Here is a 57,671-nt window from a genome sequence, read left to right on the forward strand (position 1 = left end):
TGGCGCGGAACGGCAGCGCGAACAAAGCGGCGACGGGGGTCTGCGCGACCGGGACGAGGATCCCCGCGACCATGCCGAGCGCGACGCCGCGCGGCACCGAGCGCCGGGTGAAGCGCCACAATTCGGGCGCGAGCACGCGGTGCGCGACGGGGCGCAACAGGCGGTTGCGCTCCATCGAATCGCGGGTCGGCAGATTGCGATGCGACCACGCCGCGAGGCGCCCGAAGAGACCGACCGGCGCCCTGGTCACGGCTTATCCACGATCCCGCATGATCCGGCCCTGCTCGCGCTTCCAGTCCTGTTCCTTCACCGAATCGCGCTTGTCGTGGTTTTGCTTGCCCTTGGCGAGCGCGAGCTCGACCTTCGCGCGGCCCTTGGAATTGAAATAGATCATCAGCGGCACGAGCGTCATGCCCTGGCGCGCGACCGCGCCGAACATCTTGTTGATCTCGCGCTCGTGCAGCAGCAGCTTGCGCGGCCGCTTGGGCTCATGGTTGAAGCGGTTGCCGTGGCTGAATTCGGGGATGTTCGAATTGACGAGCTGGACCGTGCTGCCCTTCACCTCGGCATAGGCCTCCGCGATCGAGCCTTCGCCCCCGCGCAGTGCCTTCACCTCGGTGCCGGTCAGCGCGATCCCCGCCTCGAACACCTGCTCGATATAATAGTCGTACCGAGCGCGCCGGTTCTCGGCGACGATCTTGGTCTTTTCGAAGGTCGGGGGTTTGGGGCGTGCCATGGGATGCGCGATGTAGGAGGTCGGAGGGCGAAGGGGAAGCGGGCGTCGTATCGCGTTGGACGTTAATTGTCGGTCCTCCCGTCATCCTGACGTGCGTCAGGATGACGGACGGGGATCAGACCAGGCCGGCGTGCGCCAGCGCCGCGTCGACCGCGGCGCGCGAGGCGTCGCCCGCGGGGGTCATCGGCAGGCGCAGCGTCTCGGGGAAGCCGGCCCGCACCCGCGCCATGGCGTATTTGACCGGGCCCGGCGACGCGTCGGTGAACAGCGCGTCGTGCAGGGGATAGAGACGGTCCTGATAGGCGAGTGCCGTGACGAAATCGCCCGCCTGGCACGCCGCCTGAAACTCCGCGCAGAGCTTCGGCGCGACGTTGGCGGTGACCGAGATGCAGCCGGTGCCGCCCATCACGTTGAACGCGAGCGCGAGGTCGTCGTTGCCCGACAGCTGGCAGAAGTCTGGCCCGCAGGCTTCGCGGTGTTGCGACACGCGCGCGAGCACGCCGCTGGCGTCCTTCACGCCGACGAACACCTGCGGAAAGGCGGTAACGACCCGCGCCAGCGTCGCGGGCTGGATGTCGGTGACGGTGCGGCCGGGCACGTTGTAGAGGATGATCGGCAGCGGCGCATCGGCGGCGAGCGCCTCGAAATGCCGGAAGATCCCCTCCTGGCTCGGGCGGTTGTAATAGGGCGGGACCATCAGCGCGGCATCGGCGCCAGCCTCAAGCGCCGCACGCAGATTGGCCGAGGCGACGCGTGTGTCGTTCGACCCTGCCCCGGCGATCACGGGCACGCGACCCTTCGCCTGATCGACGCAGACGCGGACGACGTGGAAATGCTCGTCATAGGACAGGGTCGCTGCCTCGCCCGTGGTGCCGCACGCGACCAGCGCGGACGAGCCCTCGGCGATCTGCCACTCGACGAAATCGCGATAGGCGCGCTCGTCGAAAGCGCCGTCCGCGGCGAACGGCGTGACGAGCGCCGGGATCGACCCGGCAAAGGAAAAACCTGCAAACATCGGTATATTGCGCTCCTGCCGCGCTGAATTCGGGCGTTTCGTTCAGGACAGATACGGGTTGAACTGCTATCCTGTCCACATGGTAGCATTGGCGTTCAAATCGAGCATCGTCCTGGCGGCTTTGGCCGGCACGGCGGTATCTTCAGGGGTCGGACAGGAAACGCTCGACCGGTACCGAACGCAGCTTTCGAATATCGGCCCGCAGGCGCAGCCGATGGCGAGCGACGGCGCGATCGCCTCGACGATCGCGCAGTGGCGCGCACTGCAACAGACCGATGCGCTGCCGTTCGACAGCTATGCCGGGTTCCTGATGGCGCATCCCGGCTGGCCGAACGAGACCGCCAATCGCCGCGCGGCGGAGCGGCAGGCGGCGATCGGCAGCGGTGCGGCGGGCAGCGTCGTCGCATTCTTCACGCGCTATCCGCCGCAGTCCGCGGCGGGCAATCTCGCTTATGCGCGCGCATTGCAGGCAACCGGGCAGCGCGACCGGGCCTATGCCGCGGTGCGCACCGCATGGCGATCGGGCGGGCTGACGCCGATCGATCAGGTCGCGGTGACGACGGGCTTCCCCGGCGCGCTGTCGCCGGATGATCAGGATGCGCGGATGGACGCGCTGCTCTGGTCGGGGCAGACGAGCGCAGCGCAGCGGCAGATCCTGCTGGTGAGTCCCGCCAAGCGCGCGCTGTTCGAGGCGCGGCTCGCCTTCCGGACCAATGCGCCGAACGCGTCCGATCTGTCGGCGGCGACGATGGAGACGTATCGCGGCGACGCCGGCTATGTCGCCGACCGCGCGGTGTGGCTGCGCAACAGCGGCGCGAGCCCGAGCGCGCGGGCCTGGCTCGCGCGGCCGCGGGCGCTGACCACGCGGCCGGGCAATGCGGGCGAATGGTACGAGATCCTGGTGACCAATGCGCGCGGCGCGGCGAATGACGGCCAGTGGCAGGTCGCCTATGACATCGCGCGGCAGATCGACGATGCCTATCCGGCGGGGGCGAACATCTCGGCCAAATCCTATGCCGAGCGCGACGAATATACCAATCTCGCCTGGCTTGGCGGGCAGGCGGCGATGAAGAAGCTCGGGCGGCCGGCGGATGCGATGACGCTGTTCGATCGCTATGCGCGCGGGTCGAATTCGCCGGTCGTGCGGGCGCGTGGTTATTACTGGGCGGGTCGCGCGGCGGAGGCGGCGGGCCGGCAGGCGGATGCCGCCGCCTTCTACACGCAGGCGGCCGGCTACCGCGATCAATATTACGGACAGCTCGCGACCGAGCGGATGGGCCGCGCGCTGACCCCGCCACCGCCGATGGCCAGCCTTGCGATCGCCCCCGCGGTGCGCGCCGCGTTCGAGCAGCGCGAGACGGTGCGCGCGGTCAAGTTCCTTGGCCAGATCGCGGACTGGCAGGACCAGACCGCGTTCGTCCGCCAGATCGCCGCGGATGCGACGACCGACACCGACCACGCGCTCGCCGCCGAACTGTCGACGCGCATCAACCGCCCCGATCTGGGCGTGATGGTCGGGCGCAGCGCGCTGGCGAACGGGCTTAGCGACTATTCGGCGGCGGGCTTCCCGACCGTCAGCGTGCCGGCGGGCTATGAGGACAACTGGACGATCATCCACGCGATCTCGCGGCAGGAGAGCCAGTTCGATCGCGCGGCAGTCAGCCATGCCGGTGCGCGCGGGCTGATGCAGCTGATGCCGGCGACCGCGCGCGAGCAGTCGGGCAAGATCGGGCTCGCCTATAACCAGGCGTCGCTGACGACGGATCCCAATCTGTCGATCATGCTGGGGTCGAGCTACTTCCAGCGGATCTATGCGAACTATGGCAGCTATCCGCTTGCGATTGCTGCATATAATGCGGGCGGTGGCAATGTGAACAAGTGGCTGCGCGCCAATGGCGACCCGCGGACCGGGGCGGTCGACATCATCGACTGGATCGAGGCGATCCCGTATCAGGAGACGCGCAACTATGTGCAGCGCGTGATCGAGAATGCGGTCGTCTACGACCTGATGAACCCCGCCCGCGCCAAGAGCCGCAGCGTCGCGCGGACGTCCTGGTATCTCGGCAAGACCCGGCCGGGCTGAACCGGACGAGACGGCGCGCATGGATCGGCCCAACTACATCACCCCGGCAGGCTATACGGTGCTGCGCGAGGAATATGAGCTGTTGCTCGGCAGCGAGCGGCCCAAGCTGGTCGAGGTGATTTCCTGGGCGGCGGGCAATGGCGACCGGTCGGAGAATGGCGACTATATCTATGGGCGCAAGCGGCTGCGCGAGATCGACCGGCGGCTCGGCTGGCTGTCGCGGCGGATGAAGGCGGCCAAGGTCGTCGATCCCGCCGCGCAGGAGGACCGCAGCCGCGTCTGGTTCGGCGCGTGCGTGACGGTGGCGGACGAGGAGGATGTCGAACGCGTGCTCACGCTGGTCGGCGATGACGAGACCGATGCGGGCAATGGGCGGATCGGCTGGAATTCGCCGTTCGCCCGCGCGCTGAGGGGTGCCGCGATCGGTGATGTCCGGCGCGTCGACCTGCCGGCGGGCGAGCGCGAATATGAGGTCGTGGCGATCGCCTATCCCTGATTTCCTATCGCTGAACGATCCGTTTCCATCCGGCGCGTTGACGCAGGCACGCGCGCATAGGACGTAGCGGGACCGCAACGACGTTCAGGATGATCCCATGCCGATACCCGCCACCTGGTCCCGCCGCCTGCTCAGCGCCATGCGCATCGTCGTGGCGCTGGTATTCTTCAGCCACGGTATCTCCAAGTTCTTCGGGCTGCCGCCCTTCCCGATGGCGATGACCCCGTTGCTGTACGTCGCGGGCATAATCGAGGTCGTGGGCGGCGCGTTGCTGATCGTCGGGCTGTTCACGCGGCCGGTCGCGTTCCTGCTGTCGGGCATGTCGGCGGCGGCCTATTTCCTCGCGCACGCACCGCAGGGCCCCTTCCCGATCGCCAATGGCGGCGAGGCGGCGGTGCTCTATTGTTTCGTGTTCCTCTACCTCGCCGCAGCGGGTGGCGGCGCGTGGAGCGTGGACGCGGGGCGCGGGCGCGGCTAATCCCGGCGGTATGGCCGATACCACAACCCGCAACGTCGCCCTTCTCATCGACGCCGACAACGCATCGTCGGCGACGCTCGACCCGGTGCTGACCGTCCTTGCCGAGCTCGGCACGGTCAACGTCCGGCGCGTCTATGGCAATTGGTCCAAGCCCGCGCTGAAAGGCTGGCGCGACATGTCGATCAAGCACGGCATCGAGCCGCAGCAGCAGTTCGACCTGACCAAGGGCAAGAACGCGACCGACATGAAGATGACGATCGACGCGATGGACCTGCTGTTCCGCGGCCGGATCGACGGGTTCGGGATCATGTCGTCGGACAGCGACTTCATGCCGCTCGCGATGCGGATCCGCCAGGACGGCGTGCCCGTCTATGGCTTCGGCACTAGCCGCACGCCCGAGGGGTTTCGCCAGGCCTGCACGCGCTTCATCGACGTCAGCGCGCTCGACGACGAGTCCGAGCCGATGCCGCTGTCACTGCCGCCCGCGATCGGTGGCGAGAAGGCCCCTGCCCCCGCCGCGCCCGCCGCACGCCGATCGCGCGGTGGCGAGCCGATCGGGTCGGACCTGATCAAGCTGCTGATCGACGCGTATAATGCGGGCAAGCGCGACGAGAAGGGCTATCAGAGCCTGACAGAACTCGGCCAGCGCGCGGGCAACCGGTCGAGCTTCGACGCGCGCAACTATGGCTTCAACCATCTGTCCGAGCTGATCGAGGCGGTGCCCAATTTCCAGACCGAACGCCGTGACGGCGGTCGGATCTACGTCAAGCGGGTGCGCTGAGCGGGGGCACCGGTCGCTCAGTCGAGCCCGGTGCAGTCGCCGCCAAGCTTCGTCCCGCCCCGCGCGGCGAAGCTGCCCAGTTCACGCGCGTCGCGTTTCGCGATCAGCGTGGTGGCGCTGGGCTTGCCGTCCTTGAGAACCGCGACGGTCCAGGCATCGACAGGCCCGGTCGGTGTCGCAACGCTCTGGCTGCCGGTGACGGTCAGCGTGAAGCGGCCGATCCCGCCATCATACTGGTAGAAGGGCAACGAGAAGCTCTTGCCCATCGCGAGCGGCAAGGCGCCGAACGTCACGCCCCAGAGATTGCCCTCCCAGATGGGGTCAGCCACCGCGACGTCGATCGGCGTGACGACGGCCTTGTCGGTCTTCGTTCCGACGATGCGACCGGGGGTGTAGCGCAGCGCGACATGCTCGACCCCGCTCCGGCTGTTGTCGAAGGTGATCGGCGTCAGATCGTCGCGGTTCAAGACGAAGTGATCGCGCATCGCGAAATTCGCCATCGGCACGCGCTGATGCACGACGATGTCCCAGGCCGGCCGACCGCCGACGCGGATGGCGCGGATGACCTGGCGGGTTGCGCCGATGACGGTCTGGTCGGCTCCGGCGGCCGGCGTGCCTGCGGGGGAGCCCGGGCGGTAGATCGCGAAACACTGGTCGACCGGCTTGACCCTGTCGCCCTGCGGCGCGGTCACCGAAGCCGCTGCGGCCGCTAGCATCATCAGCATGTCCATCATCCCCACCCCGTCGTTGTGGGAGAGGTGTGCTACGGACATCATACACGCGTCAAGCAATCAGTCCGGAAGCACGATCCTCGGGTCGGGGATGTCGAGGACCGCACAGGTGCCGCGCGCGGCATTCTCGATCGCGATCGTGCCGCGCAACTGCCGGGCGAGGCTGCCGATCATCCGCATGCCGAGGCTTTTGCGCGAGGCGGCCTTGAGGTCGAAATCGGCGGGCAGCCCGACGCCGTCGTCGGACACGGTCAGCAGAATCCGGCCATCGGCGTTGCGGATCGTCACCGCGATGACGCCGCCACCCTCGCCGTAAGCATATTTGATCGCGTTGGTGACAAGCTCGGTGACGAGCAGGCCGAGCGGGATCGCGGTATCCGCGCTGATCCGGATCGCGTCGATGTCGCAGTCGATCCGGTGCAGCGGCGCCTGTTCGGCCAGCCCCGTCGCGATTCCGCAGACCAGGTCGTCGAGCGCGACGATCCCGACCTGTTCACCGCGCCAGAGCTGGTCATGCGTCTGCGCGATCGCGGTGATCCGCGCCTGCGCGTCGCCGAGCAGCCGGGTGATGCGCGGGTCGTCATCCTCCTGCATCTGGAGGTTGAGCATCGCCGAGACGAGCGCGAGGCTGTTCTTGACGCGGTGGCTCGCCTCGCGCGTGAGGAGCTCCTGATGCTCCATCGCGTCGCTCAAGCGCTGTTCGGCCTGTTGCCGCTCGATCGCGACGCCGATCAGATTGGCGAACCCCTGCATGAAGGCGAGGTCGGCGGGCTCGAACTTGCCCTCGTCGGGGCTGTCGACCTCGAGCACGCCGAAGCGCTTGCCCGACGTCTCGACCAGCACGTTGATCGCGCGGCGGATGTGGTGCTCGGCCATGAAGGCGGGCGTACGGAACCGCTCCTCATTCTCGAGATGGTTGGAGATCACCGGCTGGCCGGTCTCGAGCGCGAAGCCCGCGGGCGAGGCGAGATCGGTGCGCATCTCGGCCGATCCGACCACGCCCGGCGCCCAGCCGATCCCCGCGCGCACGAACAGGCTGTCCTGCTCGGGGCGATATTCGAGGAACTTGCAGTATTTCGAGCGCATCCCCTCGCCGCACAATTCGGTGGCGCGCTGGAGCATCGGTTCGAGATCGCGCGCACGCAGCGCCTCGATCCCGAAATCGGCCAGTATCGATTGCTGGCGAAGCCGGTATTGCAGCTCCCCCGCACCCGGGGGGGCATCTCCACCGGGGGAGTGTTCGATAACTGTCACGCCTGCTCCGTTCGTGGGGACCAAGATTTCCCGTACCGACCCCGGTTAGGGGATCAACATGGCGCTTGCGTGGCAGGCACCAGCTCGGTCCTACACCACCCTCGTCATCCTGACGAACGTCAGGATCCAGAGCAATCAAGCGGGCCGCCTGTGACCCTGGATCCTGACTTTCGTCAGGATGACGGAGTTTGGATGGTAGGTGGACGTCCGCCGCAGCCCGGGAACATGGGCCGCGGCGGGTCTCAGACGCTCAGCGTGTGAGCTTCTTGTAGGCCAGACGCGTCGGGCGGTCGGCGGCGTCGCCGAGGCGGCGGCGCTTGTCTTCCTCGTAGGAGGCGTAATTGCCCTCGAACCACTCGACATGGCTGTCGCCTTCGAAGGCGAGGATGTGCGTGGCGAGGCGATCGAGGAAGAAGCGGTCATGGCTGATGACCACCGCGCAGCCGGCGAACGTCTCGAGCGCCTCCTCGAGCGCACGCAGCGTCTCGACGTCGAGATCGTTGGTCGGCTCGTCGAGCAGGAGGACGTTGCCACCCTCCTTGAGCATCTTGGCCATGTGGACGCGGTTGCGCTCGCCGCCCGACAGCTGGCCGACCTTCTTCTGCTGATCCTGCCCGCGGAAGTTGAACGCGCCGACATAGGCGCGCGTGCCCATCTCCTGCTTGCCGAAGCGGAAGATCTCGAGCTCGTCGGAGATTTCCTGCCAGACGTTCTTGTTCGGATCGAGATCGTCGCGGCTCTGGTCGACATAGCCGAGCTTGACGGTCGAGCCGACCTCGATCGTGCCCGTGTCCGGGGTTTCCTGGCCGGTGATGAGCTTGAACAGCGTCGACTTGCCCGCGCCGTTCGGGCCGATCACGCCGACGATGCCGCCCGGCGGCAGCGTGAAGTCGAGCCCGTCGAACAGCAGCTTGTCGCCGTACGACTTGGTCAGGCCCTTCGCCTCGATCACCTTGCCACCGAGACGCGACGGCAGCTGGATCAGGATCGCGGCCTTGCCGGCGACGCGATTCTCCTGCTTTTCCATCAGCTCGTCGAACGCGCGGATACGCGCCTTCGACTTGGTCTGGCGTGCCTTGGGGGTCTGGCGCATCCACGCCAGCTCGTCGGCGATCGCCTTCTGCTTGCCGGCCTCTTCGCGCTCTTCCTGGCTGAGGCGCTGCGCCTTCTTCTCCAGATAGCCCGAATAGTTGCTCTCATAGGTGTAGTAGCGGCCGCGATCGAGCTCGAGCACCCAGTTGACGACATTGTCGAGGAAGTAGCGGTCATGCGTCACGAGGATGACGTTGCCGGTATATTCCTTAAGGTAATTCTCGAGCCACGACACGCTCTCGGCGTCGAGATGGTTGGTCGGCTCGTCGAGCAGCAGGATCTGCGGCTTCTCGAGCAGCAGCTTGCAGAGCGCGACGCGGCGCTTCTCGCCGCCCGAGAGATTCTCGACCGACGCATCGCCCGGCGGGCAGCGCAGAGCCTCCATCGCCTGTTCCAGCTGGCTGTCGAGCGCCCAGCCGTCGACCGCGTCGATCTTGGCCTGGAGATCGCCCATCTCCTCCATCAGTGCGTCGAAATCGGTGTCGTCCTTCGGATCGCCCATCTCGGCCGAGATCGCGTTGAACCGGTCGACGAGGTCGGCGACGGGGCGGACGCCGTCCTTGACGTTGCCCATCACGTCCTTGGTCGGATCGAGCTGAGGCTCCTGCGCGAGATAGCCGACATTGACGCCCTCGGCCGCCCAGGCCTCGCCGGTGAAGTCGGGATCCATGCCCGCCATGATCTTCATCAGCGTCGACTTGCCCGACCCGTTGGGGCCGATGATCGCGATCTTGGCGGACGGAATGAACTGGAGGTGGATGTTGTTGAGGACGGGCTTTGCGGCACCGGGGAAGGTCTTGGTCAGACCCTTCATGACGTAGGTATACTGGACGGCCATGTGGGTGCCGAGCTCCATGCTTGAATGAGGCGGGATTTGACGTGCGCAGATAGCGATGCGGCGGGCCGTTGGCAAACGGGGAGCGGCGACATAGGCTGTCGCGGATGATGAAGCACACGCTCGCGGTATTGGCCGCCTCCACCCTGTCCGTTCCTCTCGTGGCACAGCGGACCGCACCACCCGCCCCTGCCCCGGTCGATGCGAAGGTCGCAGCCCTCCGCGATGCCGCGCTCAAGGACGACGTCGCCTATGACATCGTCGAGGGGATGACGACCGAGATCGGCCCCAGGCTGGCGGGGACCGAGGCGGAGGCGCGTGCGCGTGCCTGGTCGGTGACCAAGCTGAAGGCGCTGGGGTTCAAGAACGTGCGGATCGAGCCGTACCAGATGCCCGTCTGGGTGCGCGGCGTCGAGACGGGGTCGATCCTCGCCCCCTTCCCGCAGGCGCTGAAGCTGACCGCGCTCGGCAATTCGGGTGCGACGCCCGTGGGCGGCCTGACCGCGCAGGTGGTGGTGTTCAAGTCCTATGGCGACCTGGCGGCGGCGCCTGCCGGGAGCCTCGCCGGCAAGATCGCCTATGTCGGCAACGCGATGGAGCCGACGCAGGACGGGTCGAGCTATGGCGCGTTCGGCCCTGCGCGGTTCGTGGGGCCGGCGATGGCGGCGAGCAAGGGCGCGGCCGCGATCGTGATCCGCTCGATCGGCACCGATCATCACCGCAACCCGCATACCGGCACGACCAACTTCCCCGAGGGCGTCACGCCGATCCCGTCGGCGGCGCTGTCGGTGCCCGATGCCGAGCTGATCGAACGGATCGCGACGCGCGGCAAGCCGATCACGATGACGCTCGTCCTGACCCCGCGGATGACGGGCACGCACGAATCGGGGAACGTCATCGCCGAGGTGCCGGGGACCGATCCCAAGGCGGGGATCGTGCTGGTCGGCGGGCATCTCGACAGCTGGGATCTCGGCACGGGCGCGATCGACGATGCGAGCGGCGTGGCGATCACCGCGGCGGCGGCCAAGCGCATCCTCGACGGCCCGCGCCCGCGGCGCACGATCCGCGTCGTCTGGTTCGGTGCCGAGGAAGTCGGCGGCTTTGGCGGCAAGGCCTATGCCGAGGCGCACAAGACCGAGCGGCACGCGACCGCGGGCGAATCCGATTTCGGCGCGGATCGCGTCTGGCGGTTCGAGACCAACCTGCCCGACAGCGCGAAGCCGGTCGCCGATCGCCTCGCCTCCGCCCTCGCCCCGCTCGGCATCGCGCGCGGCGCAGGGGTCGGCGGTGACGGCACCGATGTCGGCCCGACCATGGCGCTCGGCGTCGCGGCGATCGACCTCAACCAGTCGGGTACGCGCTATTTCGACACGCACCACACCCCCGACGATACGCTCGACCGGGTCGATCCCGAGCAGCTTCGCCAGAACGTCGCGGCCTGGACGACGATGCTTGCGATCGTGGCCAATGCGCCCGAGGAAATCGGCTCGGTCGTGCCAAGAAAGTGACCAGTTGCGGCAACCCGCCCGTCATCGGACTGTCGCAAAGCTTGCTGGGCGATGAATTTAGCGGATTGACCGCCGGTCGGGGGCCGCTATTTGACGGGGCTTCGCGACGGCAATCGGGTCGGCCGCGAGTGAAACTATGCTTGGGAGCATTCGAATGAAGAAGATCGTTCTGATCGCTGCTGCCGCCGGCCTGATGTCCGTCGCAGCCTGCAGCAAGTCGCCAGAAGCCGCCGCAGTTGAGAACAACGCGGACATGCTGGCTGACAACATGGAAATGCAGGCTGACAACATGGACGCCATGGCGGACAACACCTCGAACGCTGTCGCAACCGACGTGCTCGAGAACGCAGCCGACAACATGAACGCAGCAGCAGACAACGTCCGCGACGCTGCCGACGAGAAGACCGACAACATGAACTAAGACTGTGTCGGGCGCTTGCGCTCGACAGCGTTTTGGAGTCGGAAAGGGCGTTCCTTCGGGAGCGCCCTTTTTCTTTGGCACCCTTTTTCTTTGGAAACGCTTGCGCTAACGCAGGCGGCGGTGGGGCCTGTAGCTCAACGGTTAGAGCTGGCCGCTCATAACGGCTAGGTTGCGGGTTCGATTCCTGCCGGGCCCACCAATTTCTCCGATCATCACCACCTTACATCGTCAGGAAAGCGCAGAACCGCTTGGTTTGTGGGGGTCTTTCTTTTCACACGTTCCATACGGCGAGCTGAATGTGCGGGATATTTGGGGGTATTTTTCAAATGGTATTTTCTGCCTCCCAGATGTCATGATTCGGCCCGGATTTCTGCGGCTTGCGGAGCCGCTCCGGCTTCGGCGGAAGCACCTGGTTTGAGGGTGTCGATGATCATGCTGGGCGGCCTTGCGACGATGATCTCGGCAATGCCCGCCGCAGCGCACGCCGCGGTGCAAGTCGCGGCGAACCGCGAGTGACGAACCGCTTTAGATAGGCGGCGTTACGCCCTATCATCGTAGAGAGGCTAGCGAGGCTCCTGCCTTGCTCTTTGGCGAGCTCGGCAGTCGAACTCGCGGCGTTTGCATACTCATTGGGCGCATCCAAACAACGAATCAGGGTAGCGCCCGAGCTATACTGCTCCTTTTTTGTTCTCAACCTGCCTGCCATCGCCGGGCGGAACGAGGCACGGGATAGTTCGGAAAACCTCGTAACTCGGGGGGGGGCTTGAATGTCGCTAAAAGAACAGTGTGCCCGTCAACAACTATTGGAGATTTAGGTCATTCTTCTTGTCTTGTTAACCAAGGTTGAGCAGGGCCTATTGCACGCTTCTACCGTGGAAAATGCCCCCGGATGCAAACGATCCGGCCGCGCGACTTCATGACGCTCATCGCACTCCGCTCACGATGCACGATTGTCCCGAAACCACACAATGGTTGGGTGGTAGCCATTTTCAGGCAATTGCATAACTCTATGGCCCCCTTTACTTTTTTTCCAAGGAACACGTAAAAAGGGACCATCATGAAGCGTTTACTTCTTTCGACAATGGCATTCGTATCTGCATTTGCGATGGCCCCAGCGGCTCACGCAGTTAACTTCACTCCGAACGACCCGGAGTTCACCGTCAGCGGCGATATAAAGAATGGTACCGTTTCGGCAGATTTCGGCCGGGCGGGCATTAAGCGTGGTGCATTCACGGATACTTTCAATTTCATCATCGATCAGGCCGGTCTGGCTAGCGGTACGCTCAGCACGAGCACGACGCGGTTCTTCAGCCCGACCGATCTTGATATCCTGTCGGTGTTCATCAATGGTTTCGCAGCATCGAAGACTGTTGTCGGCAAGGCCGAGTTTTTCGAGATCAACAACGTGGCGATCGCAAAAGGTGCGACGAACCAGATCGTCGTGAACGGCCTCTCGCGTGGTAACGGTTCCTATGCCGGCACCGCGACCTTTGAGCCGACGGCAGCAGTTCCCGAGGCCGGTACCTGGGCAATCATGCTGTTCGGTATCGGCGGTATCGGCTCATCGATGCGCGTTCGTCGTCGCCAGGCGAAGATCGCATTCGCCTAAGCACATTTCACAGCCGGTCCCAGTGTCCGGCCGTGTGAAGGCAGCCGTCAACCTTTCGAGGTTGGCGGCTGTTTTCATTTGAATCCAGCGCGATTGCGGCTGCGGAGGGATTGATGCGGCGCGACGACCGCCGTTGACCGACACCGAAGCGTACGGTCAGGCGCGAACTGGTCGAAGTCGACTTCCTTATGCCGTCCACAGCCACGGATCAGATCCGTGGTCCGGATACCCAGGGGCGGCATGGGTCGGGTTTAAGTGGTCAAACGTCGACGGAGTGACAATGCAGAAAATCCAATAAGAGCCGCGCTCATTGAGACCGTCAACGGTCGCGTAGACACACCAGCGGTCCGCCTAACCCTGCGCTGTCTCTGACATCACTGCCCCGAGCGCTGGCCCCTCGTGATCTTTTGGGAGGCCGCGCCGCAGGATAGCGAAATCGGTCGGTGCCAGAGCGTGACGGCCCCATTCAACAGCATTGTGCGGCAGCTGCGTCGATCCGGCGCATATACCGTAGTCGGCAATGCGCGGGCAGCATTGGCATCAAGAATTTTCAGTTAATCCACTTTAACCGCGTGGATTTGCAATTACTAAACAAATTCAATGCATAAATCCCCTTGTCGAAAGACAAGCACTTTCAAATTTGGGGGTTCAAATGCGCTACTGGCCAATCGGCAAGCCCATTCGGGGTTAACTTTGCCATCAGCTTGGGGGTCACTATTGGCAACATTGCCGCATACTGCAGGATGCAAAGCAATGCATTACTATGCCAATGATGACCCTTACAACGGCTGAAGTTAAAAATGCCCGGCTTTCCGAGCCGGGCATTTTTTGTGTTCACGACCGCGTCATATCCTTTGCCGGAATCTCATCGGTGCATGTGCGAAAAAGCAAGGCCAAGGGGTTTCACTGCTTTTTGCATAGCTGTGTTCGCAGTCTTAAACCGCCCGCCTATCAGATAGCCAATTAAAGGCCTGCGTTACGCCGAACTTCTGCGACGGCCCTTCGTTGATCGCATCGACTTTCCGAACGAGGACACGAGCAAGAGCAACCGGCGCATGCTGTGCGCGCCTGGCGTAGCGATCGAGCTGCGCTTCGAGCCGAGCAACCCGTTCGACAATAACGCGGTCGCCATCTTCAGCGAGCGCGGCACGCAGCTGGGCTACGTCAGCGCCGAGCGGGCGTCGTTGATCGGCAAGCGGATAGCGGAAGGCGAGGCGATCGCCGTCTTTCAGACGATGCACGGAAGCAGGGTGCTTACCCTGCCCGACCCGGTCCCCGATGCTCCAAAGCGCCCACCTCCCCGCCAGGCTCGGTCGGCGCAGCAACCGGTCCACGATCCCCACGCCTTTTAACCTGACAAGGAAGACGCCGAACTCGGCGCGTAACATCGGGCTTGCGGCCCGGTCTGACCAATATGAAGCTTAGCAAGGTCGTTCCGTACTATGATCGACTGCCAGGGCAAACGCTGGGGCTGACGAACGCAATACGATCGCTAAGGCGCGCGAAGATAGATTTGGGAAACGAGACGCCTTCACAGCAATGCGTGCCGCACTGCTCGAGATGGTGCCTGAATCGCACTCTGGTTACCGAACTTCCGATCCAGCTGAACTGTCCGCAGACACTGCAAACACGTTCCACCCTGGCAAGATAGCGCCATTGGCCGCGCAAGAGCGGTATGCGCCATTCTCGGCATGGTGAAGTGCATCGGCTAAGAAAGAGGCCACAAGCGGATTGTTAGTTACGTCGGCGACGTGAAGCGCCCAAGCGATCGCGGAACGCAAGATTTCTGCGTCGTGTCCAAAGGGCGTGTTCATGGCGCGGTTTGTTACAAAGCGAATGCTTGGGAGCCAAGCTCGCGTTCGGCATACAAGGTTAAGATTAACCTAGGTTACTTTCCATCAAAACCCAAGCCAGCCTGACTGAACCCGCTGCCAACTATACTTGTGAGCAAGGATCTGAATGGGGCACCTGACCGATCGCGTCACGCTGTTGCCGGCGTGCCGAGGTGCACCCGGCGAGCAGCTGATCGGATAGGACTGATGCCGCTTCGATGTCGAGCGTGACAGCAACGCCCGGCCCATCAATCAGCACCCTCCCCTCGTTTGCTGAGACGTTCACAATGTCCGGACGCAAGGTACGCAGCATGCCAATTCTCCCGTAGAACAATCAGCGACCAGTGGCGGCACATCGTTCCGGGTATTGATCCACGGCAGGACGATACTCAGTGACCGAGATCGCTCGCCTCGTGTTGAGGGAGGCGGTGAGTTTGGAGCGGAGCAGCGCGCTAGTTAGGTCAGAAAACGTCAGTCCCAGTGACGCTCTTGCATACGAAGGTCGATCGTATACTTTCGGTCGAATTGCAGGAGTCGAACGATGAAATATCGCGTTGCAGTTGCGCTGATCCTCACTCCCATTGGCGTAGAGGCGCAAACGTCAGAAGCCCCTGCCAAGGCCGTAGAGGCGCAAGCCAAAGAGAAGAAGATCTGCCGGTCAATGACGCCGACGGGCTCCTTCATGGCCACGCGCGTCTGCAATTCGGCTGCAGCGTGGCGCAAATTTGATGGGATTACTGCTGACGGCGCGCAGCAGACCCGGGATGTGTATCGAATGACCACGACCGGCGTTCCGCACTGAGTTAGATGCAGCGGCGATCTCCTGCAATGCCCGCCGCCTGGCAGTGGAATCGGATGCCGCAATCTGATTGAGCGCCGAAAGAAGCCGCTCATTGCGCGCGCACAACGCCGCTTTCGTCATGCTGGCACGAAGCGGCGGCTTCCCGACAGTTCGGCCGCGCACAACCATGTCAGTCATGTTTTCCTCGTGGGTTCCCGCCACCAAATGCGCAGGGTTGCAGCAGATCGCGCGGTCGCAGGTGTGACGGATGACGCGTTCGCCTGGGTCTTCGCCGTTAACTATTGCCGACGCCACCCGGTTTGATCGGCGGATCCTGCCGCCTCCCACCGTCGTCTGACCGTACAGCCCTTTACCGCCGCGGCATGCTGTCCAATCCCAACACTCGCCTTCACCGCGGCGGGCGACGTTAGACCAGAACCGGGCAATGATAGCCGGCCCCCGGATTGGATCCGCGAGGTAAGGCCATATAGGCTTGATCCCGAACCGGGGCTTAAACGGCGCCGTCGCGGCTATCTCGACGCTCATGAAATACACCCCACTGCACGTGGGGGTTTCTTGGGGGTATAATGCCCGCCGCCACGGGCTTTGTAAGGGCGTCAGTTCGATAGTTGCCGGGCCCACCAATTTCCAAAATCACAGCCTCCATATCGCCGCAATAAGTCGCAGCAATGCGCCACATCTCCGCGTTTTTCTTGTCAGGCGTTTCATAACTATTCGTCGCAGATCAGGCATTCCGGGGGCGGCTCAGGGGGTATTTCGGATTACCCTCGCCTACTATCCCCGCAGAGCCATCCGAGCATGCAGCTGGCGATTTCCAAACCTTCCGGCCACAGCCGCACCTGATGCGCGACAACGCCTTGTCTCGCGCGAGCTGACAGGATCCGTAGGCTCTCCCGGTGACCAAGGATCGCGCGCGCCCAGTGCCCGCTCGTCGGCGTTGAGGACGATCGCGCGGTGGCGGCGTTCCTCCGCTGGCAGGCGTCGCGGCGGACCGCGCGTGACGGACTGGTTCAGCTAGGCGGCGTTTCGCCCTATCATCGTAGGGAGGCTAGCGAGGCTCCTGCCTGCTCTTTCGCGTGCTCGGGCAGTCGATCTTGTGGGGATTACATTCTTATTGAACGCATCCGGGCAGCGAATCAGGATCGCACCTGAACTCCGTAGTTCCATTTTTGTTCTCAATCAGTTTGCAACTACCCGCCATCTGCGAGCGCAGAAAGATTAGGACAATCAAGCAGCTCGGGGGGCCTGGACGTCACCCGGTGGCCAGCGTAGCCCATCATCAAATAAATCACGGTTGGGTCACTCTTCATGTCTTGTTAACCATAAGGAAACAGGACTTATTGCGCGCTTCGACGGTGCGAAACGCGCCGCGGAGCAGAGGGTGTTTCAATGGTAATGATCCTGGTGGGCTGGGCCGGCTCTTCCGTCGCAGCGTTTCTCGTTCTCGGGTACGCCGCTCACAAGCTCAAACACGTATGAAGCGGGGACCGGGCTAGGATCCACACGCGTTCTATCCAGACGAGGACGGGCTCGACCGGGGAGCCGACCGCGCGCGTCGAGCGACTGACGACGGCCCGACCTGCACCTACCGAGCAGTTGATCGGAAGAAACGGACGCCGCCTCTATGCCGCGCGTGGCGGCCCAGCAGGGCCCGTCGATCGGCACCTTCCCCTCCTTCGCCGAAACGTTCAGAGCTTCAGACTGCAACTTCGACTGCATGGCCAAACGCGATGCGATTTCTGGTCATCGATCACGATCATGCGTGTCCGATGGCGCTTCTCATCCGTAGATCATGAGGCGCGGCGACCGCCTGTTGCGACACCGCATCCGTCACGATCGGGCCGGAGAACTTCCGTCGGGAAGTGGAGCACCTGCACCTTTCCCGATCGGTAGGGGAACCTGGACCACTTCCGCGGCTTGCTCAGGGAAATTCGCATCAAATTCGACGAATCCAAGGATATGCGGAGGTCTCCTATAATCCAATTGGAGTAGTGCGTCTTAAGCCATTAGGATTATCGTCGAGAATTCCGGAGTATGATAAGGAAAGAATGGCGACGCTGGTTGCCGACTTTCGAGGATAGTCCCATGATAAACAAGGCAATCATAGTCGGAATGCTTGGATTGACGGCAATTTGTGCGACACCCGCTGCAGCTGTATCAATCATGGATCCGACCGACGACTTCATTCCGTCATATACTGCGGGTCCGCGTTTTGCAGATCTCGACGTCACAGGCCTCTCGGTCAATTACGACAGTATGTCGCAATTCTTCACGCTAGGCGCCACTTTCGCCGGGGATATCGATCCGCAGACGGCGGGTCTGTACATTTTCGGCGTCAACACCGGTACAGGCATCGCCAGGCCTTTTGCCTCGATCGGTCAACCCGATGTGATCTTCAATCAGGCCATCGTGATACAGAAGAACGGCACCGGATCGGTCGGTCCAAACGCCTTGGACCCAACTGGTATTTCCATCGCTGGAAACATGCTGACAGCGCGGGTTCCGCTCGCCTTGCTGCCGAGCACGGGCTTTGGGCCAACGCAATATGGGTTTAATCTCTGGCCCCGAAACGGTGTGGGTAACGTCAACCAGATTACAGATTTTGCACCTGAGAATGCGACCGTTTCGATCGGCGCGGTTCCAGAGCCGGCAACGTGGCTCATGATGCTCGTCGGCTTCGGGGGAGTTGGCTTCAGCCTCCGCCGGCGCATCGGGAAAGTCGTCACAGGTACTGTTTACGCCTGATCTCGATGGCAATTCATCCCAGATAGAGCCGCCGCCCTTCAATGGTCGGCGGCTTTTCGGTCCAGCGTCATCTGCGTCTGATTTCTGACCCCAGAATGAGGGCGTCGAGGATCCTGCAGCTTGCTGAACTATGTAATCGCCGAAGGGGTGCCTAGTGCGACAATATGCTCGACGGCGTCCTCGGTAATTTCCTGGGCACCCTCCAGCCCGAATTCGCCGAGATAGGACCAGGCGACCCACCCGACATATCTCGGCAGGCCCGGAATGGCGAGGCCGACGGATCGGCCGATCGTCACGCCATAATCCGCTTTCACCCGAAAACCACGCGTGGAGACGCCCGTCACGGTCGCGGGTATCATTTCGCCCAGAGGGGTGATCAGAAGCGCCCCCAGGTTGACGAGATGCCGGGATGCGCAACGACGTTCGATCAGCGCCGGAGAGATATCGCTCGCGATTTTGCGATACATATTCATCTTGAGGCTCGTCCGGGCAGTCTGCGTCGTTGCGGACACGTGGCCATCACGGTCGCTGGCTTTGCATCGAAGACTGGACTTCCTTATCGCCTTCGCGATCGACGTCGGCCTGCTTGCTTATGGCGTGGACAATCGCCTCTGCTTCTTTCTTCAACGCGATGATCCGCGCCCTGTCGTCGTCCGTGATGAAGTCACGGGGTTTTTCATCGAAGACGCACAGCGCCCCGAGTACGGTGCCGTCTTCGTCGCGTAGCGGCGCACCAATATAGAATTGAATGCCCTCGATCGTGTCGACGAAGGGGTTGCCGGCGAAACGCTCGTCTGCGCCGGCGTCCGGAACGATCGTCAGTTCGTCGGGGGATAGAATGGCATGCGCACAGAAGGACGTAGACCTCTTATAGATGCCGGCCTCGAAACCCGCTGCGGACAATACGTAAGTCGAGTCCTGATAGACGATGGTGATGGCGGCGGACTTTGCTTTCAGGGTATCGCGGACAGCATCCAAGATCGGCCGGAATCTGCCGACATGCGGACTTGCGATGAGATTGCTTGTCGCAATGGCCCTTTCGCGCTCGCGTTCATTTTCCGGCTTATCCGCCATGATGTAGAACGAGATCGACATATCATATCCTAGCCCTATGTGCCCAATCGAGCAGATAGGGAGCCTAAGCATCCGTTTGCCCGGCCTGTGACGATATAAAGCAATAGCTAACAAAGGGTTGGCATCACCGCCCGCCCTATCGAACGGCACCCTCCCCTTGTCTCCCCCGCAGTTTCAGCGGGCGATCCAGGCGGTGATTCCGGCGAGGCTGCGGAAGTCGTCGACTGCGCGGACGTCGAGCGTGGGATAGGCGGCGCGGACCATGTCGGCGAGCGCGGTGCCGGGGCCGAGTTCGAGCAGACGGTCGACGCCGCGTTCGACGAGTGCCTCGAGCGTGGCGGCCCAGTCGATCGTCGTGTCGATCTGGGCCGCAAGTCCTGCGATGCCGGCGGCGCCGCGGACGATCGTGGCATCGGTTGCGCCGATCAGCGTCCGACCCCGGATTGGCCGTGCGGGCTGGGCTTCGAGCAGCGCGGCGTGGAACGGCGCGACGGCGGCGGACAGGCGGCGGGTGTGCGACGCGACGCGGACCGCGATCGGGCGAGCGGACGCTGCGCCCTGTGCCAACGCCGCGTCGCAACAGGCGGCGACCTGCGCGCGGGTGCCGCCGATCACGAACAGCAAGCCGGGATTGACGATCGCGATGCCGCAGTCGAACCGTGCGACCAGCGCCTCGACCGCGTCGCGCGGCAGGCCGCGGACGAAGCCGAGGCCATCCTCCGCGCCCCCTGCCGCGTCCATCGCCGCCGCTCGCGCCGCGGTGAGCCGCAGCGTGGCGGCGGGCGACCACCGGCCGGCAATGCCCCAGGCGGTCATCTCGCCGACGCTATAGCCCGCGACCAGCGCCGGACCGATCGGTTCGAGACACGCCGCCGCCGTCAGCCCGCGCGCGACGCACAGGATCTGGCTCGTCGCATTGGCGTGGAGCCGGTCGTCCGCGGCGGTCCGGACGAGCTGATGGACGTCCTGTCCGAGGATCGCGGTGGCCTCGGCAAGGATCGGTGCGGCGGCGGGATGGTCGACGAACAGGCCGAACATCGCGCGGTCCTGCCGCCCCTGCCCCGAACAGAGCAGCGCGAGCGTCACGAGTCGTGCGCCGCAACGAAGAACGTCATCGCCAGCAGGTCCGCACAGCCCCCGGGACTGAGCCGCCGGGCGACGAAGCGGTGATGGACCGCGATCGCGCGCGCGCGCCAGTCCGCCACGGCGATGCCTCCGGTCGCGAGGAAGGCGCGGGCCTCGTCTTGCGCGAAGGCCAGACCCGCGGGGCCGCCGCGATAGAGGAGATTGGTGTCCGCGACGGCGACGATCAGCGTCATCAGGACCTGCACCGCCTGCGCGTTCCGGTCGTCGGGCCGCAGGCGCTGCGCGGCTGCGAGCGCGGGCAAGGCGGTGGCGTAGAGCGCGGGAAAGCCGGCCGCGGCCTCGGCCCGTGCGCCGCCCGCGGCATGGCGGCGCGCGACCATGGTGCCATGGCTGTGCAGCGTGACGGGCCCGCGCAGGATCTCCGCGCCCCAGTGCTGCGCGACGATCGTCCCGAGCGGCGCGGCGATGCCATAGCGCGCGCGGAACCCCGTAGCGGCGCAGAGCAGGCCCATGCCGAAGATCGCGCCGCGGTGCGTGTTCACGCCGCCCGTCGCGACCATCATCGCCGCCTCCGCCGCGATTCCGATCGCGCGCAGGCGGTCCATCCCTGCCCCCGCAGCCCCCGCCTGGGCCAGCGCGGCGAGATAGGGTGCGAGTGCGTCGGCGCTGCGGTTCATCATCGCCGCATCCATGTCGTCATGCGCACCCGGATCCACCGGGCTGACGAGGCCGGGCTTGGGATAGGTCGCGATCTCACGCCTGAGGCACAGAGCGGCGGCGTGGCCGATCGCGTCGGCGTCGACCGCGGGCGTTGAAACGACGAGCGCGGTCATGCGAACATTTCCGCGCGTGGGGTCACGCCGTTCGCGTGCAGCGCCTTGACGAGCAGCTCGGGAGCGTCCGACGCCCATTCGCGCCACTGGACCGCTCGTCCCTGCGGCGTCAGCAATTCGCCGTCGATCCGCATCGGTGCGGTCGCGTCGACGACCATGAGCGTAAGGGCGAATGACGTCGCGGCGTGCTCGTCCGCCACCTCCCAGAGCAGGTCGAGATCCGAGCCTGGCGACAAATAGTTCAGGTGAGTCAGATGAGCCCAGGCGAGGCTGCCGAAACAGCGCGTGTCCGGGTCGAGCCCGACGAGCGCGGCGATGCTGGCTTGCCAGGTCGGAGGTGCCGCCGCCGCCGCATCGCGGAGCAGCGGCGGCGGAGCATCGGCCCGGATGGAATCGGGAGGCACGGCGAAGGCGAGCCGCTGCTTGCCGATCGACGGCGGCAGCGGCAGCCCGAGCGGGACCAGGCACGGCAGTTCGCCGACGACCGGCCGCCGCGCGATCAGCGGGCGATCGTCCTTGGCCCAATCGGCCAGCAGCGCCGGGGCGTTGGCGAGCCCGTGCGCGGCGAGGATGGCGGGCCAGCGCTGCGGGTCGATCCAGACCAGCCGGTGTCGGTCGAACCGCATCAGCGCCGCGCCGCCGCGTCCACCTCGTCCGCGATCGCCGCGGCCTTGGGCCGGCCCTTGCGCTCGGCCCCGAGCGTCGCGCGCGCATCGTGATCGCGCGTCGCGGCGAGCAGCGTCGCGAGCTGATCGGCGAGGCTGCGCTGCGGATCCCAGACTTCGGCGACCCCGCCGACGCTGACCAGATTGTCGAGGCCGGGGGCGAAGACCGGGGTGGTCTTGGCCTTGTCCTCGAGCAGATCGATCGACAGCTTGGTGACGCGCGCCATCGAGGCGAGGTCCATCACTTCGGGATGCGCGCCGGGCAGCGCGACGAGCGTGTCGCAGGCGAGCGCGGTGGCGATGAACGCGCCGGCCGCGCTGCCGCCATAGAGCAGGCCGATCGTGCGGTGGCCACGCGCCTCGGCGAGCAGCAGCGACTTGGCGAGGTGCGCGAGATATTCGCTGAGGCCGAGCAGTTCGTCACGCCGGCTCATCCGCTGGCTCGCGCTGTCGACGAGAAAGAGGATCGGCGCGTCGTCGTCGCTGCGCGCGATCGCGAGCACCGCGGCGGACAGGCGGATCGCCTGGTCGATGCCGATCGGCGCGCGCGCGGTGGCGCCGATGACATGCACGACCCGTCCGTCGGGCGATGTGCCGCGACCGAACAGCAGGTCGCCCTCCGCGGTGACATCATGGCCGGCCGGAAACAGCGAATCGAGGATCTCAACGGGCGTCATCGGCGCTCTCCCGGTATTGGGCGGCAAGGGTCGCGAAGGCGGCGGAAGGCATGTCGGGGATCGCTTGCGGGTCATCGATGCCCAGCATGCGCCAGATGTCGGTCGCGTCGGCGGCCTCGCCGAACCGGGCGATGCGGCGTTCGAGGCGGTCCTGTTCCGCGTCCAGAGTGGCTAGGTTGAGACCGGGTCGCTCCCCTCTCCCGAACGGGACAGAGGAGGCATTCCGAACGGAACCCGCCTTGGCTGGTCGCCCGAGCGCCGCGAGCATCGCCGCGCGGAACGCCGCGGCATCGTCGTCGACGAACAGGTCCGCGCCGCCGATCAGCGTCCGGTGCTTGCCGCCCATCGTCCGCCAGACCAGCGCACGATCGCGCGAGTCGAATTCCTCGACGCCCTTGTTGGTCTCGATCACCTCGGGGCCGGTGACGCTGATCCGCCCCTGTTCGGATATGATCAGCGTCGAGCAACAGCCGGCGATCAGCCCGCCGCCGCCATAGCAGCCCGCGCGGCCGCCGATCAGTCCGACGACGCGCACGCCCGCGATCCGCGCTTCGGTAGCCGCGCGCATGATCTCGGCGATCGCGATCTCGCCGGCATTGGCCTCCTGCAGACGGACGCCGCCGGTGTCGAACGCGATCACGACGTTGCGGGTGAGGGCTTTGGCGGCGCGGAGCAGCCCGGTCAGCTTGGCGCCGTGAACCTCGCCGAACGCGCCGCCCATGAAGCGGCCCTCCTGCGCGGCGATCAGGATCGGCGTGCCGTCGACGGTCGCGGCGCCGACGACGATGCCGTCGTCAAACTGCGCGGGCAGGTCGAAGATGCCAAGATGCGGGCTGGTCTCGCGCCGCTCTGGGCCGACATATTCGGTGAAGCTGCCGGTATCGACCAGCGCCGCGATCCGCTCGCGCGCGCCCGCCTCGTACCAGCTCTGATGAAGGTTGCTCATGCTTCGGGCTCCTCGATCATGCGGACGGCCTGGGCGAGGCGCAGCGACACGGTATCGGGTCGTGCGCCGCCATCGTTGATCGCGATCCGCAGGCCACCGGCGGCGCGCCGGCCGACGAAATCGGCGACGACCGCGTCCCAGAGGTCGCGAAAGCCGTGCGCCGCGGTGCTGATCTCGATCGCGCACCGATCGGCCGCGTCGCCGCGCTCGACCAGCACTTCCAGATTGCCCGACGCGACCACGCCGACCAGCGCCAACGCGCGCGTGCCGCCCGCCGGGACGGGCGCGGCTATATCGAAATGCAGGATTTCCATGCTTCTATCCCCTACCAGTTCCGGAACCGGCTCGGCGGCCGGTAGAGCCCGCCCGAGGCGAGCATCAGGTCCTTGATCGAACGCGCGGCCAGCATGTTGCGGTTCGCGTCGAGCGGGTCGATGCCGAGATCCTCGGGCCGCTGGATGATCTTCCGCTCGCGCAGCCGTTCGACCATCGCCCTGTCGCGGCCGCGGCCGATCTCGGTAAAGCCCGCGACGCCGCGGATCGCCTGTTCGCGCTCGTCCGCAGTGCGGCAGAGCAGCAGGTTGGCGATGCCCTCCTCGGTGACGATGTGCGTCGTGTCGTCGGCATAGACCATGATTGGTGCGAGATCGAGATCGAGCTTTTCCGCGAGTTCGAGCGCGCCGAGCTTTTCGACGAACAGCGGCGCATTGCCCTCGCCGAACGTCTCGCCGATCTGGACGACGAGTTTGCGGCCGCGCCGCAGCGGTGCCGCGGTATCGGGATCCGCCTCCGCGCCGGCCTGCAACCAGGGTGCGCTGGGATGACGCCGGCCACGCGCGTCCGACCCCATGTTGGGCGCGCCGCCAAAGCCGGCGATGCGGTTCGCGGTGATCGTCGAGCTGTGCCCGGCGAGGTCGATCTGCAGCGTCGAGCCGATGAACATGTCGCAGGCATACAGCCCCGCGGTCTGGCTGAACGCGCGGTTCGAGCGGAGCGAGCCGTCGGGGCCGGTGAAGAAAATGTCGGGCCGCGCGGCGAGATAATCCTCCATGCCGACTTCGGAGCCGAAGCAATGAACCTGCTCGACCCACCCCGCCTCGATCGCGGGAATCAGCGTCGGGTGCGGGTTGAGCGCCCAGTGCGTGCAGATCTTGCCCTTCAGCCCGAGCTTCTCGCCATAGGTCGGCAGCAGCAGCTCGATCGCCGCGGTGTTGAAGCCGATGCCGTGATTCAGCCGGCGCACCCCGTAAGGCTGATAGAGCCCCTTGATCGCCAGCATCGCGGTGAGGATCTGAGTCTCGGTCATCGCCGCGGGATCGCGCGTGAACAGCGGCTCGACATAGAAGGGGCGCCCTGCGTCGAGCACGAAATGGACCTGGTCGCCGGGGATGTCGACCCGCGGCAGCGTATCGACGATCTCGCCGACCTGCGCGATCACGAGGCCGCTGCCGAAGCTCGTCGCCTCGACCACGGTCGGCGTGTCCTCGGTATTGGGGCCGGTATAGAGATTGCCGTGACGATCCGCGCTGACCGCGGCGATCAGCGCGACCTGTGGCGTCAGATCGACGAAATAGCGTGCAAACAGTTCGAGATAGGTGTGGATCGCGCCGAGCTCGATCTTGCCGCCGAACAGCATCTTCGCGATCCGTGCCGATTGCGGCCCCGAATAGGAGAAGTCGAGCCGCTTCGCGATGCCGCTGTCGAAGACGTCGAGATGCTCGGGCAGGACGACGCCCGACTGGACCATGTGCAGGTCGTGGATCCGTTCGGGATCCATCGCCGCCAGCCCCCGGGCCAGCACGTCCGCCTGTTTCTGGTTGTCGCCCTCGAGGCAGACCCGGTCACCGGGCCTGAGCACCGCTTCGAGAAAGTCGACGAGCGTTTCGGGATCGACCAGCTTGCCGGTGGCAAAGCCCCGGCCCGCCGCAATCCGCTCCTCGCGCAACTGCTTGCGCGTATTCCATTGCCGCACCGCATCGCCTCCTGACGCTTATTCCGCCTCTCTTGTATTCGCTATTGCTCCAAACGCAACCCTGTGCATACTTGACGGCGTATAAGACGCCAGATCGAATACATTGAGAGGTTATGCCATGAGCGAGTCCCTACCCGTTGACGCCACAGATGCGGGACGCGGCGCATGATCGCCGGCGTAGCACTGCTCGCGATATGTACGCTGATCGGGCAAGTGCTCGGCGAAGGCCTTGGCGTGCTGCTCGGCGTGAAGGCCAATGTCGGCGGGGTCGGTATCGCGATGATCCTGCTGATCGCCGCGCGGATGTGGCTGAAGACGCGCGGCCGCTACAATGAAGGCGTATCGCGCGGGATCGGCTTCTGGGGTGCGCTGTATATCCCGATCGTCGTCGCGATGGCGGCGCAGCAGGATGTCGTCGCCGCGGTCGAGGGCGGTCCGATCGTGCTGATCGCGGGCGTCGGCGCGCTGCTGCTGTGCTTCAGTGCAGTCGCGATCATCAGCCGGCTGTCGGGCACGCCCGAGACCATGGACGAGATCGAGGCGCGTGAGACGCGTGAAGCCGAGATGGCGATCGCCGCCGGATCCCCCGCCCCGATCACCCCGCGCTAAGGACCGCACGCATGGAAATGATCACCAAGGTCCTGACCGCCAATGCGCTGCTCACCGCGTTTGCGGTCGTCGGCATCGTCATGTGGCTGTCGAACATTCTGTCCGCCAAGCTGACGATGGGCCGGGTCCATGGCTCGGCGATCGCGATCCTGATCGGCCTCGCGCTCGCCTTCTGGGGCGGGATCGCGACGGGCGGGCACAAGGGGCTCGCCGACCTGCCGATGCTCGCCGGAATCGGGCTGATGGGCGGCGCGATGCTGCGCGACTTCGCGATCGTCGCGACCGCGTGCGAGGTCGATGTCGAACAGGCTAAGAAGGCGGGTCTGATCGGCGTCGTCGCGCTGCTGCTCGGTACGATCCTGCCGTTCATCGTCGGCGCGCTGGTTGCGGCGTCGTTCGGCTATACCGATGCGGTGTCGATGACGACGATCGGCGCGGGCGCGGTCACCTATATCGTCGGGCCGGTCACGGGTGCGGCGATCGGCGCGAGCTCGCCGGTCATCGCGCTGTCGATCGCGACGGGCGTGTTCAAGGCCGTGATGGTGATGGTCGGCACGCCCTTGGTCGCCGGGCTGATCGGGCTCAACAACCCGCGCAGCGCGATGGTGTTCGGCGGGCTGATGGGGACGGTCAGCGGCGTGTCAGGCGGGCTTGCCGCGACCGATCGCCGGCTCGTGCCCTATGGCGCCTTGACCGCGACCTTCCATACCGGGCTAGGGTGCCTAGTGGCGCCGTCGATCCTCTATCTGATCGTCCGCGCGATCGTGGGGGGCTGACAGCGTGGCGGATATCGAGAGCGAAGACACGGGACTGCTGTCCGACCGGATCCGCAACGCGCTGACCGATGCGATCTCGTCCGGCGAGCTCGCGCCGGGCACGATGCTCGACGAACAGCAACTGGCCGACCGCTACGGCGCCTCGCGTACCCCGGTCCGCGAGGCGCTGCGCCAGCTCGCGACCAGCGGGATGGTCGAGGTCCGCCCGCGCCGCGGCGTCATCGTCCGTCATGTCACCGCCGAGGAGGTGATGGACATGTTCGAGACGATGGCGGAGCTCGAGGCGGTGTGCGTCCGGCTCGCCACCTACCGGATCACGCCGCTAGAACGCAGCCGTCTGCTGCGGGTGCACGAGGCGAGCGAGGCGGCGGTCGTGGCGGGTGACGTCGACGCCTATGACGCGCTCAACCGTGAGTTCCACGAGGCGATCTACCGCGCGGCGCATAATGATTTCCTGGCCGATCAGGCAATCGCGGTGCGGACGCGGCTCAACGCGTTCCGCCGGATGCAGCTACGTCAGGACCGCCGCCTCGTCAGCTCGCGCGCGGAGCATGACGCGGTGATGAGCGCGATCGCCGAGGGCGATGGCGACGAGGCGGCCCGGCGGATGCGCGCGCACATGCTCAACGCCGCGAGCGCGCTCGACAGCTATATCGCGCACCAGGACGCCGCGCACGCCAAGCCGGCGGGATGATCGCCCGGCCTGGTGGGTTCCTCCGCGTATGAGTCCTCCCTCCCCCGGAGGCATGCGGCGCCGACTGGGATATCTACCCAGTGCACTGGTCCTTTCCGATCAAGCGGCGGCTGCGCTGACGGCCTAAGGTCGCGGCGACGACCATTGAGAAAAGCAGGACGATGACGGATCAGGACGACGACCGGCCGCCGCAGCCCACAGATGCCGGCGGGGCCCCCTATTTTCACGCGCGCGCCGACTGGCACGAGCGGCGCGCCAGCGTGGCGACCGATGCCAGCACGGTGACGCTGCATCGCCGGTTCGCACGATTGTACCGGGCGCGGGCGGCCGATCCTCTAGTATATGAGTACCCGTGATTAGCGCATAAATACCAGGAACTTACGTCTCGTTTCACGCTTTATGCGTCCGATCCGCAAGCAGTTGCGCTACTGGAATGTCGGGAGCCCGATCATGAAAAGCCTGTCTGCGACGATCGCCTCGCTTGTACTGATGACGGGAGTCGTCGGCTGTGCGGCACCGGCGACACGCATATCGTCTGGGTTGCAGCGCTACGGGCTCGACGCGCCGCGCGCGGATTGCGTCGGCGAGCGGCTCCAGTCGCGCCTCTCGCTCGGGCAGCTCCAGCGGCTCGGCAAGGCGGCCGCGGCGTATCGGCAGAACGACACGACGCCGGGGGCGCTGACGCCGTCCGACCTGATCCGTGTCGCCTCCGAACTGCGCGACCCGGCGATCGCACTCGAGGTCGGCAAGGCCGCGGCGGCATGCCGTGTCCTGCCCTGAGTCGAATTGACGTTTCCCCACTTTCGAGAAGGACAAGACGATGAACAAGGACGAATTCCAGGGCGGCGCACGCTATGTCGGCGGCAAGGTCGAGAAGACGATCGGCGATACCGTCAGCAGCCGTGACTGGCAGGTCGACGGCGTCGTCGATCAGGTCGCGGGCGGCGCACAGAATCTCTACGGCCGCGCGAAGTCCGCGGTCGCCGATGCCGTCGATGGCGCCCCGGAACTCGCCGACAAGCTCGGCAGCGACGCTCGCGAGGCCGCCGACCGTGCCGGCCAGCTGGCGCGACAGGGCGCGCGAACCGTGCAGGAGTCCGTCGAGGACGCACCGTTGCTCTGGGCACTTGGCGCCGCCGCGATCGGCTATGGCCTGGCCTGGCTCGTCCACGGCCAGCGCGACTGATCCGATGACCGCCGCCCCCGCCCTCAAGTCGCTGCGCGACTCCGCCGATCTGCGCCATCTGCGCCAGATCATTGCGGGGCTCGACGAGGGCGTGATCCTGATCGATCCGGACCAGTCGATCCTGTGGGCGAACGCCGCGGCGCTCGCGATGCACGGGGTCGACGCGGTCGAGGATCTGGGGGCGACGGTCGACGCGTATCGGGCGAAGTTCCAGCTGCGCTATCGCAACAACCACCGGTTGGGCGACGATGACTATCCGATCGAGCGCGTCGTGTCGGGCGAGGCGTTTTCGCAGGTGGTGGTCGAGGTGGCGGTCGCGGGCGAGGACAGCCCGCGCTGGGTCCATCAGGTCCGCAGCCTCGTCCTGACCGATGACCAGGACGAGCCCGAATGCCTCGTGCTCGTCATCCAGGACGTCTCCGCGCAGTTCGAGGCGGAGGACCGGTTCGAGCAGTCTTTCAACGCGAACCCCGCGCCCGCGCTGATCTGCCGGCTGTGCGATCTGAAATTCGTGAAGGTCAATCAGGGTTTTCTCGACATGACCGGGCATGAGCGCGACGGGGTGCTCGCGCGCACGCTCTACGATCTCGACATCCTCGCGCATGCCGACAAGCGCGACGTGGCGAAGCAGCGGCTGTGCGAGGGGCGGACGATCCCGCAGATGGAGGCCGAACTCGACCTGCCCGAAGGCGGCACCAAGCTGGTGATCGTCGCGGGCCAGCCGATCGATCTGGCCGAGCAGGCGTGCATGCTGTTCACCTTCGCGGACCTCGAACCCCGTCGCAAGGCGGAGACAGCGCTGCGCCACAGCGAGGACCGGTTCACGCGCACCTTCTCGCTGGCGCCGGTCGCGCTGGCGATCGGCACGCGCGACGGCCACCGTCTGTGCGACGTCAACGAGGCGTTCACCGAGCTGACCAGCTATACGGCGGCGGACATCGTCGATCGGCCGCTCGGGGTCGTCGATCTGTGGGAGACCGGTGCGATCCAGCACCAGATCGAGGGCGAGATCGCCGCCGACCGGCCGATCCGCGACCGCGAGCTTCGCCTGCGGCTCAAATCGGGGCAGGTGATCGATGGGATCGTCTCAAGCGAACCGATCCAGCTCGGCGGCGAACCGTGCATGCTGTGGGCGATGCGCGACATCAGCACGCGCAAGGCATCCGAGCGCGAGCTGGTCCATGCGATCGAGGCGGTGATGCAGGATACGAGCTGGCTCAGCCGGTCGATCATGGAGAAGCTCGCACGGATCCGAACGCCGCAGGCCGATCCGGTCGGCGTCGGGCTCGACGAGTTGACCCCGCGCGAGCGCGAGGTGCTGGCGCTGATCTGTCGCGGGCTCGACGACAAGTCGATCGCACGGACGCTCGACGTCTCGGGCAACACGGTGCGCAACCATGTTGCGCGGATCTATTCGAAGATCGGGGTCAACCGCCGCAACGCCGCCGCAGCCTGGGCGCGCGCGCGCGGCTTCGACGGAGACTCGCTGCCCGCGCGTCATCCGGCCGACGCGGCAAGCAAGGAGGTCGCAGCATGACCGACGACACGACACCAGGCGGCAAGGCCGGCAGCAAGACCGGACGCGCCCGCCAGGCCAAGGGCTCCGTCCAGGAGGCGATCGGCAAGATCATCGGCGACCCCGGTGTCGAACGCAGCGGCCGCCGCGAAAGCAAGGCCGGCGCGAGGCAGGCCCAGGCCGAGCCGCATGAAGCGGACCATTCCATCGACCGCGACGGCGCCGACTGACGCCGTCGCGGGCACATTATTCAACAGGAGCATCTATGACGATCACCACGACACCCGGCGTTCTGCCGGCCGACGACCTGCGTCTTGCGAAGACGCCCAGCCGCATATCCTGGGGGGCGATCTTTGCAAGCGTCGTGCTCGCGATCGCGGTCCAGCTCGTGCTGGGTATTCTCGGCACGGGCATCGGCCTGACGCTGGTCGACCCGGTCGAGGGTACGACGCCGGGCGCTGCCGGCTTCGGCATCGGTGCCGGGCTGTACTGGATCGTCACGACGATCATCGCGCTTGGCGCGGGCGGCTATGCCGCCGCGCGTGTCGCCGGGGTTCATGACCGGTTCGACGGGCTCGTCCACGGGCTCGTGGTCTGGGGCGTGACGCTGATCCTGACGCTGTACCTGCTGACCTCGGCGGTCGGCGGGATCATCGGCGGCGCCTTCCGTACCGTCGGCTCGGTCGCGACCGCAGCCGGGACCGGGATCGGAGCTGCCGCGCCCAAGGTCGCCGACGTCGCCGGCGTCGATACGGGCGACGTCCGCGAAGAGGCGGCCGCCTATCTGTCGGACGCACCGTCGGATCCTGCACAGATGACGGCGGAGCAGGCGCAGAAGGAAGTCGCCAAGCAGCTTCCCGCGCTCGCCCGCGGCGGGCCGGACGGCGCGCGTGCCGAGAGCCGCATCGTCGACATCGTCGCCGCGCAGCGCAAGATCGCACGTCCCGAAGCCCAAGCTCAGGTGACGCGCGCCAAGGCACAGTTCGTCAAGACCAAGGACGAGACGATCGCGACCGCCAAGTCGGCGACCGACACCGCCGCCGGCGCCGCTGCGGGCACGTCGTTCATGGTGGTGATCGCGCTGCTGATCGGTGCCGCCGCCGCAGGGGCCGGCGCGACCGCCGCGACGCGCCGCCGCATCTGATCGCGATCAACCGATCCTATCTCGGGCGCTGCCGGATCCTCCGGCGGCGCCTTTTTTTTGGCCGGTGTTCCGCGGTGTCATCGCCCCGGCCGCGGAATTGATTCCGATAGCGGAATGGTTGCGGCCCCCCGACCGCGCCAGGCTTTGTCCCTCTCGAGAAGCCAGCAGTTTCGAAGGTCGTCGACGTGCCCGCCGGGGCCGTCGTCACCGCCGCGCTGCTGACCCGCACAGGAGGATGAAGCATGGACGTACACGTCATCTCGAAGGCAACCGGGGCCGTCACGCGCGTATCGGGAGAGGCCGTCAGCCTCGATGCGCCGAGCGTCGTCCGGCTCGATCTTGCCCGCTCCGAAGTCGCGGGGTTCGAGCGCGAGGGCAATGCGCTCATCGTCCGCCTGACCAATGGCGACCATGTCGAGGTCGCCAATTTCCATCCTGAAGATGCCGGGGTCGCACCGCATGATCTCGTCCTGAACGAACCCGGCGGCACCATGTGGCAGGCGCGCGTCGCGCCGGGCGCGCCGCGCTTCGTCCCGCTCGAGGATCCCGAGGATCTGGTCGCGGCGGCGGGCGGCGGTGGTGGCGCCTCGCTCGCGCTGCCCGCGGCCCTGCTGGGCGGGGTGGTCGCGGCAGGCGGCGCGGCGGCGGCACTGGGCGGCGGCGGCGGCTCGGATACCCCCGCGACCCAACCCGATCCGGCCACCCCGCCCGTCACGCCCCCCCCTGTGACGACCCCGCCCGTCATCACCCCGCCCGACACAACACCCCCCGCCGCTCCGAGCGTCACGATCGCAGGTGACGGCACGGCCGTCACCGGGCTCGGCGAGGCCGGCGCGACAGTCACTGTGCGCGATCCCGCGGGCACGGTAATCGGCAGCGTCGTCGTCGCGGCGGACGGCGGCTTCACGGCACCGCTGTCGCCAGCGCAGGCCAATGGTGGAAATCTTGCCGTCACGCAGACCGATGCTGCCGGTAACATATCCACCGCCGTGCAGATCACAGCGCCCGATACCACAGCTCCCGGCGCGCCCGAGGCGGCGATCGACGCTGGTGGCGCGATCGTCACCGGGCGCGGTGAAGCGGGTGCGACCGTCACGGTGCGTGATGCTGCTGGCATTGTGATCGCCAGCGTCGTCGTGGCAGCGGACGGCAGCTTCGCTGCGCCACTGTCACCGGCGCAAGCTAATGGCGGCAGCCTTGCCGTCACGCAGACCGATGCAGCGGGCAATGTCTCCCCCGCCGTACAAGTCGCTGCGCCCGATACCACCGCACCCGCCGCACCCGAGGCGGCGATCGACGCTGGTGGTGCGACGATCACCGGTCGGGGCGAGGCGGGCGCGACCGTTACGGTGCGTGATGCTGCCGGCACCGTAATCGGGACCGTTGTCGTGGCGGCGGACGGCAGCTTCAATGCCTCGCTGTCGCCCGCGCAGGCGAATGGCGGCAGCCTCGCCATCACGCAGACCGACGTTGCCGGCAATGTCTCCCCCGCCGTGCAGGTCGCTGCGCCCGATACCACCGCACCTAGAGCCCCCGAGGCGGCGATCGACGCTGGTGGTGCGACCGTCACCGGTCGGGGCGAAGCTGGTGCCACCGTCACGGTCCGCGACGCTGCGGGCATTGTAATCGCCAGCGTCGTGGTGGCGGCGGACGGCGGCTTTACGACGCCGCTGTCGCCCGCGCAGGCGAGTGGCGGCAGCCTCGCCGTCACACAGACCGATGCTGCGGGTAATGTCTCCGCTGCGGTGCAGATCGCGTCGCCCGACCTCACCGCGCCGGTGACCCCCGCCGCGGCGGTGAACGGCGACGGGACGCTGCTCAGCGGCACGGGCGAGCCGGGCGCGCGGGTGACGGTGACCGACGCCAATGGCGTGGTGATCGGCACCGCGACCGCCGGGACGGACGGCGCCTTTGCGGTGCCGCTGTCGCCGGCGCAGACCAATGGCGAGACGCTGGGCGTCAGCCAGGCGGATGCGGCGGGCAATGCCTCGCCCGTGGTCGGGGTCGTTGCGCCCGACCTCACCGCGCCGGCAACACCGACGATCGCGCTCGACGGCACCGGCACGATCGCGACCGGCACGGGCGAGCCGGGTGCGACCGTCACCATCACCGGCGAGGGCGGCATTGTGCTCGGAAGCGGAAGCGTCGACGCCGGCGGACGCTATGAAATCACGCTGCGATCGCCGCAGACCGATGGTGAGCGGGTCGAGGCGGTCCAGAGCGACGCCGTGGGCAATGTGTCGGGCAATGCGAGCACGATCGCGCCCGACTTCACAGCGCCGGCGCAGCCGGTCGCCGCGATCAACGGGGACGGTACGCTGGTGACGGGGACGGGCGAACCCGGCGCGCAGATCCTGGTCCGCGACCTTGCCGGCACCACGATCGGCACCGCGCAGGTCGGGGTCGACGGGCAATATAGCGTGCTGCTCGACCCGGCACAGGCGAATGGCCAACGGCTCGCGGTGATCCAGACGGACGCCGCAGGCAATGCTGCATCCCCACTGTCGCTGATCGCCCCCGACGTGACCGCGCCGGCTGCCCCGGCCGCCGCGCTCGATGCGACGGGGACGATCGTGAGCGGCAGCGGCGAGCCCGGCGCCCGGATCTCGGTCCGCGACGCGAACGATACCGAGATCGGCGCGGCGATCGTCGATGCGCGCGGCAATTACGATGTCGTGCTAATCCCGCCGCAGATCGACAGCCAGCTGATCTCGGTCGTGCAGGCGGATGCCGCGGGCAATGTCTCGACCGCCACCGCGCTGATCGCACCCGACCAGACTGCGCCGGCCGCGCCGACTGCGACGGTCGCCGCCGATGGCGCAAGCCTGACCGGAACCGGAGAAGCGGGTGCGACGCTGACGGTGCGCAGCCCGGTCGGGGCGGTGATCGGCACGGTCATCGTCGCGGGCGATGGCAGTTATACCGTCACGCTGACTCCGCCGCAGATCGACGGGGAGACGCTGAGCGTGCGGCAGGTCGATGCCGCGAGCAATGCCTCGCCCGAGGCGACCGCCGTCGCGCCCGATCTGGTCGCCGATCTCGGCCCCGATGCACCGACCGCGACGATCACCATCGACGGCAGCGCCGTGACGGGGAGCGCGGTAGCGGGCGCGACGGTCACGCTGTTCGATGCCGATGGCGTGGTGATCGCGACGGGTCTCGCCGCGGGCGACGGACAATATAGCATCGCGCTCGTCCCTGCGCTGCGTGACGGCGAGACGATCCGCGTGACGCAAACCGACGGCGACGGCAATGTCTCGCCCCCCGCGACCGCGATCGCCCCCGACCTGACCGCGCCCGACGCCCCCAGCGCGGTGCTCGACCAGACGGGCACGGCCCTGACCGGGACGGGCGACGCCGGCGCGGCGATCACGGTGCGCGATGCCGACGGCACCGTGATCGGCACCGCGACAGCGAACGCCGCCGGGGCGTTTGCGGTGATCCTTGATCCTGCGCAGCGCGATGGCGGGACGCTCGCGGTGACGCAGGCGGACGCCGCGGGCAATGTCTCGGCGCCTGCGCTGGTCGCGGTGCCCGATGTCACCGCCCCTGCAGCGCCGACGGCGATCGTCGAGGGCGATGGCAGCCTGCTCGTCGGCACGGGCGAGGCCGGTACGATCGTCACCGTGCGCGATCCATCCGGCACCGCGATCGGTACCGCGACCGTCGCCGCCGATGGCGGTTTTCGTATCGTGCTCGACCCCGTCCAGGCGGATGGCGTGACGCTGAGCGTGACGCTGACCGACGGGGCGGGCAATGTGTCCGCACCCGCCACCGCGATCGCCCCCGACATCACCGCGCCGGGCGTGCCGACCGCGACGATCAGCGGGGACGGTTCGGTCGTCACCGGATCAGGCCAGGTCGGCGCCACCGTGACCGTCACCGCTCCCGGCGGAGCGACGCTTGGGACCGCCATCGTCGCCGTTGACGGCGCCTATGCCGTCGCGCTTACCCCCCCGCAGCGCGACGGCGAGGCGCTGTCGGTCGTCCAGGCCGACCGCGCGGGGAATGTCTCGGCCCCGGTGGGTCTGCTGGCCCCCGATACCACCGCACCCGACGCGCCCGCCGCGACGATCAGCGGCGATGGCAGTATCGCGACCGGTACCGGCGCGCCTGGTGCGACGATCAGCGTCACCAACGCAGCGGGCATCGTGATCGGTACCGCGATCGTCGCGGAGGACCGGAGCTATGCCGCAACGCTGACCCCGGCGCAGGCCAATGGCGAGAGGCTCGGCGTGACGCAGGCCGACGCGGCGGGCAATGTCTCCGTGTCGACCGGCGTGACCGCCCCGGACATCACCGCGCCGCCTGCGCCCGTCGCGATGCTCGACGCGAGCGGATCGGTCGTCATGGGCACCGGCGAGCCCGGCGCGACGCTGACGGTCCGCGATGCTTTTGGTACGCCGCTGGGAACCGCGATCGTCACTGCGCAGGGCGATTATAGTGTCACGCTCGCGACCCCGCAGATCGACCGTCAGGCACTGAGCGTGGCGCAGGCCGATGCCGCGGGCAATCCGTCGCCCGCGACCACGCTGACCGCGCCCGACCTGACCGCGCCGGCCGCGCCGCTGGCCACCGTCGCGCCTGATGGACTCACGCTCACCGGTACGGGCGAGGCGGGAGCGACGGTGACCGTCCGCGATCCGCTGGGCCGCGTGCTGGGTCAGGCCGTCGTCCAGGGCGACGGCACCTATACGGTGCCGCTCTTTCCGGCGCAGACCAACGGCGAAGTGCTGGGGGTCGACCAGCGGGACGCGGCCGGCAACGGCTCGCCCATCGTGACCGCGACCGCACCGGACCTCGTCGCGGACACCACGCCCGATGCGCCGAGCGCCGCGGTCGACCCGGATGGCGCTGCGGTGGCGGGGATGGCGAATGCCAGTGCTGCGGTCACCGTCTATGATGCGGTCGGGACGATCATCGGCACCGGCGTCGCCGGTCCGGACGGAAGCTATCGGATCGCGCTCGTCCCCGCCCGGATCGACGGCGAGACGGTCCGCGTCACGCAGACCGACGCGGACGGCGACGTCTCGCCGCCCGCCACCGCGGTCGCGCCCGACCTGACCGCCCCCGCCGCCCCGACGGCGACCCTCGATCTGACGGGAAGCGTCGTCACGGGCACGGGCGAACCGGGCGCGACGATCACGATCCGCGCGGCCGACACGACCAGTCTGGGCACCGCGATCGTCGGCGCGAACGGCGCCTATGCGGTGACGCTGACGCCCGCGCAGACCGATGGCCAGACGCTGGCGGCGACACAGGCCGACGCCGCCGGCAACATATCGACGCCAATCGTGCTGATCGCGCCCGATTACACCGCGCCCGCCCTGCCCGTCGTCACGATCGCGCAGGACGGCAGCACAGCGACGGGGATCGGCGAGCCGGGTGCGACCGTGACGATCCGTCTCGGTGCCGTCATCTTGGGCACCGCACAGGTCGCGGCGGATGGCAGCTACACCGCGCAGCTGAGCCCGGCGCCGGTCAATGGCGAGACGCTGTCGGCGAGTCAGGCCGATCCCACCGGCAACGTCTCGGCGGTCGCGACCGTTGCGGCGCCCGACATCACCGCCCCGCCGCCGCCGATCATCTCCGCGATCACCAACGACGGCACGACGCTGACCGGGACGGGCGAGGTCGGCGCACGGGTCGAGGTTCGCGGTCCCGATGCCACGCTGATCGGTGTCGCGACCGTCGATGCCGATGGCCGCTATACGGTCACGCTGGCGCCGGCACAGGCGGCGGGCGGGACGCTGAGCGTCACCCAGGCCGATGCCACGGGCAATGTCTCGGTCTCGGCCAGCATCGCCGCCCCGTTCGACATCGCCGCGTTCGGCAATGTCGACGCCGCCGGCCTCGATCTCCTGCCGACCACGGCCCCGGTCGATCTGGGGAGTGCCCGCTATCTCGCCCTTGTCTCGCTGGGCCTCGTCGACCTCGACGCCGAGGTGCTCGCGGTCCGCAACGTCCGCTTCTCGGTGGCGGAGGGCCACAGCCTGGATGCACGGTTCACCTATGACGCGGCGGTGTCGATCGGCGTCGCCAGCGACTATGCGGTGGTCGTGCAGCGGCTGGTGGGGACACAGTGGGTCGCGGTCACCGGCAGCGGGCCGGCCTCACTGCTCGAGATCGGCCTGCTCAACGACAATCTCAGCGCCAGCGAGACGCTGGGGCCGGGCGTGTACCGGGCCTTCCTGACCTTCCAGGGGACGACGGGCGTCGGGCTGCTCGGCGATCTGTCGGTTGCCGGGATAGATTCGGACTTCACCGATATTGCCGGTGCAACGCCCATCGCGGCGGTCGGCAACGTCATCACCGACGCGGGCCCGGGTGGCGAGATCGACGTCACGGGCCCCGGAACGCGCGTCGCCAGCGTCACGGTCAACGGCGTGACGGCCGACGTCGGACCGGACGGGAGCAGCGTGACCGGCGTCTGGGGCAGCCTGAGGATCAACCCCGACGGCAGCTACAGCTACACCCCCGTCGCGAATGCCGGCGCGATCGGGCGGACCGAGACCTTTACCTACACGCTGGTCGACCCGACCGATGGCGAGCGTGAAACCGCGACGTTGACGATCGCGATCGGCAGCCCGGACATCACCGGCGCACCGCTTGCGGTCGCCGACCAGGCGTTTGCCGACGTGACGTTCCAGAACGTCGTCACGACGCTGCCGCCCGCACGGACGTTCGACTTCCCGTCGACCGGGACCATCCTGACGGGGCAGGTCACCGGCACGGGCACCGGCAGTTTCACCGTCGCCCCCGCCGCGGTGTCGGATATCACGATCGTCGCCGCGCGAACGGGCGGGCTGCTCTCCGTACTGCCGGCCTACACCGTCAGCGTGCGGAACGCCGAGGGAGTCGTCGTTCGCACCGGCACCATCAATACGGCGTTGAACCTGGGGCTCGGCGGCGTCGCGACCTTCACCTTCGACGACCTGCCCAGCGGCAGCTATTCCTACCAGGTCAGCAGCAACGCGCCGCTTAGCGTCGGGAGTTACGGCACCACGGTCTCGCTCGGCTCAAGCACCTTGTTCCTCAACGATTACACGCTGGCGACGCGTGAGACCGCGACGGGCAATCTGCTCGACAATGACACGACCAATACCAGCTTCGCGGCGATCCGCGTTGATCGCGGCAGCGGGTTTGCCGAGATCGGCGACACTCCGGTCACGCTGACCGGCCGATATGGCACGCTGCAAATCGATGAGACCGGCGGCTATGCCTATCAGCCCAGCGCGACGCTCGGCTTCTCCGCAGTCGATCTCACCGACAGCTTCACCTATCAGCTCGTCCAGCCCAATGGCGTGCTGTCCACCGCGACGCTGACCGTGACGATCGACGTTCCCGGCGACGGACCCGCCGCCGCGGCAGGCTTCGCGTCGGTCGCATCGGACGCAAACGGGTTCGCGGAGCTGACGGCGCTGGTGGAGACCGGGGACCTCGACGTCATCCCGCTCGACGCGCTGACGGCACAGAGCGTCGAATCGGGCGCGTTCGCGGCGGCCGGGCCGGTGATCGGGCTCGCCACCTATGATCTGTTCGAGGGTCAGGGCGAATTGGAGGACGTGCTGTCACAGTATCTTGCAGAGGAACCACAAGCATTGACTGGAGAAGAGCCCGATACGGTTTCGTTTGATCCGATCGTCGTCACGGAAATCGCCACCGTCGTCGATCCGTTCGATTACCTCGCCACTATCCCGGATCAGGATCAGAACGGACTTGTCACCAGTCATGTTGTATAAGCATTCGAAACTGGTCTTTTCTAGAACCATTTCAGCAACTTAAAGACTGTTTACTCTATACGTTTCGTTAAGCACCCCTGTCCTTTGCTGGTGCCAGCAGAGGACAGGGACGCAATGATCACTTCCACTATGAGCGCGATGCGATCGCTGGCCGCGGGCGTCCTATTGGCGGCTGTACCGTGCAACGCCGGGCAAGCGGTCGACACCCCTCGCCCCGCAACGCCGGGTCCGGTGACGCTCGAAACCGCGGCACGCGAAGCGGTTGCCTGGCATCCGTCGTTGACCGAGGCAGCGGGCGCGCTGGCGGCGCGCGGCGAGGAGGTGAAAGCGGCACGCGCGGGCTATCTTCCCACCATCAGCGCCGGGATCGGCAGCGGGTTTGACAGTCGCGTATCGGGCACCCTGCGGCCGCGACCGCAACTGGGCGCGTCGCAGATGCTGTTCGATTTCGGCAAGGTGTCGAGCGAGATCGCGGGCGCGCGCGCCGGGACGCGGGTCGGGCGTGCCGAGATGCTGCTCGCGGTCGACACGCTGATCCGCGACACAGCCTATGCCGTGATCGAATATCAGCGCGCGTCGGCCCAGCGGATCATCGCGGCCGAACAGGCGGACCGGATCCGCGAGATCAGCGAGCTTGTCGGCAAGCGCACCGCCTTTGGTGCCGCGACGCGATCGGATGCGCTGCAGGCGCAGGCGCGGGTCGAGGCAGCGATGGCGAGCCTCGCGACGGTCGAGGCGGCGGAGCGCCGCTGGGCGAGCAATCTGGCCTTCCTGCTCGGTCGCGACGCCCCGCCCGCCGCGGTGTCCGCCGACGTTCCGGACTGGCTGATGCGGAGCTGTTCGGGTCCGGTGCCCGCCTGGGAGACGGTGCCGCTGGTCATGGCCGCCGAGGCGCAGGCGGACCGCGCCGCCGCCGCGCTGCGCCGCAGCCGCGCGGACCGCTATCCGACGCTGTCGATCGGCGGCGACGCCTCGACCGACGTGACCGCGCCGCTCGGCAATCGCAGCATCTACAATGTCGGCCTGCGCGTCTCGAGCAACATCTTCGCGGGCGGGGTCACGCGCGCGCGTGCGCGCGGCGCGGCGTTCGAGCTGGAGGCGGCGCAGGCGGCCACGCGCCGGGTCCGCAACGAGAGCAGCCAGCGGCTGGCCGAGGCCCGCCAGCAGATCGAAAGCCTGTCGCAGGTCGTCGCCACGCTGCAGTCGCGCCAGACCAACATGCGTGAGACCGGCCGGCTGTACCGGATTCAGTATCTCGAAATGGGCACACGCACGCTGGTCGATTTGCTCAACGCCGAACAGGAATTCCAGCAGGTCCGGTTCGAGGCCGTGAACGTCGCGCAGACCCTGCGCAGCCTCCAGGTGGATTGCCTGTATCTGTCGGGACGGATGCGCGACGCGTTCGCGCTGTCCGGTGCGACGGTGCGCGGGGTGACGCTGTGACCTCCGACCGGGTGCCGATCGCGGTGGCGGCGGGCGGACCGGGCGGCGGCATCGACGCGTGGCTCGACCTGCTTGGCCGCGTTGCCCGCCACTATCGCCTGCCGCTGTCCGAACAGCGTGCGCGGCTCGCGGCCCATTGGGAGCTGGGCGCCGACGACGAGGCACGGGTCCGCACGCTCGCGCGCGCGACCGGGCTCGGCGTGCAGTTCGTGCCCGCCGCGGGGATGCGGCTGACGAGCTGGCGGCTGCCGCTGATCGTCCGGCTGCGCGACGGTGAGATCGCGCTGATCGAGGGGATCGACGCGGAGGGCCAGGCCCGGCTGATCGTGCCGGGCGACCGGGGTGGAGCGACGCACCTGCCGATCGACCAGCTGACCGCCGGCGCGACTGGCTATGTCATTCCACGGCCGTCGCGCTCGGCGCCCGACACGCGTATCGACGCCTATATCCGACCGTTCCAGGATCACTGGCTGCGCGACATCCTGATGGCCGACGCCCCCTCCTATGGCCATGTCATGGTCGCGTCGGTCGTGACCAACTGCCTGGGGCTCGCAGGGGTCCTGTTCTCGATGCAGGTCTATGACCGCGTCGTGCCGGCGGGCTCGATCCCGACGCTGACGATCCTGTTCGTCGGGGTGCTGATCGCGATCGGCTTCGATTTCGTGTTGCGACGGCTCCGCACGAACATCGTCGATGTGCTTGGCAAGCGGGCCGATCTGCGCATCTCGGACCGGGTCTTCGGTCACGCGCTGCGGGTCCGCAACCGCGCCCGCCCGACCTCGACCGGGACGTTCATCTCGCAGCTGCGCGACCTCGACCAGGTGCGCGACATGCTGACCTCGACGACCGTCGCGACGGTCGCGGACATGCCCTTCTTCCTGCTGTTCCTCGGCGTGCTCTGGTATGTCGGCGGCGCGCTGGCGCTCGTGCCGCTCGCGGCGCTGGTCCTGCTGCTGCTGCCGGGGCTGCTCGCGCAACGCCGGCTGCGGATGTACGCGACCGAATCGATGCGCGAATCCTCGCTGCGCAACGCGATGCTGGTTGAATCGGTACAGGGTATCGAGGACATCAAGGCGCTGCAGGCGGAGGACCGGTTCCACCACCAGTGGAACCACTATACCGCGGTCGCGGGTGAGGCGCAGCTGCGGCTGCGCGGGCTGACCAACGGCCTGTCGGTGTGGACCCAGAGCGTCCAGAACGGCGTCTATGCCGCGATCATCTTCGTCGGCGCCCCGCTCGTGATCGCGGGCGACATCACCACCGGCGTGCTGGTCGCGACCTCGATCCTCGGCTCGCGGATGATGGCGCCGATGGCCCAGGTCACGCAGCTGCTCAGCCGGTTCCAGCATGCCAAGGTGGCGATGGGGAGCCTAAACCAGATCATGGCGCTGCCCGTCGACACCGCCGACGCGGATCACCGCATCCCGCTGCCCGTCGTCCAGGGCGACTTCGCGCTGCGGTCCGCCGTCTTCACCTATGCCGACCCCAACGCCCCCCCTGCCCTGACGGTCCAGACGCTCGACATCGCGGCGGGCGAGCGGATCGCGTTGCTGGGGCGCAACGGCGCGGGCAAGTCGACGCTGCTCCAGGGCCTGTCGGGGATGCTGCAGCCGGTGTCGGGGGAGGTGCTGCTCGACGGCCTCGCGCTGCATCAGGTCGATCCCGCCGATGTCCGCCGCGACATCGGCCTGCTGACGCAGACCTCGCGGCTGTTTCACGGGACGCTGCGCGAGAATTTGACGCTCGGCGCGCCGATGGCGTCGGACAGGGAGATCAGCGAGATGCTCGCGATGGTCGGCGCGGACACCATGGTCCGCCGGCTGCGCGACGGGCTCGGCCATGTCGTGCAGGAGGGGGGCAGAGGCCTGTCGGGTGGGCAGATCCAGGGGCTGCTGCTCGCGCGGCTGCTGCTTCGTCAGCCGAGCGTCGCGCTGCTCGACGAGCCGACCGCGGCGATGGACGAGGGGACGGAGCGACACTTCATCGCGCGGCTCGGGGCGTGGAGCCGTACGCGTACGCTGATCGTCGCAACGCACCGGATGCGGATGCTCGAGATCGTCGACCGGATCATCGTGATCGACAATGGCACAATCGTCCTCGACGGCCCCAAGGACCAGATCCTCGCGCAGATGCGCGGGACGCGGAGTGCGGCGGCATGAGCGCGCGGGCGATCGACGACGACCACCTGTTCGGCGGCGAAGGCAGCGTCCGGCTCGCGACCGCGACGCGGCTCGTCTGGATCCTTGCCGCGCTGTTCGTGGCAGCACTTGGCTGGGCGTGGTTCGCGGCCCTCGACGAGGTGGCGACCGGCGAAGCGCGCGTCGTGCCGACCAGCCGCGAACAGGTGATCCAGTCGCTCGAGGGCGGGATCCTGACCAAGCTTCCGGTGCGTCAGGACGATATCGTCACCCCGGGGCAGCTGCTCGCACAGCTCGATCCGACCCAGGCGGGGTCGACCGTCGACGAGACCGCCGCCAAATATCGCGCCGCGCTGGCCAGTGTCGCCCGCCTTCAGGCGGAAGCGAACGGCACGCCGCTGGCGTTCGCCTCCGAACTCGACCGCTATCCCGATTTGAAGGCCGCCGAGACGCGGCTCCACGACACCCGGCGACGCAGCCTGCAATCGTCGATCCAGCTGATCGACCAGAGCCTGGCGCTGATCGGACGCGAGGTGCGGATCGGGGAATCGCTGATCGCGGTCGGCGCGGCGAGCAATGTCGAGGTGTTGCGGCTGCAACGCCAGCGGGCCGAGCTCGAGCTCAAAAAGGCCGATCTGCGGTCGCAATATATGGTCGAGGCGCGGCAGGATCTGGCCAAGGTCACCGAACAGGTCGACTCGCTCGCACCGGTGGTTCGGGGGCGCTCGGACACGCTGTCGCGCCTCACGCTGCGCTCGCCGGTGCGCGGGGTCGTCAAGAATATCGAGGTGTCGACGATCGGCGGCGTCGTGCCCCCCAATGGCAAGCTGATGGAGATCGTCCCGCTCGACGACCGGCTGCTGATCGAGGCGCGGATCCAGCCGCGCGACATCGCCTTCATCCGTCCCGGCCAGGCAGCCAGCGTCAAGGTGACCGCCTATGACTATTCGATCTATGGCGGCCTGACGGGCAGCGTGGTCAGCATCTCGCCCGACACGATCCGCGACGAGGTGAAGCCCGACATCCTCTATTACCGCGTGTTCGTGCGGACCAAGGCGGATTCGCTGACGAACAAAGCCGGCGCGCGGTTCGCGATCACCCCCGGCATGGTCGCGACGGTCGATATCCATACCGGCAGCAAGACCGTGCTCCAGTATCTCGTCAAACCCCTCAACCGGGCGCGGGAGGCGCTGCGCGAACGATGACCGATGTCGCACGCCGCAACCTGCGCGCACCCGGCGCGGGCGCCCCGAGACCGATCGCACCCGCTCTGCTGGCTCGCGCGCGCCAGGCCCGCCAGCTGCGCGCGACGATGAGCGCGTTCCTGCCGCAGGACCTGCTGGTCGATCCGGCCTGGGACATGATGATCGACCTGTTCATTGCGGCCGCCACCGGCAAGACGCTGTGCGTGAAGGATCTGACGCTGATGTCGGGGGGCAGTGCGGCGGGGACGATGCGGCGGATCGATCGGCTGCAACAGGCAGAGCTGCTGCGCCGCCATGTCGATCCCGCGGATCACCGACGCGTGCATGTCAGCCTGACCGATACCGGCCACAGGGCGATGGCGGCGATGCTCGACCATCTGTTCGATCGCGGTGCCGGGGATGCGGCCCCGGCGGCGGCGCCGAAATCCTTCGCACCGGGCAAGCTGCGCGGCTGACGGCTGCGGCGTCAGCCGGCCGCGGCGGTGCCGGAGAAGCGGACGACGATCGTCGTGCCGCGGTCCGCTGCGCCGAAGCCGACGGTCGCGTTCAACCGCGCGACGGCGGAGCGGACGATCGCGAGCCCGAGCCCGCTGCCCTCCGGACTGCCCGGTGCGCCGAGACGGACGAAGCGGTCGAACGCGACGTCGCGCTGGCTGTCCGCGATCCCCGGGCCGTCGTCGATCACCGCGATCGCGGTCTCCCCGCGCGAGGTCTGGAGGCTGACCGTGACCGTGCCGCCGCGGCGATTGTAGCGGATGCCGTTGTCGACGAGGTTCGACAGGATTTCGAAGATCAACGTCCGGTGCCCGGCCACCTGGTAGGTTTCGACCGGATCGGTCTCGAGCGTGAGGTCGATCCCCGCCTCGATCGCCTGGTTGATCTGGCGGGTGATGACCGCGGCGGCCACCTCGCGCAGGTCGACGGTTTCGAGCGGGGCGGACACTCCGGCCTCCTCCGCCCGTGCCAGTGCCAGCAACTGGGTGACGAGCCGTTCGAGCCGCGTCACGGCATCGCCGATCTCGTCGAGCGCCTCATGACGTTCGGCGCCCGAACCGCGCCGCGCGAGCGCCACCTGAACCTTCAGGACCGACAGCGGCGTGCGCATCTGGTGCGACGCGTCCGCGGTGAAGCGGCGCACGCCGACCGTCGCGGTATCGAGCTGCGCGAGCAGTCGGTCGAACGCGCCGGCGAGCGGGCGGAGCTCGCGCGGCAGCGGCCCCGTGTCGAGCGGCGAGAAGTCGGGCCGCGCCCGCTTGTCGCGCGCCTCGATCGCGCCGCGCAGCCGGGCCAGCGGGCGCAGGCTCCACCCCAGCGCCGGGCGGAGCAGCAGCGCGGCACCACCGACGAGGACGCACTCGCCGATCAGCAGCGCGATCATCAGACGACGGGTCAGGGCTGACCGGTTGTCGATCGTCTCGGCGATCTGCACGATCACCGGCCGGTTGATCCGCGGCAGGTCGCGACGGACCTCGGCGATGCGGATCCGCTGACCGCGATAGCGCGCAAAGCGGTAGGCGGGCACATCGACCGCGAGCGCGGCGAGATCGGGTGCGGGCAGGTCGGCATAGCCGGTGAGCAGGTCCCCGCCGACCGCGATGCGGTAGTAGACATTGTCGCGTTCGGCGTTCTCGAGCATCCCGAACGCGGCGGCGGGCAGGTCGAGCGTGACCTCGCCGCGCTCGACCTGCACGGTCTCCGCGATCGCGCCGAGCGCGCCCCCGAGGACGCGGTCGCTGGTGCGCCGAACGACATCGGTGATCAGCGTCGCGCCCACCACGCCGATCAGGATTGCCGCAGCGAGCAGCGGGCCGAGCACCGCCACCAGCAGGCGCGTCCGCAGCGCCGGGGCACGCGCCTCAGCCGGCATCGAGCATATAGCCGACGCCGCGGACGGTGCGGATCCCCGGCCCGTCGGGGGCAAGCTTGGTCCGCAACCGTGTGACATGGACCTCGATCGCGTTGCCGCCGACGGGTTCGTCGAACCCGAACACCTCACCGATCAGCAGCTCGCGCGGTACGACGCGGCCCGCGCGCATCGCCAGCGCCTCGAGCACCGCGCGTTCGCGACGGCGCAGATCGAGGACCCGGCCGGCGATATCCGCATCGCCCGTCGAGCGGTTCATCGTCAAACTCCCCACGCTCAGCACCGGGAGCGGGTCGCCGCCGCGCCGTCGTCCCAGCGCGCGGACCCGCGCCTCGAGCTCCTCGGGGTCGAACGGCTTGCGCAGATAGTCGTCGGCGCCGAGATCGAGCCCGCGCACGCGGTCGTCCAGCGCATCGCGTGCGGTCAGCATCAGCACGGGCACGCGCTCGCCGCGTCGCCGCAGCGTCTCGAGCACCGCGAAACCGTCGATCCCGGGCAGCCCGACATCGAGGATGACCAGCGCATAGGGCTCGCCCGCGACGATGCCGAGAGCCTCCTCGCCGCTCGCGACATGATCGACCGCATTGCCGCCCGCCCGCAGCAATGCCGCGATGCTGCGCGCGAGAGCGGCGTCGTCCTCGATCAGCAGAATGCGCAAATCGGCTTACCTCGTTGATTCAAAAGGGCGTGAAAGGTTGGTGACAGCTTCGATTCGTATTCCACCGCTACTGCCTATCCGAACACAGAGACGGAAGGCGAGGAGAGGTGACGATGGCACGAATGGTTTTCACGATCGGATTGCTGGCCACGCTGACCGGGTTCGCGGCGACCGCGGTGTCGGCGCAGCGTCCGGCGGGCTATCCCCGCTCCTATGACACGCTGATCGAAAGCGCACGCGCCGAGCGGCAGGTCCGGATCTATGGCAATGCCGATCGCGCCGAGCTGCTGCCGGTGGTCGCCGCGTTTCGCAAACGCTATCCCGGCATCACCGTCCTCTACGCCGATCTCGGATCGACCGAAATGTATCGCCGCTTCGTCGCCGAGACGCGCGCGCGGCGCCTGTCCGCCGATCTGGTCTGGTCGTCGGCGATGGATCTGCAGGTCAAGCTGATCAACGACGGTTTCGCGCAAAGCTATGCCAGCCCCGAAAAGCCCGCGCTGCCCGCCGTCTCGGTCTGGAAGAACATGGGCTTCGGCGTCACTGCCGAGCCGATCGGGATCGTCTACAACAAGCGGCTGCTGCCGCCGGCGCGCGTGCCGCGGACGCATGCCGAACTGGAGGCGCTGCTGCGGACGCAGCGCACCGCGCTGACCGGGCGCGTGACGACCTTCGATCCGTCACGCTCGAATGTCGGCTATCTCTATCTGTCGGAGGATATGGCGATCACGCGCGACACGCGGTCGTTGCTGGAGGCGATCGCGGCGACCAAGCCGGTCCTGTCGCGGACCAGCGAGCCGATGCTGCGCGGCGTCGCCGAGGGCCGGCAGGCGATCGCCTACAACGTCATCGGCTCCTATGCGCTCGAGCGCGCGAGCACCGATCCGCGGATCGGCGTCGCGTTTCTCAAGGACTATACGATCGTCACGTCGCGGATCGCGTTCATCGCGCGCGAAGCCGCGCACCCGGCGGCCGCCAAGCTGTTCCTCGACTTCCTGCTGTCGCGCGAGGGCCAGTCGCTGCTCGCAAAGCGCAGCCTCTGGCCGGTCCGCACCGACGTGCCCGCGCGCCGCCTTCCCGCTGCGCAGGCCCGACCGATCCGGGTCGGACCGCAGCTTCTCGTCACGCTCGATCATCTCAAGCGCCAGCGCTTCCTGCGCGACTGGACCGCCCTTCTTGCCAACGGAGCCTCTTCCCGATGACCCCATTTCGTACCGGCTGCGCTCTCGTCGCGCTGATCATCGCGACACCCGCGCTCGCCCAGACCGGGGCACCGGCGCCCGGCGACGCCGACCTCGCCGCACTGGTCCGCGCGCAGGCGGCCGAGATTGCCACGCTCAAGTCCCGGCTCGACCGGCTCGAGACCAACGCGGTCGTCGCGCAGGCGGCTGCGCCGGCGGCACCTGTCCAGCAAACCGGGGCTGCGCCGCAGCCGCAGCTCGCGCAGACGGGCGAGCCCCGGCGGACCGTGCCGTTCGCACCGCAGCTCGCGCCCCCCGGCCCCGCCGACCGCAGCGTCGCGCAGGCCGTGGCGGCACGCGACAATCCATCGGGCCTGACGACCGAATGGGGCGCGGGCCTGCCGGTCTTCCACTCGGCGGACGGCGTCTATACCTTCAAGCCGCGCGGCCGGATCCTGACCGATGTGAGCTCGAGCTTCGGGTCGAAATATGACGGCCGCAACATCACGACGACGGGGATGCGCGCGCTGCGCCTCGGTCTCGAAGGTGGCGTCGGCACGCACTTCTTCTATCAGTTCGAAAGCGACTTTTCCGAAAACGAGGTCGACGTCGTCACCGCGTTCGTAGGCTGGCGCAACCGTATCACGCCCGGTCTCGATTACGACGTGCGCGCAGGCCATCTGTTCAACGACCGCAGCTTCGAGGGATCGACCGGGTCGGACTCGACCCCGTTCCTCGAGCGCACGACGGTCGCCACGGCGATCATCCCGCAGCGCGGCTTTTACGGCATCGGCGTGATGCCGCGGATCTTCTGGAAGACCGGCCACGCGTCGGTGACCGTCACCGGCGACCGGATCGACGGCACGCAGACGGTCGGCGACAGCCGCACCGTGCTCGGCCGCGCGCACTGGAATCCGATCAAGTCCGACACCGGCGTGCTTCATGTCGGGCTCTGGGGGTTCGACGAATCGCTGTCGTCCGTCGCGGGTACGCTGACCCGCAACACGGTGATCGGCGGACGCTTCAACGGCGCGTTGCGCGTGTCGAGCGGACCGCTGACGGGCGGGACCGGGACGACGGGTTACGGCGTCGAGCTTGGGGGCTATCGCGGGCCCTTGTGGGTGATGGGCGAAGCCGGCCAGCGCAATGCGCGGCTCGACGGTGGACGGCCCGACTTCGTCAGCAAGGCGTGGAGCGTGTCGGGTGGTCTCTTCCTCACCGGCGACCTGCCGCCCTATAACCCGCGGCTCGGCAGCTTCGGCCAGCCCAAGGTGCTCAAACCCACCTTCGATGGCGGCGTCGGCGCGATCGAACTGACCGCGCGGTACGAGAGCCTCGATTACAGCGACCTGCTGACCGGCGGCGACGGCTGGGCCGCGACGGTCGGGGTGAACTGGTATCTCAACAGCTTCACCCGGTTCCAGGTCAACGCGATCCAGTGGAACACCGACAATCGTGCGGGCGACTATGTCGGCAACGACAGCGGCCAGACGGTCAGCGCGCGCGTCGGTGTGACGTTCTGATGCGTGGTGATGTTCGTAGAGCATTGCCCCCTCGCTCCGTCATCCTGACGAACGTCAGGACCCAGAGCCACAAGGGGCAGCGCTCGGTAACCCTGGGTCCTGACTTTCGTCAGGATGACGGGGGTTTTGCCCCCACCCCCCTTTTTCACGCCCTTTTCTAGGACGATGCGATGAACCTTGCCCTGCTTGGCTTCCTGATGGTCGCCACGTTCATGACGTTAATCATGACCAGGAAGATGACGCCGCTGGTCGCGCTGATCGTGATCCCCTCGATCTTCGGCGTCTTCGCCGGCGAGGCCGCGGGTCTCGGCCCGATGATGATCGACGGTATCAAGAACCTCGCGCCGACCGGCGTGATGCTGCTGTTCGCGATCCTGTTCTTCTCGACGATGACCGACACCGGCCTGTTCGATCCGCTGGTCGGACGGCTGATCCGGATGGTGCACGGCGACCCGATGCGGATCCTGATCGGCACGGTCGTGCTGTGCGCGCTCGTCAGCCTCGATGGCGATGGCTCGACGACCTACATCATCACGATCGCCGCGCTGCTGCCGCTGTACAAGCGCTATGACATGAACCGCCTGTATCTCGTCTGCCTGCTGATGACGACGAGCGGGATCATGAACCTGACGCCGTGGGGCGGGCCGACCGCACGCGCGGCAAGCGCGCTGAAGCTCGATCCCGCGACGCTGTTCCTGCCGCTCATCCCCGGCATGATCGCAGGGCTCGCCTTCCTCGTCGGGCTGGCGGTGTATTTCGGTCGCAAGGAACGCGCGCGCATGGGCGAAGCGGGCATCACCGCGACCGACACGTTCACCGGCATGGCGGTGTCGCAATATCCCGAAGCACGCCGGCCCAAGCTGATCTGGTTCAACGCAGCGCTCGTAGTCACGCTGCTGACGCTGCTCGTCTGGGGCATCCTGCCGCTGTCGGTGCTGATGATGCTCGCCTTCGCGATCGCGATGATCGTCAACTATCCCGGCGTCGCCGACCAGAAGGAGCGGATCTCCGCGCATGCCGGCAATGTGCTGGCAGTCGTGTCGCTGATCTTCGCGGCGGGCATCTTCACCGGAATCCTTGGCGGCACCGGGATGGTCGAGGCGATGAGCAAGGCCGTGGTCGGCGTGATCCCGCCGGCGATGGGCCCCTATATGGCGCCGATCACCGCAGCGCTCAGCCTGCCCTTCACCTTCTTCATCTCGAACGACGCCTTCTATTTCGGGATGCTGCCGATCCTCGCCGAGGCGGGCGCGCATTACGGGGTCGCGCCCGAGGCGATCGCGCGCGCGTCGCTGATGGGCCAGCCGGTCCATCTGCTCAGCCCACTGGTGCCGTCGACCTATCTGCTCGTCAGCCTGGTCGGGATCGATCTGGCGGATCATCAGCGCTTCACGCTGGTGCCGGCGATCCTGGTCTGCGCGGTGATGACGGTGGTGGGCATGATCGCGCTCGCCTTCCCGTTCGTCGCCTGACCGGTCGGGCCGCCCGATGATGCCCCCCGCCCGCCCCCTGCTTCCCGCCACCGGAGACACCGCATGACCCGTTCACCGATCCCGCTCGTGCTGCTGCCTGCCATGGGGTGTGACGGCCGGCTCTGGGCACGGCAGATCATGGATCTTGCCGCGCTCGCCGAGCCCGAGTTTCATGACCTTTCGCAGGACGACACGCTGTCGGCGATGGCCGCGCGCGTGCTGGCCAAGGCGCCGCCGCGCTTCGCCGTGTCGGGGGTCAGCCTGGGGGGCTATGTCGCGATGGAGATGGTGCGGCAGGCGCCCGACCGGGTCCTGCGTGTCGCACTGTTCGGCACGCGCGCGTCGATGACGATGCGTCCGCGGACGGTCGACGGCCAGGGGCTGCTCGCGACCGCGCCGCATGCCGATCCGCGACTGACCGCGATCGTGGCGGGCCCGGTGCAGGCGATGGCGGACCGGGTCGGCAAGGCGGTCTTCGAACGCCAGCAGCGCGCGCTGCTCGAACGGCCCGACATCAGCGACGCGATCGCCGCGATCCATGTGCCGACTCTCGTCGCGGTGGGCGATCGCGACCGGATCTGCACGCCCGACGATGCACGTGCGCTGGCCACGCTGATCGAGGGCGCGCGATTCCACGAGCTGCGGGGCTGCGGCCATCTCGCCCCGCTCGAACGACCGGGTGAGGTCACCGCGCTGCTGCGCAACTGGTTGCGCTGACACACGCGGCGGGCGCCCGAACAAAATGCGATCATGTTGATGCAGGTTGATAGGAATGGCGGGACATTCGTGACGCCCGACCGCGTTGATGCTCGCCGATACCGGCTAGGAGAGAGCAGACATGGCCGTCAAATTTGCAGGAACGATGAACGCGATCAATCGCGGTCTCGACGCGACGAAGCCCGCCAAGGGCGCCGACATGGTCGAGGATTGGGAAGCCGCACTCGCCGATATCGAGACACCCGGCGCCAAGGGCATTCTTCGCGACCTGGCATCGCTGCGCAAGCAGCTCGAGAAGGACGCGCCGGACGCCGACCGCGTCCATGCGCTGCTGCACCGGCTTGGTGCCGCGACGACCAAGATCGCGGAAAAAGCTGACACGTCGCAGGACAAGCTGCGTGCGCTCGGCGAGGCGCTGACCGAGGCGGGCGAAGACAGCCCCGACGAGGAAGAAGACGTCGCCGCAGCCGCAAGCCCGAAGCGCGCGCGCAAGAAGGCCTGAGTTTTGGGCGCGGGCCGGCAAATCAGCCGGCCCGCGCCTTTTTCTTATTTCGGCATCACGCCCGCAGCGGTGCCACGCGAGGTCAGCGCGTCCAGGCATAGGGGCCGACGAGCGTCCCGACGAAACCGCCCGCCAGCCGCGTGCTCAGGAACCGGACGTCGACATCTGATGCGAGCGTGCGAGGCGTTGCGCCGGTCGTGTAGCTGAAGCGCATCGTACCCCCGGTGGCGTCGATCGTCAGCGTGACCGGGCCCGCCGGATCGACCGGCGCGCTTGCGACGAGCTGCTCCTTGCCTTCCTGCGTTGTGTAGAGGGCGACGACAGGTTTCTCCGCAATCCGCGTCAGCCCGAAGAAGAGATGCGCCTTGTCGCTCTGCATCGCGGCGAGGCCGGCACGATCGCCGGTCTTTGGCGAGAAGCGCAGCGTGGTCGAGATCGTCGCGTCGTGATGCTGCTGGCGCCGGCCGACAAAGGCGGGAACGCCCGCGAGATCGCCCATCGGTGCTCCCCGGCCGAGCACGAGCTCTCCACCGGTCAGGCGATAAAAGGGTGCCTTGGGGGTGCGGACACCGACCCATTGCATCGCCAGACGATCGCCGTCGAACTCGTCGACATAGGAAAAGGCGCCGGCCGTCGGCACTGTTCCCGGGCGCTGCGCGGGCAGTCCGGGCGAGGCCGCGACTTCGGGAACGCGCTGCCCCTTGGGCAGGATGATCGGCCAGCCATCCTTCCAGGTCACGGGGAGCAGGAACGTCTCGCGTCCGATATTGTAATAGTCCCCCGCATAGGGCCGGACCGCGAGAAAGGTCGCCCACCACTCGCCCGTCTGAGTCTGGACCAGTTCGGCATGCCCCGCCGATGTGATCGGCCGCGACCTCGCGGGGTCGAGATCACGCTGCGTCAGTATGGGGTTGCCGGCATAGGGCTCATAGCGGCCGCGCAAGGTCCGCGACCGGAGCACGACCTGAGAATGGTTGACGCTCGTGCCGCCCTCCGCGGCGGTCAGATAATACCAGCCATCCTTGCGGAAGATGTGCGGCCCTTCGATCCACACCGGCTTTTTCGACAGGTCGACGCCGCCATTGACGAGCTGCGTGCTCTCGCCGACCATCTGCCCCTTGCGCCAGTCATATTCCTGGATCCAGATCGCGCGGTGCCCGTCATAGCGCGGCGGTTCGGCGGGGGCGCGGTTATTGACGATATAGGCCTTGTCGCCTTCCCAGAAGATCGAGGGATCGATGCCCTCGAACGGCAGCCAGATCGGCGCGGACCAGGGGCCGGCGGGATTGCGTGCGGTGATGACGAAATTGCCTTTGCACTCGACGCAGGTGTTGACGATGTAGAAGACGCCGTCGTGATGGGAGATGTCGGGCGCAAACACCGCCTGCGACGTCCGCATGCCGGTGAAGTCGAGCTGATCGGGGCGGTCGATCGCGTTGCCGATCTGAGTCCAGTTCACGAGGTCGCGCGAATGGAAGACCGGCAATCCGGGGAAATGCGCGAACGACGAATTGACGAGATAATAGTCCTCGCCGACCCGCGTGACCGACGGGTCGGGATAATAGCCCGACAGGATCGGGTTGCGATACTGGTTGCGCTGCAACGGTGCCGCGCCGGGCGACCGCCCCTCATAGCTAAACCGGCCGAACCGGGGCGATGCGTCGGACGGCGCAGCGGCGGTCTGTGCCGGGCTGCCCTGCGCGACGCTGGTGCCGGCGAGCGCGATGAGAGCGAGGGTGAGGATGCGCATGAGGGGGAATCCTTTGTCCGGAGCGGGCGGCGTACAGACTGGTCGTCGGGTCCTTGAGCGGCTGCCGGGACGATCGCGCGATGGCGACCGTCCCGACCGTCGGTCCTAGAAGGTGCCGCGCAGGCCGATCAGGAACTGACGTCCCGGCTTATACTGCGTGAACGTCGCATTCTCGAACTGGAAATAGGACCGCAGCGTCGCGTCGGTGAAGTTCGACACGTTGACCGTCAGCTGCGGTGCGCCCGCCAGGCCGAAGATCTTGTCGAGGTCGAACGACGACGAGAAGTCGTAGGTCGTATAGTCCGTCCCGAACAGCGCCGCCGCCGGGATACCGTTCTGCGCCGCGCCGCTATTCTGTGCGCCCTGACGCGAGGTCGTCGCCACCCGGAGCATCACGCCGTTCTTCTCGTAGAAGCTGGTGATGTTGTAGGTGAAGGGCGACACGCCGAACGCGGTTGCCGGGCCATCGCTGCGCTGATCGACGATCGTCGCATTGGCATTGAAGCCGAAGCCCGTGACGCCGATCATCCGGGTCAGGAAGTCGAGCGGCTGGACCCACTGGAATTCGAGGCCGTTGATCGTCAGCTTGTTGGGGACGTTGACCTGCGACGTGACCTGGACCTGCGCGACGCCGGGGCCGCCGCGCGACTGGATCGCGAACTGCTGGTTGGCGTTGAGCGTGTCGAAGGTGATGCCATATTGCGCCAGCGCCGCGAACGGCACGGTGTTGATCGCGGTGTTGGTGAACCCCTCGATCGACTTGCGGAATGCGTTGAAGCTGACGACGCCTTCGCGGCCGGTATAATATTCGAAACCGAGATCGAGGTTGGTCGACATGTACGGCTTGAGCGCCGGGTTGCCGATGTTCGCCTGATCCGCCGACGGCGCACCGAAGTTGACCCCGGGAAGCTGCGCCGAGGGGTCCGGACGCGTCATCGTACGCGAGCCGGCGACACGCACCACCGCCTGGTCGCCAAGGTCATAGGCGAAGGTCGCGGCGGGAAGCCATTTCGAATAGACGTTGCGCGTCGACACCTCGCTGACGATATTCACGTAGCGGCTGCCGTCGGGCAAGCTCGCGCCCGTGCTGGTCGTGTTGCGCGGATCCGGCAGCGAGACGCGACCCGTGATCGTCTGGATCGTGTTGACGTAGCGTACACCGACATTGAACCGCAGGGTGTTGTCGCCGATCTGCTGCGCGCCGTTGAGCGTGGCGAAGGCGGATTTTACGACCTCGCGGATCGCACCGCCGCTGGCGCCGGTGTTGGCAGCCCCCGTTTCGGGCGCCGCGTCGTGGAAGCTGTCATAGTTGGTGGCGGCGGCAAAGGCCGGCCAGTCGACCGTGACGAACCCTGCCGGGCCGGGCTTCAGATAGCCGGGGACCGCCGCATTGGGGACCAGCGAGCCGCCATAGCTGACCGGCCCCGCCAGGCCGGTGGTCGCGCCCGTGCCATAGCCGGGATAGCTGGGATAGCCCGCCGGCGCGGCGCCGGGGGCGTCGAGGCCTGCGCAGGGCGGCTGGGTGTTGGGCGATGCGACGAACACGTTGGGATTGTTCCCGCAGACCGCATTCTGCCACGCCTGGCTGTTGTCGAACCCGCGGATCCGCCGCGACACGTCGTCGAATGCGCCGCCGATCTTCAGGTTGAGCGCCTTGCCGCCCCAGGTCAGGTCGCCACGCGCGCCCTTGCTCTTGTTGAGACGCCGCTCGTCCTGGATGCCGACCCGGCTGCCCGCGTTCCAGCCGAAATTCGCGGGATCGTTGAGGTCGAGCCCGCTCTGGATCGTCGGGATTCCGCCGGTGTTGCTGTAGGTGACCGTGTTGCCGACGCCGAGCGGGGTGGTGAGGCCCACGGTCGGGCTCTCGCGGTGGAAGGTCGACCGCGCATAATTGCCCTGCAGCGAGGCCTTGAGCGTCGGCGAGATCTCCCATTCGCCGCCCGGGTTGATGCTGACCAGCTTGGTCGTCTCGGTATAGGGGCGGAATTCGTTGAAGAACTGCGCGTTCGCAAATGTCCCGCCGGTCACCACGCACCCGATCGTGCAATCGGGATTGTCGAAGGTCAGGTTGGTCGGAATGATCGCGCCGTTGCGGACGATCCAGGCCATGTTCTCGCGGGTGAGTTCGTTCTTCTTGTAGCCGTACAGACCGTCGATGTAGAAATGCAGCGCATCGGTCGGCTGCCATTCGGTGCTGACGATCGCGTTGATCCGGTCGCGCGGGCCGCGGATGCTGGTCGTACGACCGAGCCGCGGGAGCAGCGCATTGTCGATCTGCTGGATCGTCGCGCCGGGGTTGTTCGCGAGCAAGAACGCCCGGTCGATCGGCGTCCCCGCGACCAGCCCGGCGCCGGCGCCGGCCGGCACCACCGCCGGGATCGTCCAGTTGCCGCCACCGGTCGTGTTGCAGCCCGACGCGGCGCCGCACTGCGCCGCGGTCAGCGCCGGATTGGTATAGCCAATCGTCTCGAACCCGCGCGTATCGGTGAACAGCCTTTGTGCCGACACGCCGGCCAGGATTCCGAACGTGTCGGTCCGCCAGCTGCCGATCAGCGCGCCGCGCGCGCCGATCCGGTCCTCGGGCGACTGGCGCGTGCCCTGGACGTTATAGTTCAGGAAGCCGGTCGCGCGGTCGAGCGGACGTGCCGAGCGCAGATCGATATTGCCCGCCGCGCCGCCCTCGAGCAGGTCGGCCGTATAGCTCTTGTTGACGGTCAGCTTGGTGAACAATTCGGTCGGGAAGAAGCTCAGGTCGACCGAGCGGTCCGTGCCCTGCGCGTCGGTCGCACCCGATGACGCGACCGCGATCGTCGCGCCGTTGAGCGTCACGTTGGTGAAATTCGACCCGAGCCCGCGGATCGCGACATTGGTCCCCTCACCCGTCACGTCGCGGGTGATCGTGATGCCGGGAATGCGGTTGAAGGATTCGGCGATGTTGGTGTCGGGAAACTTGCCGATATCCTCGGCAAAGATCGAATCGGTGAAGCCGGTCGACGCGCGCTTGGCGTCGGTCGACTTGGCGAGGCTCGACCGGTAGCCGGTGACGACGATGTCCTCGCTGGGCGTGCCCTGCGTGTCCTCGGTCTGCGGCGCGGGCGGCGTTGCCGGGGCGGGATCCTGACCATTGTCCGGCACCTGCTCCTGCGGCGGCGGCACCGTCTGCGCCAGCGCGATCGACGGCGCCAACACGGCCAGGGTGGTAGCGCATAACAAGGCTGCGCGCGTCAAACGCGGCTGTCGAAATGCCTTCATGATCAGGGTCCTCTCTGTGGGGTCGTTGCCGTTCGTTGCGGCATACGAAATCGGTACTGGGGCGCGGAAAGCGGGTCCCGGTTTGGCTAAAACGTGGTGCTGTTTGCGTATTTGATCAGCCGGTAGGCGCGCAGGGCTACCCGAGCTGACTCAGGGGAAGCGCCGTAGCGGCACGCCCGCCTGGGGCATCTGCCGGCCGATCTGGCGGCCGCGACATTGGCCGGACACTTTCATGGTCATTCATCCTATCCCTCATGAAACCGTCTGACGCAGTCTGATGTTACCGGTATCTCGCCATGATTGGTTAGCGAGTCAAGCCGGTTTTGGTTTGGCCAATCCCTTAGGGCCTTTCCGGAGACCGCGAGGACGTCTGATCGGAGCGGTCCGTGGCGCATTTTGTTCTCAAAGGTCGCCCGCTGCCGCCGGTAAGCTAATGCCCCTGCACCCTGCCGCTATTCCGCGTTGACGCAGTGCAGCATAAAACCTACCAGCGCGCGCTCCCGAAATGCTAAGCCCGACCAGGCGCGGCCTTGCCCAGCGCCGGAGGCGCCGCTTTACCATGACCACGACCTTCGCCGACCTCGCCCTGGCGCCCTTCCTGCTCGAGGCGCTCGCCGAACAGGGCTAT

Annotated in this window: 50 protein-coding genes and 1 tRNA gene (2 of these 51 only partly in view); 30 read left to right on the forward strand and 21 right to left on the reverse strand. The window is 67.1% G+C overall.

The window, feature by feature from the left end; genetic code table 11:
• The 3 genes from SOM18_RS02690 to dapA all read right to left on the reverse strand — a co-directional run.
• On the reverse strand, positions 1-175 hold the 5' portion of the coding sequence (locus SOM18_RS02690; protein ID WP_042466983.1) for a DUF2062 domain-containing protein. The gene continues 311 nt to the left of window position 1, outside the view; only the first 175 of its 486 coding nucleotides appear in the window; the start codon lies at positions 173-175; its stop codon lies beyond the left edge, outside the window.
• 78 nt (positions 176-253) lie between these two features.
• Positions 254-736 carry an SsrA-binding protein SmpB gene (gene smpB / locus SOM18_RS02695; protein ID WP_031395420.1) on the reverse strand — a complete coding sequence of 161 codons (483 nt, stop codon included), beginning with the start codon at positions 734-736 and terminating at the stop codon, positions 254-256.
• A 115-nt stretch (positions 737-851) separates the two neighbouring features.
• On the reverse strand, positions 852-1,751 hold the full coding sequence (gene dapA / locus SOM18_RS02700) for a 4-hydroxy-tetrahydrodipicolinate synthase (RefSeq protein WP_031440356.1): 900 nt from the start codon (positions 1,749-1,751) through the stop codon (positions 852-854).
• Positions 1,752-1,830: 79 nt separating this feature from the next.
• Between dapA and SOM18_RS02705 the strand changes: the two genes are divergently transcribed.
• The 4 genes from SOM18_RS02705 (at position 1,831) to SOM18_RS02720 (ending at position 5,589) form a co-directional block, all read left to right on the forward strand.
• The gene (locus SOM18_RS02705) at positions 1,831-3,834 is read left to right on the forward strand and encodes a lytic transglycosylase domain-containing protein (protein ID WP_320481326.1); all 2,004 of its coding nucleotides are present in this window, start codon (positions 1,831-1,833) and stop codon (positions 3,832-3,834) included.
• A gap of 19 nt (positions 3,835-3,853) precedes the next feature.
• Positions 3,854-4,330: a transcription elongation factor GreB gene (greB, locus tag SOM18_RS02710; RefSeq protein WP_031439512.1), complete on the forward strand. Its 477-nt coding sequence runs from the start codon at positions 3,854-3,856 to the stop codon at positions 4,328-4,330.
• Positions 4,331-4,427: 97 nt separating this feature from the next.
• Positions 4,428-4,808 (forward strand): DoxX family protein, encoded by a 381-nt coding sequence (locus SOM18_RS02715; RefSeq protein ID WP_320481249.1) that lies wholly within the window; start codon positions 4,428-4,430, stop codon positions 4,806-4,808.
• Between the two features lie 10 nt (positions 4,809-4,818).
• Positions 4,819-5,589, forward strand: coding sequence for an NYN domain-containing protein (locus tag SOM18_RS02720; protein WP_031439510.1), 771 nt, complete (start codon positions 4,819-4,821; stop codon positions 5,587-5,589).
• 17 nt (positions 5,590-5,606) lie between these two features.
• On the opposite strand, the gene SOM18_RS02725 is transcribed toward SOM18_RS02720, so the two are convergent.
• From SOM18_RS02725 to ettA, 3 genes are all read right to left on the reverse strand, one after another.
• Positions 5,607-6,314, reverse strand: a complete 708-nt coding sequence (locus SOM18_RS02725) for a hypothetical protein (RefSeq protein WP_152555381.1) — start codon at positions 6,312-6,314, stop codon at positions 5,607-5,609.
• A 66-nt stretch (positions 6,315-6,380) separates the two neighbouring features.
• On the reverse strand, positions 6,381-7,574 hold the full coding sequence (locus tag SOM18_RS02730) for a sensor histidine kinase (RefSeq protein WP_235188280.1): 1,194 nt from the start codon (positions 7,572-7,574) through the stop codon (positions 6,381-6,383).
• A gap of 250 nt (positions 7,575-7,824) precedes the next feature.
• Complete coding sequence (gene ettA, locus SOM18_RS02735; RefSeq protein WP_031439507.1) at positions 7,825-9,504, reverse strand: energy-dependent translational throttle protein EttA; 1,680 nt, start codon at positions 9,502-9,504, stop codon at positions 7,825-7,827.
• Between the two features lie 104 nt (positions 9,505-9,608).
• On the opposite strand from ettA, the gene SOM18_RS02740 reads away from it, so the two are divergent.
• The 4 genes from SOM18_RS02740 to SOM18_RS02755 all read left to right on the forward strand — a co-directional run bounded on the left by SOM18_RS02740 (position 9,609) and on the right by SOM18_RS02755 (position 13,039).
• Entirely contained in the window at positions 9,609-11,009 is a 1,401-nt protein-coding gene (locus SOM18_RS02740) for a M20/M25/M40 family metallo-hydrolase (protein ID WP_031439506.1), read from the forward strand.
• Between the two features lie 154 nt (positions 11,010-11,163).
• A complete protein-coding gene (locus tag SOM18_RS02745) occupies positions 11,164-11,430 on the forward strand; it encodes a hypothetical protein (protein ID WP_031393308.1) in 267 nt (88 codons plus the stop codon).
• 123 nt (positions 11,431-11,553) lie between these two features.
• Positions 11,554-11,629 (forward strand) — tRNA-Ile (locus tag SOM18_RS02750).
• Positions 11,630-12,487: 858 nt separating this feature from the next.
• Complete coding sequence (locus SOM18_RS02755; RefSeq protein WP_107045822.1) at positions 12,488-13,039, forward strand: FxDxF family PEP-CTERM protein; 552 nt, start codon at positions 12,488-12,490, stop codon at positions 13,037-13,039.
• A gap of 935 nt (positions 13,040-13,974) precedes the next feature.
• On the opposite strand, the gene SOM18_RS19460 is transcribed toward SOM18_RS02755, so the two are convergent.
• Both SOM18_RS19460 and SOM18_RS02765 read right to left on the reverse strand, forming a co-directional pair.
• On the reverse strand, positions 13,975-14,427 hold the full coding sequence (locus tag SOM18_RS19460; protein WP_235188279.1) for a hypothetical protein: 453 nt from the start codon (positions 14,425-14,427) through the stop codon (positions 13,975-13,977).
• 547 nt (positions 14,428-14,974) lie between these two features.
• Positions 14,975-15,184 carry a hypothetical protein gene (locus SOM18_RS02765; RefSeq protein WP_152555379.1) on the reverse strand — a complete coding sequence of 70 codons (210 nt, stop codon included), beginning with the start codon at positions 15,182-15,184 and terminating at the stop codon, positions 14,975-14,977.
• Between the two features lie 228 nt (positions 15,185-15,412).
• Here SOM18_RS02765 and SOM18_RS02770 point away from each other — a divergent pair, with 228 nt between their 5' ends.
• Both SOM18_RS02770 and SOM18_RS02775 read left to right on the forward strand, forming a co-directional pair.
• The gene (locus SOM18_RS02770) at positions 15,413-15,673 is read left to right on the forward strand and encodes a hypothetical protein (RefSeq protein ID WP_152555378.1); all 261 of its coding nucleotides are present in this window, start codon (positions 15,413-15,415) and stop codon (positions 15,671-15,673) included.
• A 2,085-nt stretch (positions 15,674-17,758) separates the two neighbouring features.
• A complete protein-coding gene (locus tag SOM18_RS02775) occupies positions 17,759-18,418 on the forward strand; it encodes a PEPxxWA-CTERM sorting domain-containing protein (RefSeq protein ID WP_235188278.1) in 660 nt (219 codons plus the stop codon).
• Positions 18,419-18,546: 128 nt separating this feature from the next.
• Here SOM18_RS02775 and SOM18_RS02780 read toward each other — a convergent pair whose 3' ends face one another.
• The 9 genes from SOM18_RS02780 to mdcA form a co-directional block, all read right to left on the reverse strand.
• Positions 18,547-18,891, reverse strand: a complete 345-nt coding sequence (locus SOM18_RS02780) for a hypothetical protein (RefSeq protein ID WP_320481250.1) — start codon at positions 18,889-18,891, stop codon at positions 18,547-18,549.
• Between the two features lie 46 nt (positions 18,892-18,937).
• Complete coding sequence (locus SOM18_RS02785) at positions 18,938-19,513, reverse strand: GAF domain-containing protein (RefSeq protein ID WP_160172600.1); 576 nt, start codon at positions 19,511-19,513, stop codon at positions 18,938-18,940.
• A gap of 153 nt (positions 19,514-19,666) precedes the next feature.
• Positions 19,667-20,578: an acyltransferase domain-containing protein gene (locus SOM18_RS02790; RefSeq protein WP_320481251.1), complete on the reverse strand. Its 912-nt coding sequence runs from the start codon at positions 20,576-20,578 to the stop codon at positions 19,667-19,669.
• Complete coding sequence (gene mdcB / locus SOM18_RS02795; RefSeq protein ID WP_320481252.1) at positions 20,575-21,411, reverse strand: triphosphoribosyl-dephospho-CoA synthase MdcB; 837 nt, start codon at positions 21,409-21,411, stop codon at positions 20,575-20,577. Before mdcB ends, SOM18_RS02790 begins: the two co-directional genes overlap by 4 nt.
• A complete protein-coding gene (mdcG, locus tag SOM18_RS02800) occupies positions 21,408-22,037 on the reverse strand; it encodes a malonate decarboxylase holo-[acyl-carrier-protein] synthase (RefSeq protein WP_107045819.1) in 630 nt (209 codons plus the stop codon). The genes mdcB and mdcG overlap by 4 nt, the downstream gene beginning before the upstream one ends.
• On the reverse strand, positions 22,037-22,753 hold the full coding sequence (mdcE, locus tag SOM18_RS02805) for a biotin-independent malonate decarboxylase subunit gamma (RefSeq protein ID WP_320481253.1): 717 nt from the start codon (positions 22,751-22,753) through the stop codon (positions 22,037-22,039). Before mdcE ends, mdcG begins: the two co-directional genes overlap by 1 nt.
• Positions 22,740-23,699, reverse strand: a complete 960-nt coding sequence (locus SOM18_RS02810; protein WP_031440059.1) for a biotin-independent malonate decarboxylase subunit beta — start codon at positions 23,697-23,699, stop codon at positions 22,740-22,742. The genes mdcE and SOM18_RS02810 overlap by 14 nt, the downstream gene beginning before the upstream one ends.
• Positions 23,696-24,013, reverse strand: coding sequence for a malonate decarboxylase acyl carrier protein (gene mdcC, locus SOM18_RS02815; protein WP_031440058.1), 318 nt, complete (start codon positions 24,011-24,013; stop codon positions 23,696-23,698). The genes SOM18_RS02810 and mdcC overlap by 4 nt, the downstream gene beginning before the upstream one ends.
• Before the next feature lie 11 nt (positions 24,014-24,024).
• Positions 24,025-25,671 carry a malonate decarboxylase subunit alpha gene (mdcA, locus tag SOM18_RS02820; protein ID WP_031440057.1) on the reverse strand — a complete coding sequence of 549 codons (1,647 nt, stop codon included), beginning with the start codon at positions 25,669-25,671 and terminating at the stop codon, positions 24,025-24,027.
• A gap of 165 nt (positions 25,672-25,836) precedes the next feature.
• Here mdcA and madL point away from each other — a divergent pair, with 165 nt between their 5' ends.
• From madL to SOM18_RS02890, 14 genes are all read left to right on the forward strand, one after another.
• A complete protein-coding gene (madL, locus tag SOM18_RS02825; RefSeq protein ID WP_031440056.1) occupies positions 25,837-26,280 on the forward strand; it encodes a malonate transporter subunit MadL in 444 nt (147 codons plus the stop codon).
• A gap of 11 nt (positions 26,281-26,291) precedes the next feature.
• Positions 26,292-27,056 (forward strand): malonate transporter subunit MadM, encoded by a 765-nt coding sequence (madM, locus tag SOM18_RS02830; protein ID WP_056022622.1) that lies wholly within the window; start codon positions 26,292-26,294, stop codon positions 27,054-27,056.
• A 4-nt stretch (positions 27,057-27,060) separates the two neighbouring features.
• Positions 27,061-27,750 carry a GntR family transcriptional regulator gene (locus tag SOM18_RS02835; RefSeq protein ID WP_320481254.1) on the forward strand — a complete coding sequence of 230 codons (690 nt, stop codon included), beginning with the start codon at positions 27,061-27,063 and terminating at the stop codon, positions 27,748-27,750.
• 161 nt (positions 27,751-27,911) lie between these two features.
• Positions 27,912-28,106: a hypothetical protein gene (locus tag SOM18_RS02840; RefSeq protein WP_031440052.1), complete on the forward strand. Its 195-nt coding sequence runs from the start codon at positions 27,912-27,914 to the stop codon at positions 28,104-28,106.
• A gap of 94 nt (positions 28,107-28,200) precedes the next feature.
• Positions 28,201-28,530, forward strand: a complete 330-nt coding sequence (locus SOM18_RS02845; protein WP_031440051.1) for a hypothetical protein — start codon at positions 28,201-28,203, stop codon at positions 28,528-28,530.
• Positions 28,531-28,570: 40 nt separating this feature from the next.
• Positions 28,571-28,936 carry a CsbD family protein gene (locus tag SOM18_RS02850; protein ID WP_320481255.1) on the forward strand — a complete coding sequence of 122 codons (366 nt, stop codon included), beginning with the start codon at positions 28,571-28,573 and terminating at the stop codon, positions 28,934-28,936.
• A 4-nt stretch (positions 28,937-28,940) separates the two neighbouring features.
• Positions 28,941-30,473, forward strand: a complete 1,533-nt coding sequence (locus tag SOM18_RS02855) for a PAS domain S-box protein (RefSeq protein ID WP_042466771.1) — start codon at positions 28,941-28,943, stop codon at positions 30,471-30,473.
• Entirely contained in the window at positions 30,470-30,682 is a 213-nt protein-coding gene (locus SOM18_RS02860) for a CsbD family protein (RefSeq protein ID WP_031440048.1), read from the forward strand. Before SOM18_RS02855 ends, SOM18_RS02860 begins: the two co-directional genes overlap by 4 nt.
• A gap of 35 nt (positions 30,683-30,717) precedes the next feature.
• Positions 30,718-31,596 carry a hypothetical protein gene (locus SOM18_RS02865; protein WP_320481256.1) on the forward strand — a complete coding sequence of 293 codons (879 nt, stop codon included), beginning with the start codon at positions 30,718-30,720 and terminating at the stop codon, positions 31,594-31,596.
• A gap of 242 nt (positions 31,597-31,838) precedes the next feature.
• Positions 31,839-39,338: a BapA/Bap/LapF family large adhesin gene (locus SOM18_RS02870; RefSeq protein WP_320481257.1), complete on the forward strand. Its 7,500-nt coding sequence runs from the start codon at positions 31,839-31,841 to the stop codon at positions 39,336-39,338.
• 114 nt (positions 39,339-39,452) lie between these two features.
• A complete protein-coding gene (locus SOM18_RS02875) occupies positions 39,453-40,781 on the forward strand; it encodes a TolC family protein (protein WP_249403360.1) in 1,329 nt (442 codons plus the stop codon).
• Positions 40,778-42,940 (forward strand): type I secretion system permease/ATPase, encoded by a 2,163-nt coding sequence (locus SOM18_RS02880; protein ID WP_320481258.1) that lies wholly within the window; start codon positions 40,778-40,780, stop codon positions 42,938-42,940. The genes SOM18_RS02875 and SOM18_RS02880 overlap by 4 nt, the downstream gene beginning before the upstream one ends.
• Positions 42,937-44,124 carry an HlyD family type I secretion periplasmic adaptor subunit gene (locus SOM18_RS02885; RefSeq protein ID WP_031439359.1) on the forward strand — a complete coding sequence of 396 codons (1,188 nt, stop codon included), beginning with the start codon at positions 42,937-42,939 and terminating at the stop codon, positions 44,122-44,124. The genes SOM18_RS02880 and SOM18_RS02885 overlap by 4 nt, the downstream gene beginning before the upstream one ends.
• Positions 44,121-44,579, forward strand: a complete 459-nt coding sequence (locus SOM18_RS02890; protein WP_320481259.1) for a MarR family transcriptional regulator — start codon at positions 44,121-44,123, stop codon at positions 44,577-44,579. Before SOM18_RS02885 ends, SOM18_RS02890 begins: the two co-directional genes overlap by 4 nt.
• 11 nt (positions 44,580-44,590) lie before the next feature.
• Here SOM18_RS02890 and SOM18_RS02895 read toward each other — a convergent pair whose 3' ends face one another.
• Positions 44,591-45,991, reverse strand: coding sequence for a sensor histidine kinase (locus tag SOM18_RS02895; protein ID WP_320481260.1), 1,401 nt, complete (start codon positions 45,989-45,991; stop codon positions 44,591-44,593).
• Positions 45,981-46,646 carry a response regulator transcription factor gene (locus SOM18_RS02900; RefSeq protein ID WP_031439546.1) on the reverse strand — a complete coding sequence of 222 codons (666 nt, stop codon included), beginning with the start codon at positions 46,644-46,646 and terminating at the stop codon, positions 45,981-45,983. Before SOM18_RS02900 ends, SOM18_RS02895 begins: the two co-directional genes overlap by 11 nt.
• Before the next feature lie 113 nt (positions 46,647-46,759).
• Between SOM18_RS02900 and SOM18_RS02905 the strand changes: the two genes are divergently transcribed.
• From SOM18_RS02905 to SOM18_RS02925, 5 genes are all read left to right on the forward strand, one after another.
• On the forward strand, positions 46,760-47,848 hold the full coding sequence (locus SOM18_RS02905) for an ABC transporter substrate-binding protein (RefSeq protein ID WP_031439545.1): 1,089 nt from the start codon (positions 46,760-46,762) through the stop codon (positions 47,846-47,848).
• Positions 47,845-49,350 (forward strand): OprO/OprP family phosphate-selective porin, encoded by a 1,506-nt coding sequence (locus SOM18_RS02910; protein WP_320481261.1) that lies wholly within the window; start codon positions 47,845-47,847, stop codon positions 49,348-49,350. The genes SOM18_RS02905 and SOM18_RS02910 overlap by 4 nt, the downstream gene beginning before the upstream one ends.
• A gap of 170 nt (positions 49,351-49,520) precedes the next feature.
• On the forward strand, positions 49,521-50,822 hold the full coding sequence (locus tag SOM18_RS02915) for a CitMHS family transporter (RefSeq protein WP_031440836.1): 1,302 nt from the start codon (positions 49,521-49,523) through the stop codon (positions 50,820-50,822).
• A gap of 63 nt (positions 50,823-50,885) precedes the next feature.
• On the forward strand, positions 50,886-51,539 hold the full coding sequence (locus SOM18_RS02920; protein ID WP_031440721.1) for an alpha/beta fold hydrolase: 654 nt from the start codon (positions 50,886-50,888) through the stop codon (positions 51,537-51,539).
• A 121-nt stretch (positions 51,540-51,660) separates the two neighbouring features.
• Entirely contained in the window at positions 51,661-52,041 is a 381-nt protein-coding gene (locus SOM18_RS02925; protein WP_031394795.1) for a hypothetical protein, read from the forward strand.
• Between the two features lie 82 nt (positions 52,042-52,123).
• Here SOM18_RS02925 and SOM18_RS02930 read toward each other — a convergent pair whose 3' ends face one another.
• The gene (locus tag SOM18_RS02930) at positions 52,124-53,791 is read right to left on the reverse strand and encodes a glycoside hydrolase family 43 protein (protein WP_031440720.1); all 1,668 of its coding nucleotides are present in this window, start codon (positions 53,789-53,791) and stop codon (positions 52,124-52,126) included.
• 105 nt (positions 53,792-53,896) lie between these two features.
• The gene (locus tag SOM18_RS02935; protein ID WP_320481262.1) at positions 53,897-57,043 is read right to left on the reverse strand and encodes a TonB-dependent receptor; all 3,147 of its coding nucleotides are present in this window, start codon (positions 57,041-57,043) and stop codon (positions 53,897-53,899) included.
• 559 nt (positions 57,044-57,602) lie between these two features.
• On the opposite strand from SOM18_RS02935, the gene SOM18_RS02940 reads away from it, so the two are divergent.
• Positions 57,603-57,671, forward strand: partial view of a DEAD/DEAH box helicase gene (locus SOM18_RS02940; RefSeq protein WP_031396629.1) — the start only. The gene runs 1,215 nt beyond the window's last position; the window shows 69 of its 1,284 coding nt (coding positions 1-69); its start codon is at positions 57,603-57,605; its stop codon lies off the right edge, out of view.

Source organism: Sphingomonas sp. CFBP9019 (assembly GCF_034045155.1).
Taxonomy (GTDB): domain Bacteria; phylum Pseudomonadota; class Alphaproteobacteria; order Sphingomonadales; family Sphingomonadaceae; genus Sphingomonas; species Sphingomonas aerolata.

Excerpts from the sequence above, each read along its gene's own strand:
- smpB (WP_031395420.1), bottom strand. The coding sequence starts at position 736 with ATGGCACGCCCCAAACCCCCGACCTTCGAAAAGACCAAGATCGTCGCC.
- dapA (WP_031440356.1), bottom strand. The coding sequence starts at position 1,751 with ATGTTTGCAGGTTTTTCCTTTGCCGGGTCGATCCCGGCGCTCGTCACG.
- SOM18_RS02705 (WP_320481326.1), top strand. The coding sequence starts at position 1,831 with ATGGTAGCATTGGCGTTCAAATCGAGCATCGTCCTGGCGGCTTTGGCC.
- greB (WP_031439512.1), top strand. The coding sequence starts at position 3,854 with ATGGATCGGCCCAACTACATCACCCCGGCAGGCTATACGGTGCTGCGC.
- SOM18_RS02715 (WP_320481249.1), top strand. The coding sequence starts at position 4,428 with ATGCCGATACCCGCCACCTGGTCCCGCCGCCTGCTCAGCGCCATGCGC.
- SOM18_RS02720 (WP_031439510.1), top strand. The coding sequence starts at position 4,819 with ATGGCCGATACCACAACCCGCAACGTCGCCCTTCTCATCGACGCCGAC.
- SOM18_RS02725 (WP_152555381.1), bottom strand. The coding sequence starts at position 6,314 with ATGCTGATGATGCTAGCGGCCGCAGCGGCTTCGGTGACCGCGCCGCAG.
- ettA (WP_031439507.1), bottom strand. The coding sequence starts at position 9,504 with ATGGCCGTCCAGTATACCTACGTCATGAAGGGTCTGACCAAGACCTTC.
- SOM18_RS02740 (WP_031439506.1), top strand. The coding sequence starts at position 9,609 with ATGATGAAGCACACGCTCGCGGTATTGGCCGCCTCCACCCTGTCCGTT.
- SOM18_RS02745 (WP_031393308.1), top strand. The coding sequence starts at position 11,164 with ATGAAGAAGATCGTTCTGATCGCTGCTGCCGCCGGCCTGATGTCCGTC.
- SOM18_RS02755 (WP_107045822.1), top strand. The coding sequence starts at position 12,488 with ATGAAGCGTTTACTTCTTTCGACAATGGCATTCGTATCTGCATTTGCG.
- SOM18_RS19460 (WP_235188279.1), bottom strand. The coding sequence starts at position 14,427 with ATGTTACGCGCCGAGTTCGGCGTCTTCCTTGTCAGGTTAAAAGGCGTG.
- SOM18_RS02765 (WP_152555379.1), bottom strand. The coding sequence starts at position 15,184 with ATGCTGCGTACCTTGCGTCCGGACATTGTGAACGTCTCAGCAAACGAG.
- SOM18_RS02770 (WP_152555378.1), top strand. The coding sequence starts at position 15,413 with ATGAAATATCGCGTTGCAGTTGCGCTGATCCTCACTCCCATTGGCGTA.
- SOM18_RS02775 (WP_235188278.1), top strand. The coding sequence starts at position 17,759 with ATGATAAACAAGGCAATCATAGTCGGAATGCTTGGATTGACGGCAATT.
- SOM18_RS02780 (WP_320481250.1), bottom strand. The coding sequence starts at position 18,891 with ATGAATATGTATCGCAAAATCGCGAGCGATATCTCTCCGGCGCTGATC.
- SOM18_RS02785 (WP_160172600.1), bottom strand. The coding sequence starts at position 19,513 with ATGTCGATCTCGTTCTACATCATGGCGGATAAGCCGGAAAATGAACGC.
- mdcB (WP_320481252.1), bottom strand. The coding sequence starts at position 21,411 with ATGACCGCGCTCGTCGTTTCAACGCCCGCGGTCGACGCCGACGCGATC.
- mdcG (WP_107045819.1), bottom strand. The coding sequence starts at position 22,037 with ATGCGGTTCGACCGACACCGGCTGGTCTGGATCGACCCGCAGCGCTGG.
- mdcE (WP_320481253.1), bottom strand. The coding sequence starts at position 22,753 with ATGACGCCCGTTGAGATCCTCGATTCGCTGTTTCCGGCCGGCCATGAT.
- SOM18_RS02810 (WP_031440059.1), bottom strand. The coding sequence starts at position 23,699 with ATGAGCAACCTTCATCAGAGCTGGTACGAGGCGGGCGCGCGCGAGCGG.
- mdcC (WP_031440058.1), bottom strand. The coding sequence starts at position 24,013 with ATGGAAATCCTGCATTTCGATATAGCCGCGCCCGTCCCGGCGGGCGGC.
- madL (WP_031440056.1), top strand. The coding sequence starts at position 25,837 with ATGATCGCCGGCGTAGCACTGCTCGCGATATGTACGCTGATCGGGCAA.
- madM (WP_056022622.1), top strand. The coding sequence starts at position 26,292 with ATGGAAATGATCACCAAGGTCCTGACCGCCAATGCGCTGCTCACCGCG.
- SOM18_RS02840 (WP_031440052.1), top strand. The coding sequence starts at position 27,912 with ATGACGGATCAGGACGACGACCGGCCGCCGCAGCCCACAGATGCCGGC.
- SOM18_RS02845 (WP_031440051.1), top strand. The coding sequence starts at position 28,201 with ATGAAAAGCCTGTCTGCGACGATCGCCTCGCTTGTACTGATGACGGGA.
- SOM18_RS02850 (WP_320481255.1), top strand. The coding sequence starts at position 28,571 with ATGAACAAGGACGAATTCCAGGGCGGCGCACGCTATGTCGGCGGCAAG.
- SOM18_RS02855 (WP_042466771.1), top strand. The coding sequence starts at position 28,941 with ATGACCGCCGCCCCCGCCCTCAAGTCGCTGCGCGACTCCGCCGATCTG.
- SOM18_RS02860 (WP_031440048.1), top strand. The coding sequence starts at position 30,470 with ATGACCGACGACACGACACCAGGCGGCAAGGCCGGCAGCAAGACCGGA.
- SOM18_RS02865 (WP_320481256.1), top strand. The coding sequence starts at position 30,718 with ATGACGATCACCACGACACCCGGCGTTCTGCCGGCCGACGACCTGCGT.
- SOM18_RS02870 (WP_320481257.1), top strand. The coding sequence starts at position 31,839 with ATGGACGTACACGTCATCTCGAAGGCAACCGGGGCCGTCACGCGCGTA.
- SOM18_RS02875 (WP_249403360.1), top strand. The coding sequence starts at position 39,453 with ATGATCACTTCCACTATGAGCGCGATGCGATCGCTGGCCGCGGGCGTC.
- SOM18_RS02885 (WP_031439359.1), top strand. The coding sequence starts at position 42,937 with ATGAGCGCGCGGGCGATCGACGACGACCACCTGTTCGGCGGCGAAGGC.
- SOM18_RS02890 (WP_320481259.1), top strand. The coding sequence starts at position 44,121 with ATGACCGATGTCGCACGCCGCAACCTGCGCGCACCCGGCGCGGGCGCC.
- SOM18_RS02895 (WP_320481260.1), bottom strand. The coding sequence starts at position 45,991 with ATGCCGGCTGAGGCGCGTGCCCCGGCGCTGCGGACGCGCCTGCTGGTG.
- SOM18_RS02905 (WP_031439545.1), top strand. The coding sequence starts at position 46,760 with ATGGCACGAATGGTTTTCACGATCGGATTGCTGGCCACGCTGACCGGG.
- SOM18_RS02910 (WP_320481261.1), top strand. The coding sequence starts at position 47,845 with ATGACCCCATTTCGTACCGGCTGCGCTCTCGTCGCGCTGATCATCGCG.
- SOM18_RS02915 (WP_031440836.1), top strand. The coding sequence starts at position 49,521 with ATGAACCTTGCCCTGCTTGGCTTCCTGATGGTCGCCACGTTCATGACG.
- SOM18_RS02920 (WP_031440721.1), top strand. The coding sequence starts at position 50,886 with ATGACCCGTTCACCGATCCCGCTCGTGCTGCTGCCTGCCATGGGGTGT.
- SOM18_RS02925 (WP_031394795.1), top strand. The coding sequence starts at position 51,661 with ATGGCCGTCAAATTTGCAGGAACGATGAACGCGATCAATCGCGGTCTC.
- SOM18_RS02930 (WP_031440720.1), bottom strand. The coding sequence starts at position 53,791 with ATGCGCATCCTCACCCTCGCTCTCATCGCGCTCGCCGGCACCAGCGTC.
- SOM18_RS02935 (WP_320481262.1), bottom strand. The coding sequence starts at position 57,043 with ATGAAGGCATTTCGACAGCCGCGTTTGACGCGCGCAGCCTTGTTATGC.